This is a genomic window from Pseudoalteromonas sp. McH1-42 (assembly GCF_022347845.1).
In the GTDB taxonomy this organism is placed as follows: domain Bacteria; phylum Pseudomonadota; class Gammaproteobacteria; order Enterobacterales; family Alteromonadaceae; genus Pseudoalteromonas; species Pseudoalteromonas rubra_D.
Genome location: NZ_JAKRFU010000033.1, coordinates 1 through 47,214, shown reverse-complemented (window position 1 = coordinate 47,214; position 47,214 = coordinate 1). Strand labels below are relative to the sequence as shown.

The window sequence follows — 47,214 nt, the reverse complement described above, 5'->3', positions numbered from 1 at the left end:
GGCGGTAACAGGGGTTCGAATCCCCTAGGGGACGCCACTTACTTCGGTAAGTAAAATACTCGTATGGTAAGAGTCTAAATAACCAGTCCTAGTGACACAGGAACAATGCCTGCGTCCCCTTCGTCTAGAGGCCTAGGACACCGCCCTTTCACGGCGGTAACAGGGGTTCGAATCCCCTAGGGGACGCCATTCTTCTTAGCAATATCATTCTTTTTTGAAATATATCCTCATAGTTTTCCTATTAGATTTATCCTCCTCTGTTTTGTTATTTTCAATATTCTGATGAATTTTTTCATATATTTCATTTACTTGAATTATTTGATTTAAAACAAAGTTAAGGCTTTATTAACAAGCTCACCTAAGAAAAATGGGTTAGTATCGCGTTTTTTAGGTGAGTATCATGGCCAAAAGGTGTACCGATTATACGGATAAAGAAAATGATTATCCGGTCTCTTATAACCTCTTATCTACCACAGATACAAAAGGGCGGATCACATACGCGAACCAGAGCTTTTGTGATGTTGCTGGCTTCGCATTAGATGAGCTGGAAGGGCAGCCACATAACCTGGTACGTCACCCAACTATGCCCAAAGCCGCATTTAAAGATCTCTGGCAATTCATCGGGTCAGGCAAGCCCTGGATGGGCATAGTAAAAAATCGCTGTAAAAATGGAGACCATTACTGGGTCAATGCTTATGTGACGCCAATCAATGATGAGCTTGGTCAAACTGCCGAGTATCAATCCGTGCGAACCAAGCCCGAACGGAAAGTGGTGAAACGAGCTGAAAACATCTACCAGCAACTTGATAAGGGGGTTGATGCGGCAAAATTGACGCGTTCATCTATGTCTTTGTCAGCTCAAATGATGTTGATCCTATTGGTGTCTTATATATTGAGCATGATTTTTACCAGCTTACCTGCACCATGGAACTACATCCTGGAGACTTTATTGCTTGTTGGCGTACTTACGCTGACTTATCAAAGGCTGTCACCGGTGCGTCGTTTGAGTCAAAAAGCCAAACAAGTTTACGACAATCCCCTGATGCAAAAAATCTACCTCAATAAAGTGAATGATGTCGCGGCCATTGAGCTAGCGTTGCTGGCACGCGGCTCTGAGCTACGCGCCGTGCTGGGCAGAGTACAGGATGCCAGTCAGCTTGTTGACCAGCATGCACAAGCAACCGTGTCAGAATGCCACAGCAATACCGAGCTATTACAGGAGCAACAAAGTCAGACTGGTTCTTTGGCGACAGCGATGAACGAAATGACCGCTGCGATTTCTGATATTGCAGGCAATACCAGTGATGCAGCGAACCGCTCTGAAGGGGCGTTGCGCTCAGTATTGGATTCGAACTCTGTGGTGCAGGCCAGCATGCAAACAAACCATGCTTTATGTGAAGAGTTGAGCCGCACTCAGCGTGATATTGCTGAGCTAAATGAACAAACCGTGCATATTGGGGGAGTGGTTGATGTGATACGCGATATTTCGGAGCAGACTAATTTGCTAGCTTTGAATGCGGCAATAGAAGCAGCCAGGGCTGGTGAGCAGGGCCGAGGTTTTGCCGTGGTGGCTGATGAAGTAAGGGCATTGGCACAACGAACTCAGGATTCGACCAGAGAGATTGATGATATAGTCGCTGGGCTCAAACAACGGGCTGAGCGCGCGGTAGCGGCGATTCAAAATGGGGTTGAGAAGTCGACTGAATGTGTGGCTCAAGCTGAGCAAACAAGAGAAAACCTGGCCTCGATAGAGCATATGGTAAAAGATATTTCTGCACTGAATTACGAAATAGCCACTGCGACTGACCAAATGTCGGGTGCTAGTAATGAGATCAACGACAAAGCCGTGAATATCTCCGGGCTTGCGAATGCCTCAATGCAAAGTGCAGACACCACCACTGCAGCGATGAAAAATACAGAGCAAGCGCTGGCCGATCAAGCTGCATTGGTTGATCAGTTTCTGTTGAGACTCAGCAATTAAAAAAATTAAGAAAATGTGAATAAGCAATCTCTTGCTGGTATTATTTAGAATAGCAACTTTATATGTCCAAATCACAGATTTTGACATTGATATGCGTATATAAATCACACATAGGGATAACAAATGAGCAAGTTACAGAAAGCCTCAAAAATGGGTGTCGCAGCACTGATCATGACACTGGCGAACACGCAGGTGAGCGTAGCAGGAGTCGATGGAGGTTACTTCTCCGGTAAAAAGCAAGATTGCGAGATCTGGCGAGACGTTGCGCCTTATAACTGGGCAAATACGACCCGTGGTAATCAATCCATGATTTTTTACTGCAATCGTGGCGGCTACACAGTGACCACGGTTGAGCTAAAGATCAAGCGTATTAGTGATAATACAGTTGTGTTTCGTGAAAAAAGAAAGCAAAACTTGACATCGGGTTATGGTCACGGCTTTTATCCAGATCTGAGTGCGAACATCAACGAAGAGTATAAAATGGAACTGGACTATACCTTCGTTAAACTCAAGCATGGCAAGCCTGTTTGGGACAACAAAAAAACTAAAACGTGCAAACGTACATTCACACCAACCAATGCGAATTCAACGCGCGGAGAGATCTTCTGGTCTATTAAGAGCGCGGGAACGGCCTATCACAACAATGGCTGTCAGGGCGTACGCTTCGATATCCACTAATATAATCAGGCAGGCTGACCGTTTCAGGTCAGTCTGCTAACTGGTATTGGGATGTAGCATGAAAGCTAAATACCTACTGATCAACATCTTGTGCTTTATGCTCGGTTTTCTGATAGCGGCGATGTCACTGTATCAACCCTCCCCGGGGAGCGGCGCGCATGCCGGTAACGCTGAGCACCCGGCTGTACAATCAGCACCTCATTTTGAGACAGGTACCCCGCTTTTGAGCGAGGTAAAGGGGAGACCGAAAGAACAGGCAAACACCACAACAGCATCTACACGTAATAGCGGGCGCATGCCGAAGCAGGCCAGCACTGACAAGGCTGCTTTACTAGCGATAGCACAGGACATAGGCTTAGACAGTCATGTGTACCCAGACTTAGCGGATTATGCAAGTCAGGATATTGCCAGGCTCATTGAACAGCATTTGCTGACAGACTTTCGCGTTTCAAGCGCGGATATATACACACAGTTTGATGAAATAGAACACTATCTCGAAGAAATGCCACAGCTAGTATCTCAGTACTTTTTCGCGGACTTAATGACACAAAGCCAGTACAAAGGTGAGTTATTTCAGAGTTTTGCGATTCACTTAATGGCACAAAATGTCGAACAGATTGAGGTAAGTACTGAGCGTCTCAGCCAGATACAGGCTCTGATCGCAACAGCCAGCGACAATGAGAGTGAACTGGTGCGTTTAAGCGTGCTAGAGGCGCTGGCCACAATGAGTTCAGACAGAGCCCAGCTGCAACAAGTGTTGAGCCAGTTCACAGAGGAAGAAAGCGCGGTGATACAGGCAAAAATAACTTTGCTAAATTACCATATGTCTTTGACGAATAAACTAAATATTGACTGATCTTATCCTGGCTTGTAGCGCAAAGCTCTACTAACTTACTCAGGCAATATGGCATCGCAAATAAATTTTATCGGGTGATCCTTTTAAATATTATTTTGTTATAATATAACATTGTCAAGTTCAATGTTCTGACAAGGCGCCTGATATGCAAGCACTTAATTCCACTCCCTCAACGCTCACAACGGAGCAAATTCTGGCTGCACCTGAATCCGATTATATGAATGCCGAACAATTGGCATTTTTCAGACAATATCTGGTTGAGTTACATGACTCTACCAGAGCGCGTATTCGCGATACCAAAGCACAAATAATGGATCCGCCTGAATTGGTTGATTTGAGTGACAGAGCATCATGGGAAGAGCAATGTATGATCCTGATGCGCATTGTTGACCGTGAGCAGAAGCTGTTACCTAAAATCCAGCAGGCACTGGAGCGGATCCGGCTCAATGAGTACGGCTATTGTCAGGAAACGGGTGAGCCGATCGGCATTGCCCGCTTGCTGGCAAGACCCACTGCTGAATTATGCGCTGACGTAAAACTGTGCTCTGAACTGAAGGAGCACATGTACGTTAAAGACAGAGATGTCTGACAGAACTTGAACCCACACAATCTACCGTCAAAAACTGTGTAAGGTAATCAAGCAATGGCTAAGTTAAATACATTAAATTTATTGCCCGTAACCGTGTTGTCAGGTTTTCTAGGGGCAGGAAAAACCACGGTGCTGAACCATATTCTAAGTAACCGTGAGGGGCTAAAAGTGGCCGTTATTGTCAATGATATGAGCGAAATCAACATTGATGCTGCCACGGTTCAAAATGAAGTGAGTCTCAATCGGGCCGAGGAAAAATTGGTTGAGATGAGTAATGGATGCATTTGTTGCACACTCAGAGAAGACCTGCTTGAAGAGGTTGACCGGCTGGCGAAGTCGGGTAAATATGATTACCTGGTGATTGAATCAACCGGTATTTCTGAGCCATTGCCCGTAGCTGAAACCTTTACTTTTGCAGATGAGCAGGGGGTAAGTTTATCTGACATCGCCACTTTGGATACTATGGTCACAGTAGTGGATGCGGTGAACTTTCTGAAAGACTACGATCGGGCCGAGGCGTTGCAGGATGTCGGTGAGAGCTTAGGTGAGGAAGATGAGCGTAGTGTGGCCGATTTACTTGTTGAACAGGTTGAATTTGCCGATGTATTGCTGATCAGCAAAACAGATTTGATCTCAGATACTGAGCTTAAACGTTTGCAGAGCATTCTGCGTACACTTAATACCGATGCAGAGCAAATACCCATGGCACATGGCAAGGTCCCTCTGACGCAGGTGTTAAATACCAAAAAGTTCAGTTTTGAAAAAGCCCAGCAGGCGCCCGGCTGGCTCAAAGAGCTCAGGGGCGAGCACATTCCGGAAACGGAAGAGTTTGGCATCAGCAGTTTTACTTTTTGTGCCAGAAGACCCTTCCATCCGGAAAAGTTCTATGACTTCTTACACTGTGACGAGCTGGCCGGTAAGCTTATTCGCTCAAAGGGATTTTTCTGGCTGGCAACCCGGCCTCACTTTGCCGGTAGCTGGAGTCAGGCTGGAGGGATCGCCAGACACGGCGCGGCAGGGTTATTTTGGAAAGCCGTGCCACGAGATCAGTGGCCAGAAGACCCGGAATATATTGCTGCCATTGAAGCGCACTGGGTTGAGCCTTTTGGTGACATGCGACAGGAATTAGTGTTTATTGGTCAGGGGCTGGATAAAGAAGACATTATCCGCCGCCTGAACGCGTGTTTGCTGAGTGAAGAAGACGTACTAAAAGGCCAGCAAGTGTGGAAAATGCTGCCGGATCCTTTCCCTTCCTGGGAGCACTAAATAAAAATCAGCCAGGCAACCAGGCTGGACGTCAGACAGTAATAGAGCATGGGAACCAGGGTGTAACGAATAATATCACCCTCTTTACCATGCAGGCCGACGACACTGGCGGCTGCTACCACATTCACCACCGCAATCATATTGCCGCCATTCGCGCCGAGCATTTGTAGGGCCAGTACCAGCTGCATATCCAGCCCGGCTTCTGTTGCCAATGCTTGCTGAAAGCTGGCAAACATCAGATTAGAAAAGGTTGCCGAGCCCGCGATAAACGCCCCTAATGCACCCACCAGGGGCGCAATCAATAACCAAAAGTCACTCAAGTGTAACGCGACAGATTCAGCCAGTGCCATCGGCATGGCAGGCAGGTCTGCATCATTTATTTCTGAGTGAAGAAAGATGCGTACCATAGGCACGGCTGCGCCCAATGCGATGACCGAGGGCAATAACATACTGGTACTGTTTTGCAGGGCAAGACGAAAGTGTGACATCGTGCCGCCTTGCAACCGCAATGCAAAAAGCGCGGTTACGACAAACACACTGCCTGGCAGATACATAGGCATGACATTAACTGAAATGGCGGATCCCAGGATATGGATCCATTCAAACTGAACGCTTTGAAGTATTGCTTTGAACGGCAATGAGGGGATCCGGGTTAGCACGAGCAATGCGGCAACTAATACATAGGGCAACCAGGCTCTGATCAGGCTCAATGAAGGAGTGTCAGTATTCGACGTCGTTGATATTGTTGTGTTTTCGGGTTTAGGCAATAGAAACCCTTTTTGCGCTAAGGGGCAGACAATCGCTAATCCTGCCATGGCGCCCAGCACAGAGGGAAATTCTGGTCCCAGTAACCAGGCGACGCCATACGCGGGCAGGGTAAAAGCCAGCGCACTGAATACGGCAAAAGGCGCCATCGCAAATCCGGATCGCCAGCTAGGGGCATTGCTGAAAAAGCGACAATACAGCATAACTAAAATCAACGGTAGCAGGGCTGCAACAATAATATCAATACCAATGGCGGTTAAAGCAATGTGCTTAACCTGTGAGTAGTCGATATTTGCTGCACCCTGACCAATTCCGACAATCGCTGGTGTACCAACGGCACCAAATGAGACCGCACTGGAGTCTGCCACCAGTGCCAGTACAACCGCGCTCAGCGGCGTAAACCCCAGGGCAACCAGCAATGGCGCTGCGATGGCTGCGGGTGTACCAAATCCGGCTGCCCCCTCCAGAAAGCTGCCAAATAACCAGGCAATGATAATCAGCTGTACTCGTTTGTCGGGACTGATCCGGGCGAACCCGTGTTTAATGGTGAGGACAGCCCCGGTGTGTTGTAGCACCTTGAGTAAAAAGATTGCCCCGAAAACAATCCATATTATGGTCAGTGCGATGATCAAGCCCTCCAGTGCGGCGGCTGAGATTTGTTGCCAGGGGACTTGCCAGACCAAATAAGCGGATAAAGCGCTAAGCAGCAAACTAAACGGCATAGCTTGCCTCGCAGGTAACCTAAATAACACCAGCAAGAGAAACACGCTAAGGATGGGCACCAGGGCCGTGAGTAGTTGCGGTAGCGTCATCAGAGAATAACCAATCCGTTGCTTAATAATGTGAGCTTAGCATGTGAATAAGACACTGAATATATGGAGTTTGTAACACTTGTTCTAAAGGTAACGCAGGCATGCTGCTCAACCAAATTGGTCAGCCACGACATAAATGTAATGGTTTGTAACACTTCATTTGGATTTATCGTTCAATTGATGTACTAAATTAACACGCGTCTTGTTAGTGTAAATTTCAGTCAGGGAAGGCTTGGATAACTCCTGACTTTGGCGAGCAACGGTGTACAAAAGCAATGCTCACAGATATCAGATATAACAAGGAGGCGACATGCTGACGTTGCATATTATTGCTGGGTCATTTTTATTGTTGTTTGGCATAGGCGCATTGAGTTTTGCCAAAGGAACGGCCAGACACAGATGGTCCGGAAATCTATTTTTCTTTTCTATGTTAATTATGGCGGGCAGTGCCGCACTGTTTAATGGCGGCCTGACGATGGCGTTACTGACCTTGTACTATGGCTCAACAGCCTGGGCGGTTGTGTTGAGAAAAGAGCGTTCAGTGGGCGCTTTTGAGTTCATTGCAATGCTGGTGATCATCTACATCAGCTTTGACTTGTTTTACTTCGTTTATACTGCCACCGAGCTTTCGGCAACATTCAAAATCATATTTACCCTTCATGCGGTGATTGCCGCGATGGCTGCGTGTCTAGATGCCAAAATGATATTGAGTGGTGGACTCAGCGGCAAGCATCGCATGGTCAGGCATACGTGGAGAGCGTGTTTTGCGTTATTAGGTGCGGTGATGTCTTTCTCAGCCAATACATCAGACAGTTGGCCGGATTTCATAGACAGTAATGCGCTGATATATCTGATGATAGGTGTACTTTTCTACTGGGTGATCCGGGTCTTGTTCACCAACTGGTACAATCAAATCACAGATGTGCTGGGCAGCAGTGTGTTGCTTAAAAGACTAATGATGATCAGGCGACCAGCAAACAGCGAATAATGTGGGTGGCAGTGATGCGTGGTGGGCTTTGAGTTGCGCCCACTGTGCACCAAGGTGTTTACTCTGTTTTCTCTTTAAACTCGCACAAATCTTCGATGATACAGCTGCCACATTTAGGCTTGCGTGCGGTACACACGTAGCGACCGAGTAAAATCAGCCAGTGGTGAACGTCCACTTTAAACTCTTTGGGCACCACCTTTTCTAGTTTTTCTTCAACTGCGACCACATCTTTACCCATGGCAAATTTAGTGCGGTTTGATACACGGAAAATGTGTGTATCAACAGCAATGGTGGGCCAGCCGAAAGCACAATTAAGCACCACGTTAGCGGTTTTACGACCGACGCCAGGCAGGGCTTCAAGAGCCTCTCGGTTCTCCGGGACTTCACCGCCATGCTGTTCCATCAGAATATGACACATCTTGTAGACGTTATTTGCTTTAGAGTTAAATAAGCCGATGGTTTTGATGTAGTCCCTCAGGCCGTCGACACCCAGGTCGATAATCGCCTGTGGTGTGTTAGCCACGGGAAACAGCTTACGAGTGGCTTTGTTGACACTCACATCAGTGGCCTGAGCTGACAAAGTGACGGCGACCAGCAGCTCGAATGGCGAGGTGTATTCCAGTTCAGTCTCCGGGTTAGGGTTGTCATCCCGCAGACGGGTGAGAATTTCGAGTCGTTTTGCTTTATTCATAGTACTGACTTACTTGCTGTATGGTTGTGCTGTTGATTTTATCGGTGTTGAGCGGGAAAGTGACGGCTTTCCCGCAACGAATTAATCTAAGCTGGTGACCCTGGCTCGTGGCGCCTTTTCAGGGTTGCCGACAGGTTCAGCCTGGGCTTCTTTGCGGGCATCGACATAATTCTTAGCTGCAATGATTAAACCGAGTCCTAAAAATGCGCCGGGCGGTAAAATGGCCACCAGAAATTGACTGTCGAACTCGATGACTTCGATCCGCAGTGCCGTAGCCCAGTCGCCCAGTAACAGGTTTGCACCATCAAACAGGGTGCCCTGGCCAATTAACTCGCGCATGGCGCCAAGTAACACTAGCACAGCACCAAAGCCCAATCCCATCATAATGCCATCCCATGCCGAAAGTAGGGGGGTATTTTTAGAGGCATATGCTTCGGCACGGCCAATGATGGCACAGTTGGTGACGATAAGCGGAATAAAAATCCCCAATGACTGATACAGACCGAACGTGTATGCGTTCATGAGTAGTTGTACGATAGTCACGAAGGCGGCAATGATCATCACAAAGACCGGGATCCGGATGTCTTTGGGGACCCAGTTTCGCACAATTGAGACTGTGACATTGGAGCCAACCAGTACCAGTAAAGTGGCTAGCCCCAAGCCCAAAGCATTGGTGATGGTGCTGGTGACGGCCAGCAACGGACACAGGCCCAGCAGCTGCACGAGTGCGGGGTTGTTTTTCCACATCCCCTCGTGGGCGAGTTGTTTAAATTCACTCATCGATGGCCTCCTGACAGTGGTTTGGCGCTGCAAAGAGTGTGTCAAAATTGCTGCGGGCATACCAGGCTGCGGCATTAACACTCTGAACGACGGCGCGTGGTGTGATAGTCGCACCGGTGAATTGATCAAACTGCCCGCCATCTTTTTGGACATTAAAAGCCGGGTCTTTTTCTTGAGTTACGGCCGTTCCACTGAAACGGGTTATCCAGTCAGACTTTGCCAGTTCGACTTTATCGCCAAGACCGGGGGTTTCTTCATGGCGCGTGACGCGTACGCCGGCTATCTCACCATTGTTGTAGACTGCGCTCAGAATGTCGATATTGCCGCTGTAGCCACGCGGTGTAATATGTTGTACCAGCAGGGCGACAGGGGTATCTTGCAGACGCGCTCGGTAGATGACATGTGGTCCGTTAGGACCCAGCTCCGGCGCACTGCTTACCGTGCAGTCTAGGTAGAGCTCGTTATCGTATTGCGCCTGTGGAATGACCTGAGTGAGGACGCGCATCAGGTGACGTTGTTCCTGTTTGGCAATTTCTGGCGCCGTAAAGGTTTGTACCAGTGCGACGCTACCTGTGGTCGCTAGTGCAAAGGCGGTCAGAATAAGGCCATTTTTCTTCATTGATGACAGGATCATGAGCTTGCTCCATGCCCGTAAGTACGAGGCTGCGTATAGTAATCAATCAAAGGCACCGCCATGTTCATGATCAAAACGGCAAAGGCAACGGCGTCCGGATAGCCACCAAAATGACGAATAAGATAAACCAGTAGCCCAATCAGTGCGCCATAGATCAGACGGCCGCGGTTGGTGGTACTGGCTGACACCGGATCGGTGGCAATAAAAAAGGCGCCCAGCATAGTTGCGCCGCTCAGCAGGTGGAACAGGGTACCTGCTTGCGTTGCCGGAGACAGTGCAAACCCCAGGCCGCTGCATATTGCCAGGGTCACAATAAACGCCACCGGGATATGCCAGTTAATGATTTTGGCTTTTAGCAGGTACAAACCGCCTAACAAGTAAGCCAGGTTAACCCACTGCCAGCCTTGTCCTGCATATTCCCCGAACGCGGCACTATCAGTGGCTTCTGAGACAGTCAAATTTTGCGATACGGCCGTTTTGACATGATCAAGCGGGGTTGCTGAGGTCGTACCATCAATGACCTGGCGTGCTTCCGCAAGCGGCACTCCTGCAAGAGTTTGTTCAGTAAAAATGAGTGCCAATTGGTCAAGTACAGACAGCGGTGTTGCTTGTATGTCTATGATTGGTGTCCAGCTGGTCATCTGTACCGGAAATGAGATTAGCAGTAAAACGTATGCAGCCATCGCGGGGTTGAACAGGTTAAAGCCCAGACCCCCATAGAGCTGCTTGACTATGGCAATGGCAAATACACAGCCAATTACAGTGACCCACCAGGGGGCCAAAGGTGGAATACTCACCGCGAGCAGCACTGCGGTCAGCCAGGCACTGCCATCACTGAGTGTTGGCCAAACAGGGCGACCACGTAGTTTCACCATAGCGGCTTCGGTCGCGCTGACAGTCAGCAACGCCAGTAGTAGCTGGAGTAGGGTACCAGGACCGAAAAAGTAACTTTGCACTAAAATGCCTGGGACACACGCAGCGAGCACTGTCAGCATCAGACGGCTAAGTGTTTTATGGCTGTGATTGTGGGGCGATGAAGCCATGGTTAATTTCATGACAGATCATTTCCTTCTTGGTCTTTGGCGGCGGCCTGCTTTTTCGCTTTTGCGCGTGCCACGGCGGCTTTAATTGCCGCTTGACGTTTTTCTTCCGCGCTCAGGGGCGCTTCATTTTCGGGCGCTGAATCGGCCGGTTCTGCGTCTGCTTGTTGCTCGGCCTCTTTTGCGGCTTTTTTTGCCTTAGCACGGGCAATGGCAGCGGCAACGGCGGCCTTACGAGGATCTTCCGGTGCAGCGTCAATCTCAGCAGGCTCTGAGTCTGCTTGTTGCTGGGCCTCTTTTGCGGCTTTCTTAGCCTTGGCACGGGCAATGGCAGCGGCAACGGCGGCCTTGCGAGGGTCTTCCGGTTCAGCGTCAATCTCAGCAGGCTCTGCGTCTGCTTGCTGCTCGGCTTCTTTGGCGGCTTTGCGAGGGTCTTCCGGTTCAGCGTCAATCTCAGCAGGCTCAGAGTCTGCTTGTTGCTCGGCCTCTTTTGCGGCTTTCTTAGCCTTGGCACGGGCAATGGCAGCAGCAACGGCGGCCTTGCGAGGATCTTCCGGTTCAGCGTCAATCTCAGCAGGCTCAGAGTCTGCTTGTTGCTCGGCCTCTTTGGCGGCTTTCTTAGCCTTGGCACGGGCAATGGCAGCGGCAACGGCGGCCTTGCGAGGATCTTCCGGTTCAGCGTCAGTCTCTGCAGGCTCTGCGTCTGTTTGTTGCTCGGCCTCTTTGGCGGCTTTCTTAGCCTTGGCGCGGGCAATGGCCGCGGCAACAGCGGCCTTGCGAGGATCTTCCGGTGCAGCGTCAGTCTCTGCAGGCTCTGCGTCTGTTTGTTGCTCGGCCTCTTTGGCGGCTTTCTTAGCCTTAGCACGGGCAATGGCAGCTGCAACAGCGGCTTTGCGCGGATCGCTGTCTGCCTCGTCGCTTTGTTGTTGCGCTGGTTGATCATCCTGTTGCGCCGCTTTTTTGGCTTTAGCACGAGCTATTGCGGCAGCGACAGCTGCTTTACGCGGGTCGTCGGTTGCTGTTTTCGGTTCAGCTGTATCACTTTGTTGGGCCGCTTTTTTGGCCTTGGCGCGTGCTATTGCGGCAGCAACGGCATCTTTGCGTGATCCTTCTCCACCCGCATGCATTTCAGGTGAAGCCTGGGCGTCTTTTTCTGCTTTATACTGACGCGCTTTTTCTTTTCGCTTAGCGCGCTCCAGCGCGACCTCTGAATTATCTGGTTCCAATGTGCCATCGGCGGCTTTTTTGGCCTTAGCTCGTTCGATGGCGGCCTGCACTGCCGACTGACTGTCTTTTTTCTGTTTAACGCGTTCCATTGCTGCACTGACTTTGTCTTGTTGCTCGGTATTTCGAGGGGTGCTGCGTGCTGGCCGTTTGTGACGATTTTGGCGTTCTTCCTGATCGCGTTCCAGTCGCTCTTTACGTGCTTCAAAGCGTTCTTTAGCCCGTTCAGCTTTTACTTTTTCGAGCTTCTGTTCACGGATCTCGGCTTTGGCAACCCGATAATATTGTACCAGTGGAATTTCACTTGGACAGACATAGGCACAGGCGCCACATTCAATGCAGTCAAACAGGTTGTGCTCTTCGAGTTTGTCGTACTCTTTACCTTTGGCAAACCACTGCAGCTGCTGCGGCAGCAGCGTTTGTGGACAGGCGTCAGCACAAGCACTACAGCGAATACAAGCTTGCTCGGGGCCTGCAACGGCAAGCTCCTGATTATCCGGGGCCAGAATACAGTTGGTGGTTTTTACCACTGGGATCCGTACCGTTGGTAAAGTAAAGCCCATCATAGGCCCACCCATGATGACGCGTTGCTCAGTTACGGGGTCAAAGCCTTGACAAGTAAGTAAGTGCTTAATCTCAGTGCCCAGCAAGGCCCAGACATTTTGCGGAGTCTGGATGGTGTTGCCAGTCACGGTCACAACACGCTCAATCAGAGGTTTTCCTTTAGACACGGCTTCGCTGACAGCAAACAAAGTGCCGACATTCTGCACCAGAACACCGACATCAGCAGGGATCCCGCCACTGGGGACCTCCTTCGAGGTAAGTACTTGTATTAACTGCTTTTCACCACCTGAAGGATATTTAACAGGCAGACTACGGATGAGAATCTTACTGTTGTGTGCTGCGGCAGCTGTCATTGCCTCGATGGCTTCGGGTTTATTAGTTTCGATACCGACCAAAACATATTCTGGATTAAGCAGATGCTGCATAATCTCGATACCCTGCACAATTTGCTCGGCATGTTCGCGCATCAACAGATCATCGGCGGTGATATACGGCTCACATTCCACGCCATTGACCACTAAAAACTCGATGGGTTTATGCTTGGCGCTGTCGGCTTTTACATAGGTTGGGAAACCTGCACCACCCATTCCGGCAATACCGGCATGGTGAATAATGTCGATTAAGGTCTGATTGTCTAACTGCGTATAGTCTGCCACCGGGTTAAGCTCACACCAGCAGTCCTCGCCATCTGGAGTGAGGACAATACTTAGCTCTGGTAGCGCAGAAGGGTGCGCTGAAGGCATTGGTTTAATATCACTGATCACACCGGACGTCGGGGCATGCACCGGTAATGACCAGTTTGCACCCGGGCGGGTTAATGCCTGGCCTTTAAGTACGGTATCTCCTTTATTGACCAGTAACTGGCCATTGGCACCTATGTGTTGTTTCAGAGGTAGCACCAGATAGTCGGGCAGGGGAATACGACCAATACTCGCCTGATTTGACACAGATTTTTGCTCCGGCGGATGAATGCCACCGGGAAATTGCCACAATTTACCGTGTTCAATTTGTTCAAGTAAAGTTTCCACTTAAACCTCTTAGTCGATTTGCTTTACAGGAATAGCATCAATTTGCCATTTCCAGGTTTGTACGGTTTGTGCCACCGGGATCATATCAATACAATCGACAGGGCAGGGGTCAACACACAGGTCGCAGCCAGTACACTCATCGGCAATGACGGTGTGCATCTGGCGGGTTGCGCCAACAATGGCATCAACTGGGCAGGCCTGGATACACTTAGTGCAGCCAATGCATTCATCTTCGCGAATATAGGCGACCTTTTTAATGGGTTCGGCTTCCTCACCACCTGCAAGCGGTTTAGCTTCAACGCCCATTAAATCAGCGAGCTTTTTAACCGTTGCTTCACCGCCTGGCGGGCACTTATTGACATCATCGCCATTCGCAATAGCTTCTGCATAAGGGCGACAACCTGGATAGCCACATTGACCACATTGTGTTTGTGGCAAGATGGCATCCACCTGATCAACAATGGGGTTGCTTTCAACTCGATATTTTACGGCTGCGTAGCCGAGGATAAGGCCAAATACCAGCGCCAGAGCACCGATGGCGATAAGTGCGTAAAAAAACAGTGTCATCTCAGAACTTCACCAATCCAGAAAAACCCATAAAGGCCAGTGACATCAGTCCGGCTGTGATCATCGCGATGGATGCGCCCTTAAACGGCGTAGGCACATCTGCTACAGCGAGACGTTCTCGCAATGCGGCAAATAAAACCAGCACCAATGAAAAGCCTACAGCAGCACCAAAGCCATACACCGCCGAACCGATAAAAGTGTGGTCATTTTTGATGTTAAGTAGTGCGACCCCTAACACCGCACAGTTGGTGGTGATCAGAGGTAAAAATATACCGAGTAGCCGATATAAGGTTGGGCTGGTCTTGCGTACGACCATCTCTGTGAATTGCACAACCACAGCAATCACCAAAATAAAGCTCATCGTGCGCAGAAAAGTGAGATCCAGGGGAAGCAAAATGTACTGATTAACTAAATAACTGGTGACGGATGCCAATGTCAGTACAAAGGTGGTCGCAAGTGACATGCCGATGGCTGTTTCAAGTTTGCCCGACACACCCATAAATGGGCACAAACCGAGGAATTGCACCAATACAAAGTTATTTACCAACACTGTGCCAATAAGCAACAGAATATACTCTGTCATGCTTGCCCCTTAGTGTGAATGAATTTACAGAGAACCAGAATAGACTGAGAATTCTAACAATTTCGGGCCGGAGATCACAGTATTTAGCCAGGTGTTAAGGGGGAAAGTTTGTTAAAAATGGCTATTAAAGTTGACAATAGGGCAATAGGCTTGCCCTATTGTCATCAGAGTATTAAATTTCTTTTGGCTTTTCGATGTAGTAACCCTGAACGCCATCCAGGCATAAGGTCTCAACGATGTGCTTTTCTTCCTGACTTTCGACCCCTTCTGCAAACACACTGACACCAATTCGGTGGGCAAGGTCGACCATCAGACGCATGAAGTATTGGTTGTTTTTATCTTCTTCAAGGCCACGCGTGTAGCTTGCATCCATCTTGATAAAGTCTGGTTTCAGATCGCGGAAGAACTTAAAGGAGGTGAGCCCAACACCGAAACGCTCAACTGTAATACGGGCGCCAACCCGGTGTACCATATCAATAAAGCGTTTACTGGCTTTTATGTTTTGTTGCAAACCGAATTCACTGACTTCAAAGATGAGTTTCGACGCCAGATTAGCCTCTTTTAGCAGACGGCGTTCAAGCCAGATAACAAACTGATCACTGTGGGCGCTGGACGCTGTGACATTAATACCAAAGAACTTTTCATTGAAATTACGGGATTTAATCATCTCGATTGAGGTATCAATGATAAGCTGATCAATCTCTACTGCCATTTCCAATTTTTCGGCCATTGCCAGAAAAGAAGCCGTTGGCAGCATTTGTCCGTCTTCGGTTTTAAATCGGGCCTGAATTTCAGCATAGGCTTTAACATTTTTTCCGATCGGCATGATGTTTTGCATCATCAGCATAACCCGACGGCTTTCAATGACTTCACGGATAACACGTCGCCAGTTCTGGTTACCAAATCCGGCGCCGACATTATTAACCAGGTCTGTTTCTCGCTGCAGGTGCCAGGCATTGGCTTGCTTGCTCTGTGCCATACTCATGGCGTTATCCACAACAGATAGTAACTCGCCTAATGGCTTACCTGATTCGTAAGGCACAATACCTGTGTTGGCAACCGAACTTAGCTCTTGGTTTTGCTGATATTGAGTGAATCTGGCTTGCAGGGTTTCACCAAATCGTTCTGCTTCTTTTGACGGAATATTCGGTAAGATAACGGCAAAGTCGGAGCTGTTGAGACGGAACACCTGACTGCCCGTATAGGTACCACTAACGTGCTTAACGATGTCAGCAATCCCTTTGATATATAGATCGCCTTTTTGATACCCCCGGGTCTGGTTAATCATTTGCAATTCGCTACAACGAACCATGGCAAGTGAACCAAAGCTTTTATCAGTGGCAGACTCAATCTGGTGTTCGTAATATTCAACAAACATATTACGGTTGCCAAGACCGGTCACCACATCTTTATAAGCTTCTTGCTTTATTGACTGAGCAGCCGACTTAATGTCTTCCTGTTTGCTTTTAAGAAAGTGGGCAAGTCGGTTGAATGAGGGGGCCAGCTCAGCGCCCAGATCAGCCACTTTATTGGTATTGAAATCCTGATCTATGCTTTCAGACACTTGGTTTTGTGTGATGTAGATGTCCACTGCATCGGCAACCGTCATGCTAACATTGCGATTTAGCTTGCGATAAATGGTCTTCATATAAAAAATAGGGAAAAAGGCCATCAGTGCTGAGATGATGATCATAAAAATCAATGCTTGCTGTAGCAGTTCAGCTTGACTCTCTACATTGATCAGAAACTCTATTTTTATGTCTTTACTCTTATTGACTGCAAATTGCGGCCGGATGGAGTTCATCGCATCTGCGATGATACCCGCCAGTACAGGCATTTCACCTTGAGTATTGATGTTCAAAACGGTTTGCCCGGCAAAGTCGCGGACAATAAAAGAAGAAAATACGTTGCCACTACCCAAAGATAAGCGTATGTGCTCAGGCGTGACATCCGCCATGGTTTTTTCCTGGATGTAATTACTCACCATGCTCTGTGCATTTTGCTGGGCTCTGCTGACGGCATTATCAAAGCTGCTTGCGATCAAGAAGCTACCAAGCGCAGAAAAAACAATCCAGGAAATGAGCTGGAGAAATATGAGTTTTTTAAAACCTGCCATTGTTATTCATCTACCTGAAATTGGGATTAAATTCCATTCGTCGACTGACTTGCATCAGCAGCTTTTTGAGGAGTGAAATAGCCGCCTAGAATGCCTGTAGGGTAGAGCATTCATTGGAAAAAGTCTAATATATTCGAACAATTGCCAAAAGATATACAAGGAAATAAAAGGTGAAAAAAGAAAATGTAGGAGTGAAGTAGGTTGGCTCCCCCTCCCCGACTCGAACGGGGGACCTGCGGATTAACAGTCCGTCGCTCTAACCAACTGAGCTAAGGGGGAACAAATATGAATTTACTCTAAATGGCTCCCCCTCCCCGACTCGAACGGGGGACCTGCGGATTAACAGTCCGTCGCTCTAACCAACTGAGCTAAGGGGGAACTTCTTAGAGTAGAAACGATAAGCCTATAAAAATTGGCTCCCCCTCCCCGACTCGAACGGGGGACCTGCGGATTAACAGTCCGTCGCTCTAACCAACTGAGCTAAGGGGGAATCGTTTCCATTGAAAGATTGGCTCCCCCTCCCCGACTCGAACGGGGGACCTGCGGATTAACAGTCCGTCGCTCTAACCAACTGAGCTAAGGGGGAAGCATGTCTCTCAACGGGGCGAAATATTAATGACCGCTAGGCAAGGTGTCAACAATAAAAATCATTGAATTGTAAAAAAGCAGTCCGTTCGTTGAATTAATGCGCGATTTGCCCCTTTTTTAGCTGCCTGATAGGCCTCTTGATGCTCTTAAGAGCGACCAGGAATCCTGAGCGGGGAATTCGGCTCGATCACAAAATGTCTAATTTTTGGTGTTTATGTCTTATTTTTGTTCGAAGAGAGTTTTTTTTACACTTTAGTTGGGATCAATAATTGTGACACTGTGAGATCCGGAAAAGATCTTAGAAATGATCGAATAACAATCCAGTATAATTGGAATTTATTGCACAAAAATTACTCAATATATACAGAATTATTGCATATAAATGTTGTGAAAAATACAAACCCCTTAATAGTCAATGGTTTAAGTGTTTTTTGCTCGTGTCGCCTCAAATTTGCAATATTCTAATATTGGTCTAAAGGAGTGCGATCTTGCTTTGAATTGTTACTTGATCCCAGCCCGTTAGTGGCAGGATCATCGTATATGTTGCGATCCTTTGTCTGGATCGTAGGCTAGGCCTTTATTTTTAAAGGCTGTGATAAGTTATCCACGGAATCTGTGGATAACATTGTTTATTAAACTTTAAAAAGTCTTACAAAGCCAGTTATTCCGGGGTATAGCGACGATGCAAGGGTTTTGGTGAAAAATATTTTGTTATTATTATTCAGTGGCTTATATAAATTGCGTCAATCTGGAATGAGAAATGCAAAATATGACGGATTTATTTCGTATCAGCACCAACAATGTGCAAAAAGTGACCCGAATCAAGTCCTGGTGCGATAAAAAACCGACTTTTTCCTAAATAAGTTTGAGTTGATGTGAAATACCCCAATAAAACAATTTTATTGCCCTATCCGGGCGTGGTCAGCATCGAGGCATAACTTACTTTCTTTGTTATGGGTCCGTGTATGGCCAATTTAGTACAAGCACATTGAGATAGAAGCAAAATGCAACAAGGTATGACATCTATATAGGCAGGTTGTACGTATCGTATCTACATATAAATGGCTGTTTAATTGAGTGCATCACAGAGGGTGATCCATTAGAATACCCGCTTCTACATGAGGTAAAGCAAACTATGTCCGAAGTTCGTCAATCAAGTCCAGGTAGTGATATTCTCAATGGGTCAATCGCCCTAACGCTAAGACGTATGACCGTCCCCATGATTTTTGGCATGATCACTCTGATGAGTTTTAACTTAATTGATACCTTTTTCATTAGTTTGCTAGGTACTGAGCCGCTTGCAGCAGTCAGCTTTACTTTCCCTGTTACCTTTACTGTCATCAGTCTTGCAATCGGACTTGGTATTGGTACGTCGGCGGTCATTGCTAAAGCTCTGGGTGCTAATAATATGGATGAAGCTAAGTTTGATGGGTTTGTCGCTTTATTAGTCTCCGCGGTGATGGTTGCTGTTTTGTCGGCCATTGGTTATGTGTTAATTGAGCCTATATTCACATTACTGGGCGCAAGTCCGCAAACCATGCCTTATATCTATGACTATATTTCGATTTGGTTTGCAGGGGCTGTATTCTTGATTATGCCGATGATAGGCAACTCTATTCTCAGGGCCAGTGGTGATACAAAGACGCCAAGCCTGATTATGGGATTGGGTGGACTTATTAATGCGATCCTGGACCCTTTGCTTATTTTTGGCTACGGCCCATTTCCTGAGCTAGGAGTGAAAGGTGCAGCGATAGCCAGTGTGATAGCCTGGAGCGTTGGCGTTGTATTTATTTTATACTTACTGACTGTTAAGAAGCGCTTACTACAATTCTCCAGCCCACAGCAGAGCATCTTCCAGGCGACTAGTAAAATACTCAAGATTGGCTTGCCAGCCGCCGGAGCAAATATGCTCACGCCAATCGCCATGGCAGTCATGACCGCAATTATCGCCACTTATGGTGCTGAAGCTGTGGCGGCTTTTGGTGTGGGCAGCCGTATAGAGTCTATTGCCAGTCTCGTAGTATTGGCGCTGTCTATGACCTTACCTCCGTTCGTCAGTCAGAATTTTGGTGCTCAGAAATATCAGCGTGTTGAAGATGCTTATCAGACTACTTTGAAATTTGTGATGGCATGGCAATTTGCTATCTACATCTTGCTTATTGCATCTTCACACTGGATTAGTCAGGCATTTGGTGATGAGCCTCAGGTAATCGACATTATTAAACTATTTATCTATACCTTGCCACTGAGTTATGGTTTGCAAGGGGTGATCATTCTCACTAACTCGTCATTTAACGCATTACATAAGCCAATGCGGGCATTAGTATTGAGCATAGTCCGTCTGTTTGTCTTTTATGTGCCTTGTGCCTACCTGGGGTCACATTTTGCGGGTATTCAGGGGCTGTTTATCGGTGCTGCAGTTGGTAACCTTTTCACGGCAATACTGGCGTATAAATGGTTTACAAGCACCCTTAATGCGATGCGAGTGAGTCAACCTCTGGAGAAAACAGTATGAGTGATGTATTTGACCTGGTTTCCGAGTTTTCACCCAATGGTGATCAGCCTACAGCCATTGCACAGTTGTGTGATGGCTTAGAAGCAGGTCTGGCACATCAGACCTTGCTGGGTGCAACTGGTACAGGTAAAACCTTTACCATGGCCAATATTATTCATAACTTGAACCGGCCAACCATTATTATGGCGCACAACAAAACCCTCGCGGCGCAGTTGTATGGTGAGATGAAAGAGTTTTTCCCCAACAATGCGGTGGAGTATTTTGTCTCTTATTATGATTATTATCAGCCTGAAGCCTATGTTGTAGCCAGTGATACGTTTATAGAAAAAGACGCTTCAATTAATGAACATATCGAGCAGATGCGTTTGTCTGCAACAAAAGCCTTGTTGGAGCGTCGGGATACGATCATTGTTGCTTCGGTTTCTGCGATTTATGGTTTGGGCGACCCTGACTCTTACATGAAAATGATGCTGTTGCTTAAAGTGGGTGAAACTATGGAGCAACGAGCTATGTTGCGACGTTTGGCGGAGCTTCAATATACCCGTAACGACATGGATTTTAGCCGTGGTACGTATCGGGTCAGGGGAGAAGTCATTGACATCTTCCCAGCAGAATCAGATACCTATGCGATCCGGGTGGAAATGTTCGATGAAGAAATTGAACGGATCAGCATGTTTGACCCGCTCACCGGAGCGGTTGAAAAGCACTTAGTGCGTGCCACGATTTACCCAAAAACTCACTACGTCACGCCGCGCGAGAAAATCTTAGATGCGATTGAGAAAATCAAACTGGAACTTAAAGAGCGTCGCAATAAATTGCTGACCGATAACCGGCTGGTAGAGGAGCAGCGGGTTGCTCAGCGCACGCAATATGATATTGAGATGATGACCGAGCTTGGTTATTGCTCAGGCATTGAGAATTATAGTCGTTATTTATCTGGGCGAGCACCCGGCGAGCCGCCGCCAACCTTACTGGATTATTTACCAGACGACGCACTAATGATCATTGATGAGTCTCATGTCACGGTGTCACAGATAGGTGCCATGTATAAGGGAGATCGCAGCCGTAAAGAAAACCTGGTTGAATATGGTTTCAGATTGCCTTCTGCCATGGATAACCGGCCTCTCAAATTCGAAGAGTTTGAGGCAATCGCACCGCAAACGATTTATGTTTCGGCGACGCCGGGTGATTATGAAATCGAGCGCTCGAGCGGGGAAGTGGCAGAGCAGGTGATCCGTCCGACAGGATTACTCGATCCTATATTGGAAGTGCGCCCTGTTGCGACTCAGGTTGACGATCTGCTCTCGGAAATCTATCGGCGGGTTGAATTGCAGGAACGAGTCCTGGTTACAACCTTGACCAAGCGTATGGCGGAAGATTTGACTGACTACCTCAATGATCATGATGTCCGGGTACGTTATTTACACTCGGACATAGATACCGTGGAGCGTATGGAGATTATTCGTGATTTACGTAAAGGTGTCTTTGATGTGTTGGTCGGTATTAACTTGCTGAGAGAGGGCCTGGATATGCCCGAAGTATCTTTGGTGGCGATCCTGGATGCAGATAAAGAGGGCTTTTTACGCTCGACCCGCTCTCTGATCCAGACGATTGGTCGGGCTGCGCGACATATTAACGGTAAAGCGATCTTGTATGGTGACGTGGTAACCAAATCTATGCGACAGGCAATTGATGAAACGGAACGACGTCGTGCTATTCAACATGCTTATAATGAAAAGCATGGCCTGAAGCCACAAGCTTTGGTTAAAAAGATCACTGATGTAATGGACTTAGGTGAAGAAGTGTCGCCGGAACAAGCTGCGAAGATTTCCAAAGCGGCGAAACAGCCGGCGGTTGTCAAACAGGGTCAGAGTGTGACAGAGCTCACAGAGCAGATTAAGCAACTGGAGGCTCAGATGATGCAGTATGCGCGTGAGTTGGAGTTCGAGAAAGCCGCGAGTATACGTGATGAAGTCCAGCTATTGCAGCAGCAATTATTGCAGAGCTAATACTAAACGCGCAGCCTATAGCTGCGCGTTTTGCTGCTTCATTTAGAAGCGATAACTGATGCCTACACCCAGACTTGAGGTATCTAGGTCGCCCATATCCATATATTGAATAGCAGCATTAACTGACAAACCATTGTCCCAGTCGTATTGCCAGCCTGCCTCAGCTAAAAAGCTGACCCCATCTTCCTCAACCATGTTTTTACCTTTGTAGCCAATTTCGTAATCGTAATAATGTGCACCGACCTTACCATACAAGTAGTTATTCTCGGTGAGCTGATACTGGCCTTTTACCGCAAGTACAAAGTTGTCATAATCTAATTCGTTTGCGCCGATTTCAAATAGCGCCTTGTCATTGCGTGTACACGTAAATTTATCGTCGTTGTCATCTGTACACTTCCACTCATCGGCTTCCATACCTGTGTTGATACCCGCTTCCAGCGCCCAGGTAGAATCATATTGATAGTTATAATATGCATAAACATGCGTAACGCCATCCCCATCCTGATCAGAGCTTTTATATGAAGCGCTGCCGCCGAATAGTTGTGCACCTACGCGGTGTTTTTCATCATGTTGTGCAGCCTGTGTTGCGAAAGAGGCTGAAACTGCAAAAACGAGTGTGAGGAGAGATAAAGATTTCATTGCTGTCATTCCGTTTGATTAACTTGCTGACAAGTTTAAGCTGAGTCCTTGTGAGAGTCTGTTTGTGGCCTGTCATAAAATGTAAGCGCATGTAGAGTGAATGTGAGCAAAGATTAATAGACTAATCAAAACGTTGGATTGCATCACAGAGAGTGCGTAAATCATCTTCTTTCACCGGGTTAGCCGTTGTATTGCTTCTGATCAGCACCACTTCAATAGCCGGCAATGCAGGAAGACCTGAATGTGTAATGATATTAAGATCCTGTGCGCTACTTCTTGCCAATGCGCCCACTGCCAGTCCCGCCTTAACCAGTGCGCGTAAAGCGGATGCACTGCCACAGTTTGCAATGATCTTGAATGGTCGCTCTTGTTTCATCAACCCCTCAGTGGCTGCCTGATGAAAGCGGCAGTCTCGTTGAAATATGGCCAACGGTAAAGGTGCTTTCGAATGAGGTTTTCCAACCCAGACGCCCTGATCATGGTATAGAAGTAACCCTTCTTCAGAATCCGGACTGCGAGTAATGATGCCCAAGTCTAATTCGCTCTGGTCCAGTGCATCCTTTATTCGGTTGCTTGACATACAGTGAATGTCCAGTTCCAGGTTTGGCCAGTGTTGATGTAATTGGTTGACAAGTCTAGGTAAAATAGTCTCAGCATAATCGTCAGGACATCCGAGTCTAAGCTGAGTGATTCGCTCGCTGCTGCGCATGTAAGTCAGGGTATCGTCGTGTAAGCGTACTAACCGTCTGGCATAACGCATCAAAGTATGGCCATCCTGAGTCAAGTGTAGCTTGCGACCTGACTTTTCAAATAAGGGTTTACCTACGTCCTGCTGGAGTTTTTTCATTTGCATACTGATTGCTGATTGAGTTCGGTGCAGTTGGCTGGCTGCCCGGGTAAAGCTGCCGTTTTCGACACAGGCGATAAAGCTACGTAGAGATTCTATGTCCATACTCATAAGAGATATTGATGTTTGATATCAGAATTATCCGCTGGTTTAAGATCAATTTGCAACCTAAAGTAGAGCAACTAACAAACACATGCAATGACTTGAGGGCGACAATGAAACTCTATATCGGAAATAAAAACTACTCCACCTGGTCACTAAGAGCTTGGTTAATGATTGAAAGATATGAATTAAATTTCGAGGAGGTGGTACTTAAATTGGAGACTGAGGGGTTCTACAAGGCGCTGTCCGGACTTAGCCCGACACAAAAAGTCCCATTATTGGTTGATGGTGAACTGGTTGTGTGGGAGTCACTGGCAATTTGTGAATATATCAATGAAGCTTATTTATCAGGGGAGGCCTGGCCTGCTTGCCCTAAGTTGCGTGCCAGAGCACGGGCGCTGAGTTCAGAAATGCACAGTGGCTTTTTAGCACTCAGAGCAGAGATGCCAATGAATATCAGGGCACAGAGGCATGTACAGTTATCGGCGGCGGCGCAAAAAGACATCGCGCGGATTGGCCAAATTTGGCAAGCGCAGCTGAGTGAATTTGAAGGACACGGTGGTTGGCTATTTGGCCGCTGGAGCATTGTTGATGCCATGTTTGCACCTGTAGTGATGCGCTTCATCACCTATGGCATTGACCTCGGGCCACTAGCCAAAGCTTATATGGACAAAGTGGCGACATGTCCTGCGATGCAAAAGTGGTGTGCCGAAGCGCTGCTTGAACAGGATGTTGTCCCTGGTGATGAAGCAGGTTTGCCACGTTAATAACTCAACCAGCATCCCATGTGCCGGAGTGTGCTGCACATTACATCCTTAATTTCGTAATATACTCACCGTTGTATATTAGTAAATAATGGAGGTGCCGCATGCTTATTCTGGTCGACACTCATAACCTGCCTGTTTACCTGAACTTAGCCCAGGCTTATGAGGCTGAGTTTTCAGCAATCACAAATAAAAACCCCGGCGCGGATGGCTTGTTTGCGCTAGATACTGTGCTGGAGGGGAATGTCACAGGCTATTTGTGGTATGACAATGAAACGCCGGTAGGTTTGGCGGCAATCGCGCAGCATCAGAAAGATGAATTTGAGGTGTGTGAGTTTTATATTGTGCCGCGATACCGTAAAGCAGGGCAAGGTGCCCAATTTGCTCATACTCTTTGGGCCAATCAGCCGGGTTTATGGACTATTAAACAAATCGCTGGTGCTGAGTACGCAACGCAATTTTGGCACCGCGCAATTGCGTCTGCCGGGATAGAGGGCGTGCAAGAGGACACTTATCAGGATCCATATTGGGGCAAAGTGGCTCGCCAGCGGTTTCGCAATGATACTAGTGTGGTGAGCTAATTTGTCGCAGGTCAGGCCCGGATCTGTGCCAATATATGCTGGCAATCCGGAAGTGCCATAAAATGCGGTACCGGATAGTCAGGATGCGCTTCGTCGAGTGCCATTCTTGCCAATGATTGAATGTCGTCTTTGAGCACCTCATTAAGTTGAGTCTGAATATCCAATTGTGCAAGTAAGCGAGTGATATGAGTGATGAGATCCTCAGCCTGTTGCGCTTCGGGGTAGTCCAAAGAAGTCAGACTACAGTGGCGAGCAATCTTTGCCAGCTGAGGATGTATTCTGCTGCCATACCAGTGCAGCACAGGTAATAACAGCACCGCATTTGCAAGGCCATGCGGCGTGCCATATCTGGCTGTAAGTTGATGTGAAATGGCATGAATATAGCCAACCGAAGTTCGAGTAAATGCCTGTCCGGCCAGAAATGAAGCATACAACAGCTTTTCTCTTGCATTCAAATCCTGGCCGTGTTGATAGGCGGTTGGTAAATGGGTAAATATGAGTGAACATGCCTCAAGTGCTTTGTCATCGGTGCGCTTAGTGGCATTGATACTCAACAAAGCCTCAATGGCGTGTGTCAGTGCGTCTATCGCCGTGGTAGCTGTGATCCCTGCGGGTAAGCTTGTGGTGAGTTGACTGATCAAAACTGCCCGCTGAGGTACCAGGCAAAAGTCTGCTGCGGCGAGCTTTTTATTATGTTTATTATCGTTAAATACTGCTGCAACTGTGGTTTCTGAACCTGTGCCTGCCGTTGTGGGGATGGCGATGTTCGGGGGCAGTGTTTTAAGCACCTTAAATAACCCTGAAAAAGCATCGACTGAACGAGTTGGTCTGACAACACGGGCACCGATTAACTTTGCGGCATCCAGTACTGATCCGCCTCCTACACTAATGATGGCCTCACAGCGATGTTGCTTATAAGTCTGATATCCTTGTTCAATGTTCTCTATTGTGGGATTGGCTTGAACCTGATCGTATATAACCGGACACAAGTTGCGAGTGTTTAGGGCATTAAGCACAGGTTTAATGATCTCTAACTTGTGTAACACTGTGTCTGTGACAACCATGACCTGAGCCTTATCGGGTAAAGATAAGTCAGCAATAGCATTGTCCAGCCCTTGTGTACCCTGGTATAGCTGAGGTGCGGGAATACCAAAAAATCTGACAATCGATTTCAGTAAAAAATGATAGCAGCGGTAGAGAAGGTACATTGCTTACTTTGCTCAAGTGATGTTTTATTGCACAAAAGCATAGCCGAATGTGTCAGGAAATAGCAAAGTTTTAGTGACAGGTGACTGAATAGTCGAAACTTTAGAAGAGAATGAGCCAGCATGTGCTGGCCCACACAAAAGGTGATTACACAACGCCACGTGGCAGGCGGCAATCATGATCCTTTTCAGCCAGCTCAATGATCCAAGCTTCTTCTGCGGTATAGCCATCATCATTGGCTTTAACAACCGTAAACGGCGCTGCTTTTTTAACAGCAGGCGTAGTGGCCTTCGTTGTTGCTTTTTTCTTTGGCGCAGCTTGTTCTGTTGCGGCTGTTCCTGAAGTTAGCTCTTCGGTTAAAGCTGCTACATCTGCCAGACGCATATTTTTGCCACCGTCAATGCTGTACCAGCCAGGCTTAGTGGTGATCTCAGGCTTTTTGCCGTTGGCGGCTTCATATGCGGCTTCAAATGCACTTAAAACTTCAGTTTTATCTAGTTTACTCATCGTAAATCCCAGTCGTGTTATACGCGGATACGCAGGTTAAGATTAAACGATATTTATACCTATTTTTGAGGAATTTTTCAATTTTTTGCGCTTTTAAGCTCTGATTCATCGCTAATCAGTGTGTAATTAGGTGCAATGTGTCCGACTTTTGGACTAGTTTATAACGCCTGAGGGTCAATCATACGACGCAACGCAATCCACTGCAGCCCCAACACTTCGTGTGCATAGGTGGTGACGGCTTGCAGCACGGATGCACTGGCAATAAAACGTTTATAGTCAGGTGTATTTATGAAGCTATAAAATTGTACCGGTGCTGCAATGGTATCAACGCCCTGGGCGGCGAACAAATTCTGTGCACGTGTCATATGGCTGGCAGATGTGACCAACGCCACTTTACTGTCAACCAGTTTGCTTGCAAGTAACAAAGCTTCGTCCGCCGTGTCTCTGGCCTTTGGGTTTTGGATTATTTTGCTAGCAGGCGTACCTAATGCGATTGCTGTGTTAGCCATTAATCGACTGCTGGTAGCTTTGCTGTGACCTGCGCCTGATACAATCAGGTAGGCATTAGGATACTGATGACTGAGTCTCAGACCTTCTGTGAGGCGAGATAAGGCACAACCGGATAGCTGTAAATTGGCCGTTAGCCTGTCATTCGGGCTAAGGCTACACCCAAGCACAAGGATATAGTCGACATCCTGATGCTTATGAATCGAAAAAGGGCGCAATTTTGCTTCAATGGGGCTTATCAGTTTGGCTGCAACAAAAGGGGTGCTGATAGCCCAGAGACTTAGCACGGCCAGCCAACTAAACAAATAAGATTTGCGATTTGTTTTTGCAACAAACAGTAAAGCAAGCGCAATCAATAGTAGCGTTAGTGGTAAGGGCATCAATAGTGAGCCAATGACCTTTTTCGCTTCAAACATAAAAGTATCCGTTTATGTAGTTTGCGCTTAGTTTACTCCTATTGCCTGGCAATTGCGTAGTGTAAATCCACTCGATTGCGGATTAACGACTCACAGATTGCTTGCAGGTGTTCAGGAAGTGTCGGTACACCGGGTTATCCTTCATGTTCTTTTTCATTGCTAAGTACATAGGACGGTTTAGTCCAAGTGCGCCTAATGGAATTGACTTGATCAGACCCTGGCTTTCGTAGGGCGTAACCAGCCAATCTGGTAGGGCCGCAACACCCATACCGGCACTGACTAGCTGAAATATCAGTAACCCTTGGTCGACGGTTTTTAGCGTGCCGTCAAAGCGAGCGTTTTGAATAAAGTGTTTGAATATATCCTGGCGCTCTTTCGGAATAGGATAAGAAATAATGGTTTCGTCTTTGAGATCAAGTGCCGTGACATAGGCTTTTTTAGCCAGCTCGTGATCAGGGGCGACAATAAGCTTGAGCTTAAAGTCGAAAATATGTGCATATTCAACTTGATCTGGTTCGCGAATATCTGAAGTCAAAACCAGATCAAGTTCGTCGCTGAGTAGCTCCGGAATTGCGTCATAGCTAAAACCGCGCTCATAATCGACTTTTATGTCAGGCCAGAAATTATTAAATTCTTTAATCGTTGGCAGCAACCAGTGAAAACAAGCATGGCATTCAACACTGAGTCGTAGTTGTGAAATAGGTTGATTGAGGCTTTCCTTGAGGCGACATTTGGTCGCTTCTACTTTGGGGAGTACGTCATTTGCCAGTTCCAACAATAGCATCCCCTGAGGGGTAAATCGCACGGGTTGAGTCTTGCGTTCAAATAACTGACAATCCAGTTTGTTTTCCAGATCTTTGATCTGATGAGAAAGTGCTGACTGAGTAAGGAATAACTCACGCGCTGTATTGACCAGTGATCCGGTTTCTTTCAGGGTCGCTATGGTTTTTAAGTGCTTTATATCTATCATCATCAACAAATCTCATTCTAAACGTGAGTAAAACTCAGATTACACCCATATTACGCTGTGAACCCTAGCTATTCAACGTCTAGACGTCTATAAATCCAGCAGCGATTGACTAAATATTTACAAAATTACTATAGCATCATTTTTGACAGCGTTGTCATTCTTTATTTGACTTTTTTTAAAAAAAATACAATTTAATTTTACTCATGTTGATGTCCTCAGGCTTCAGATGAGAAAATAAACACTCAATGGGGATTTCTTGTGTCATCTGATGAAGTAGCAGGCGGGAGCGTCAAGGCATGGTGAATATCTAATGTGGTGCGTCATTATGCCTGCGGAAGTCATACGTTCATTGTGTCATCAGTTGAAATGTGGTTTGGCATTAATACGTCAGAGATAAAGCGTATCTTTGATTTACCTGAGTGATGATGTTAATAACCTGCAAAGAGTGAAATAATGTCCAGGCACTGGGTAATTTGGCATACACTACCCAGCGTCGCTCTTGTCAGTCTACTGTTGCCAGTTCCGCTGTGCTCCTCAGGGAACATTCTTTGTTGCGAATTTGACCTGTTCCGACTGTAAAAAGGCCAGAGCTTGATCTGCCTGAAGCGGGTGAGAGATTAAAAAGCCTTGTCCGTACTGACAGGCTTTACCACTGAGTATCTGCAATTGCTTGTGCGTTTCTATCCCTTCGGCTACGACTTCCAGGTCCAGTGATTTTGCCAGTGATAAAATGGCATCGACCAGAGGGTTGTTATGATCTGTGAGTTGTTGAATAAAGCTTTTATCAATTTTAAGCACATGAATCGGCAGCTGATGCAAGTAACCCAGCGCAGAGTATCCGGTACCAAAGTCATCAAGGTAGAGCTTCACCCCAAATGGAGACAAGCCATGAATGACTTTTGTTGCCAGGTTGAGGTTTTCAATCAAGCCTGATTCGGTGATTTCGAGGCTGAGTGCCCCCTGGTGCAGGCCGTAGGCGCGATATAAGTTGGCAATCTGCTCCACAAATTCCAGGCTGGCGAAATGGCGTGATGAGACATTCACCGTCAGGCTGATGTCCTTGATCCCGATACTCTGCCACTGCGCCACCTGTTTTGCTGCCAATTCGAGTAAATGCAAATCGAGCTCAATGATCTGGCCGGTTTGCTCTGCAATAGGAATAAAGTCATCAGGCGTGACCAAGCCGTTTTTTGGGTGATGCCAGCGCACCAGGGATTCAAAACTGACAACCCTGGGCTGGGCCAGTGTGAATATGGGCTGGTAATAGAGCTCAAATTCTCCATTTTTAATGCCATTTTGCAGATCGTTTTCTATGTCAGCCTGCTGCTTCAGTTTCTTACGCATTTCATTATTGAAATATCGGATCTGACTGCGCCCTGCCGATTTTGCTTCATACATGGCTGCATCGGCTTGTTGTAACAGCGCGATGGCATTGTCCGAATCACTGGAAGTGAATGCCACACCAATACTGCTGGAGGCTTGCAGCAGGTGACCATCGATTTGGATGGGTTTAGCAATGGCGTTTGTGATCCGCTCCAGCGCTAATTCAACCTGTTGTTTATCGCCTATATTCTCCATGAAAATGGCGAACTCATCACCGCCCAGACGTGCAAAGGTGTCCGTTTTTCGAATACAGGTCTGGATAAGATTAACGATAGCGACGAGAAAGTGGTCGCCAACATCATGCCCCAGTGCATCGTTAATGCTTTTGAATCTGTCTAAATCAAGATACAGAAGGCAGTGCTGACGTGACGGTTTACTGCGTCCCAGAGATAAAATGGCATGTTTTATCCGTTCCAACATCAAATAGCGGTTTGCCAGGCCGGTCAGGTCATCATGCAATGCTCGATGTTCTAATGCTTGACGGGCAAGGCGCCTGTCTATGGCCATACTGAGCTGACGACTAATATAGGTCAAAATGGCTTTATGGTGGCGGCTGAATGCCCGATCGTTGTCGTAACTTTGCAGCACAACGACACCCTGATATTGGTCATTTACCACGAAGGGGACCCCAAGCCAGGAGCGTGGCGAGCGGCCAACCATTTTAAAGTTCTGTTTTTCAATGTGGGTAAGAAACTGCTGGTGGTCACAAAGCAAAGACTTCTGCTGTTTGATGATGTAGTAAGAGGCAGTATGTTTTATCTGCTCTTTAGACACTCGCTGATGTGCGCTGCATTTGACACCAGCTTCTATCAGGTAATCAATCTCGAGCACATCCTGCTGGGTATCGTAGAGTCCAATAAAACAGTTCTCAGCAGGGAGTTGTGAACAGATGATGCTGTACAGCTCATCGTAAAAAGCTTCCAGGTTACGGGATTGATAAGTGATGTTGGCGATTTTCAGCAGGCACTTTTCCAGCTGTTGTGCTTCATGCAATTGCGTCACAGTGGCGGTCAGATGGTCCAGTGTTCTGACCTGATGAATTTTAGCACTGAGTAAATGTGCCACGGTTGACAGGATCTGCAAATGCGCCTGGGTAAAGTAGTCCGCTTCCGGGTGCTCACAGTCGATAACACCCAGTAAGGAGTTTTCATACACTAAAGGAACACATAACTCTGATAGGGCTGGTCGAGTGTCGGCAATATACATGGGTTCCAGGGCAACGTTACCAGAAAGGAAGGGTTGCTTAGTTCGTGCAACATGGCCTGTGATCCCGGCGGCAACGGGGATCCGTTGCTGGCTGACCTGGTGACTGATGTCTTTATGTGCAACGCCCATACTGGCGACGACATCGAGATATTCGCCAGCCGGATCCGTGAGGTAAATCACACAATCCACAAACCCCAGGCGACTGACCACTTGGCTGGTAACATAATCAAAGAGTTCATCGAGGTGAGTTATCTGAAGCAACGACGATGAAAACTGGTTAATGATGCTTAACTGTTCGGTTTTTGATTCTAGTTTTGTCTCTGACAGTATTGGCATGACACGGGCCTGATTACTTAATCTCCGACTATGTTAACGCTCTTAAATCATGCGTTACAGTCAATGTTGCAATTTAATTGCTATTTACTGTAAACCTGATGACACTTTTACGACGCGGGCTATTAGGCGTAAAAACTTTACTAACCTGCTGGCTCAGCCTATGATCGGGCAAATTCAGTAGTGGGAAAGAGCAATGACAAGTAAACAGACCTTAACAATCACTCGTCCGGACGACTGGCATGTGCATCTTCGTGATGGCGCTGTACTCGTTGACACTGTGCGCGATATCAGCCGTTATATGGGTCGGGCAATCATCATGCCTAATTTGGTACCACCTGCAACTTGTACACAGAGTGCATTGGCTTACCGGGAGCGCATTTTGGCTGCGCAGCCAAGCGGGCAGTTCGAACCTCTGATGGTATTATATTTGACTGATAACACCAGTGCTGAAGAGATCCGAGCGGCGAAAGCCAGTGGTCATATTGTCGCTGCAAAATTGTACCCGGCAGGCGCAACAACCAATTCAGATTCGGGTGTTACTGACATTGAGAATATCTATCATATTCTGGAAGTTATGCAGGAAGTCGGTATGTTGCTATTGGTACACGGTGAAGTGACAGATTCCTCGATTGATATTTTTGACCGCGAAAAAGTATTTATTGAAACCAAGCTCAAAAAAGTGGTTGATGCATTTCCTAAGCTCAAAATTGTACTGGAGCATATTACCACGCAAGATGCGGTGGAGTTTGTAGAGTCGGCACCGGAGAATGTTGCTGCGACGATTACAGCGCATCACCTGTTATACAACCGCAACCATATGTTGGCGGGTGGTATTCGCCCACATTATTACTGTTTGCCTATTCTCAAGCGTAATACCCATCAACAGGCGCTACTGCGCGCAGCAACCAGTGGCAGTAAAAAGTTCTTTCTGGGTACTGACTCAGCGCCTCATGCGAAAGATAAGAAAGAAGCAGCTTGTGGATGTGCTGGGGCTTACACGGCTCATGCCGCAATTGAGCTTTATGCAGAGGCATTTGAAGAAGCCGGTGCATTGGATAAACTTGAGGGCTTTGCCAGCCACTTTGGTCCAGACTTTTACGGATTACCTCGTAATACTGACACCATTACTTTAGAAAAAAATAGCTGGCAGGTGCCGGATTCTTACCCATTGGGTGATACTCAGGTTGTGCCAATTAAAGCTGGCGCCAGTATCGACTGGCAGGTAGTTTAAGACACATTTATAAGGGCAGCTTGGCTGCCTTTTTTACGTCTTCTCTTTTCCCTGAGCACACAAACAGACACATCACTATTTGCGGCAATAGGCTGATATCCATTTTGATACTGCGATGACTCTATCAACAAGGGGCTTGCGCAGTTCATGACTGGAACCAAAAAAGCTGCGATCGCGCAGTTATGGCGATGGACTTTTTTGTAATACGGTACTCAGGGCCTTATCCATTTTCTCGATGAAGTCATATTTAAACGGATATTGACCTTCATATCCTTTGAGGTATCCGATATGGGCACTGCGACTGAGGACTACGCGGTCTTCAACAAATGATTGCGCGGTTATGCCCGTAAGCTGTTCTTGCAGCTCACTGATACCGATTAAAGTCGAGAGCCTGTCATTGATGTAGCAGTCAACCCTCTTTTTATACAGTTTGATGATGTTGGCTCGGGTATTTTTGTTTTCCCAGACTACAATTCGCCCGGTTTTTCGTGCTTCTTTAAGTGCATCGTCAAGGATGAGAAAGCCTGCGTTCAATCCAATATTAACGGGTGCTTGCTGGGCATTACGTTGAGTGATGTTTTGTAACGTGATACCTGGATTGCAAAACGCCACGACTTCTTCTTGTTTCAGGGCAATGGAGTAAGGCCAGATAAAGGGCCGAGTGTCACGATGGATATAAGGGGGCATCAGTGCGAATGCTTCCCCATTCTCGAGTGCTGAGACGCCTCTTTTCCAGGGAATAGGGCGAAGCTCCACCAGGTAATCTTCTTTGATTAGTTTCGCTGCTTCTCGGATCAGTGTGGGGTAAATGCCAACTAATTTACCATCCTGGACATAAGAGTAAGGCGGGTAGCTGTCGTCAGCTAATATTGTGACGCTTATCGGGCTGGCGGCACGGACTATAAAACACGCAAATAAGCCCAAAACACATGCCAGCTGCTTCACTCGGTGGTACCCAAAACCGCCGTTATCTTGGTTTCTGCACTGTCTTGCACTAACTACTCCTGACACTGCTGTAGTTCCTGTAGGAAGCCCTAGTCTAACTGTAGATAAGATCTATTCAGATGTCAGCATTAGATCTGACGGCATACTCATTTTGCTGAGAAAACCAGCAGTGTAAGGTCGCGTAATGTCATCATTATGACCCAACGATTACAATCTTGTACTCACAAGTAGGGTATTTTTTCCTCCTGTAAGACGCACTGTAGCAAGATTCGACGTCAGGACACTCAGATAGGCACAGGCATGGCACATCTTTTATTAGCGCAAACCAATGATCACATCCTTCTTAATTCATATCACCGTTTTGGTCGTGCAGAGGGGGAGGTTGATACTCAGTTATTAGGGGTAGAAATCTCACGCCATCATGCCGTTATCGTCTGGACAGGGGAGCAATGGACACTTCGGGATACCAGCAAAAACGGTGTGTTTGTAAACCAAAATAGAATAGTGTCGAAAACAGATTGGGTGTTGAGTATTGGTGACGTAATCTCTTTTTCAGAGCTTCACCCTCACAGCTTTATTGTGAGCTCACTGACCCCGCCGGAGTAAACTTATTTGCTGTTGCTATTCTAAAAAGAGGGATGAAGCAGGTGTGGTGCACACCTGCTATGCGAAGCGTTAGCTATGATAATTTTCGCACGCTTCGAGTGTATTCTCGATGAGACTTGCGACGGTCATTGGCCCTACACCACCTGGTACTGGCGTAATGAAGCTCGCTCGTTGTGCGGCAACGTCATATTGTACATCACCTACCAGTTTGCCTGACTCCAGTCGGTTAATGCCTACATCAATAACCATTGCACCTTCTTTGATCCAGTCGCCAGGAATGAATTCTGGCTTGCCCACCGCTACGACCAGCAGATCGGCCCGGCGCACGTGCGCTTCAAGGTCTTGGGTGAATTTATGGCACACAGTCGTTGTACAACCTGCCAGCAACAGCTCCAGAGACATTGGGCGACCTACAATGTTAGAGGCACCTACAACGACAGCATGCATACCTTTGTATCTGACACCGGTTGAATCGAGTAAAGTAATGATCCCTTTTGGCGTACAAGGGCGTAACGCAGGCATTCGTTGTGCCAGTCGTCCGACGTTATAGGGATGGAAACCATCAACATCTTTATGTGGGTGGATACGTTCCAGTACTTTCTCGGCATCTAGTCCGTCAGGCAATGGTAACTGGACCAGGATACCGTCAACGTTTGGATCTTGATTAAGTGTGTCCACCAACTCCAGTAATTGCGCTTCACTTGTGTCTGCGGGTAGATCATATGACTTAGATACGAAGCCTACTTCTTCACATGCTTTGCGTTTTGAGCCTACGTATACCTGGCTGGCAGGGTCCTGGCCAACAAGTACAACTGCTAGTCCTGGTGCTCTGAGCCCCTGATTGATCCGCTCTGCAACGCGGTTGGCTACGGTACTGCGAACTTGTTTCGCAATGACTTTACCGTCGATGATGTTTGCCGTCATGACTGACCTTTAAATTTAAGGGTTAATTACTTGAACGATTATAGAGTGTATTTAAGGGGGTACTCTATTTTATAGGAGTTCACTGAGTCATCTGTATCAGCGTGAGGGCGTGCTCAGGACTGAGTACTGAAAAACTTAGGAAGCCGCTACTATTTTCGCAAAAATCCCCCAAATAGCCAAGCTGGATCCGACACCGGGCAACTTTATTCTCTTTGAGTAAGGCAAAATTGCTGAAAAACCAGTCGCCTTGTTATATAAATTAAACGTTTTGGAGTAAAAATAGTCAGTTGGCATGTTTTTAAAAAAAAATGTTTGACCTCATCGGGGCAAATCACTATTATGCACCCCGTTGTCAACGAGGGGCTCGCAAGAGAAACTCTGGAAATAACACAATCGGCGATTAGCGCAGCTTGGTAGCGCACTTGGTTTGGGTCCAAGGGGTCGCAGGTTCAAATCCTGCATCGCCGACCACTCTTTTTTACTTTAAAAAGAGTAAATCAACGAAAGTTGGTGGTATGCACGAAGAAGCATTCTTTGCGCCGCGCCCGTAGCTCAGTTGGATAGAGCAACGGCCTTCTAAGCCGTCGGTCGAAGGTTCGAATCCTTCCGGGTGCGCCATTTTTAAAATCCACATTGTAGTGGCGGCTGTAGCTCAGTTGGTAGAGCCCCGGATTGTGATTCCGGTTGTCGCGAGTTCAAGCCTCGTCAGTCGCCCCATCTACAAAACCTATATGTTCGGCGATTAGCGCAGCTTGGTAGCGCACTTGGTTTGGGTCCAAGGGGTCGCAGGTTCAAATCCTGCATCGCCGACCACTTTCAAAATATATATATTCGGCGATTAGCGCAGCTTGGTAGCGCACTTGGTTTGGGTCCAAGGGGTCGCAGGTTCAAATCCTGCATCGCCGACCATCTCTTTTCTTCTTTAATTCTTCAAAACTTATTTTATCTGTCTAATTTTGTCCTTAGCAACATCAATTATTTGCTGCGATTGCTCGACTCTCCCGTTTTATAGGTTATAATGCCGCGTCTATTATTTAACATAGCGCCCTGTCTGGGCAGGCAGCAAGTCTGACAGAGATCAGCACTGATTCTTAAACATCAAATGTTGGGAAGTTTTAACGGTGATCTGCTTAATCGAAATTGAGCAAATATGATGGTCTGCTGTCATCTGATCTGATAAAAAGTCGACTTGTTTGTAAGGAAGGCGCGTAGTCGCCAAAAATGAAAATTGAGGTTATATCATGCAAGTTTCTGTTGAGACGACTCAAGGTCTTGAGCGCCGTCTGACTATCACAGTTCCAGCTGAGAACGTTGAGACTGAAGTAAAAAAACGCTTACAACAACTGGCTAAAACACAGCGTATTGACGGTTTCCGTCCGGGTAAAGTACCAGTTTCTGTTATCAAAAAGCGCTACGGTGCTGCTGTGATGCAAGAAGTTGCTGGTGAGTTGATGCAACGCAACTACATCGAGGCAATTGTTTCTGAAAAGATCAATCCTGCTGGCGCACCTACTTTTGCTCCTAAGTCACTGGAAGTGGGTAAGGACCTTGAGTTTGATGCAACTTTTGAAGTTTACCCAGAAGTTGAACTGAAAGATCTTGAAAAGATTTCAGTAGAGAAGCCTGTGGTTGACGTAACAGAAGATGATCTGGCAAACATGCTGGAAACTCTGCGTAAACAACACGCAAGCTGGACTGAGAGCGATGCTGTAGTAGGCGAGAAAGATCGTGTAACGATTGACTTCTTGGGTACAGTAGAAGGTGAAGAGTTCGAAGGCGGTAAAGCTGAAGACTTCCCACTTGAACTTGGTCAAGGTCGCATGATCCCTGGTTTCGAAGATGGTATCATCGGTAAGAAAGCAGGCGAAGAAGTTGTTGCTGACGTAACTTTCCCTGAAGAGTATCACGCTGAAAACCTGAAAGGTAAAGCGGCGCAGTTCAAGATCACTGTGAAGAAAGTTGAAGTTCAGGAACTACCAGAACTAACTGATGAGTTCGCAACTAAATTCGGTGTTGCTGAAGGCGGCGTTGACGCACTGAAAGAAGAAGTGAAGAAAAACATGACGCGTGAACTTGGTCAGGCTGTGAAAGCTCAGATCAAAGATCAAGCGATCAAAGGTCTTTTAGAGACTAACGAAGTTGACGTACCTAAAGCGCTTATCGACCAAGAAATCGATGCACTACGTCAGCAAGCCGCACAACGCTTTGGCGGCGACGCGAAGAACATGCCTGAGCTACCAGCTGAGCTGTTCCATGAGCAAGCTGTAACTCGAGTTAAAACTGGCCTTCTGTTAGGTGAAGTGATCAAAGCAAATGAGATCACAGTAGATGATGCAAAAGTTGAAGAGCTAATCGAAACTGTTGCTTCTGCTTATGAAGATCCAAGCGAAGTGGTTGCATACTACAAAGGCAATGATCAGTTGATGCAGCAAATGCGCAACGTTGCAATGGAAGAGCAAGCTGTAGATGCGATTCTGGCAGCTGCTGAGGTTGCTGATGTTGAGAAGTCTTTTGACGACATCATGAACCCACAACAGGCTGCTCAGTAAGCACTTTTGATCTCGTCAAAGACGAAATCATTGACTTACTGTTAAGCTAACGTTTAAATGGCTCGTATTGCTCTGTGTTTTGCAGTGCTGCGAGCCATTTTTGTTTTATTTGCTCAAAGCAACACGGTTGTGCGTATACTTTTGTTTATCAGCATCTTTTGCATAAACTTCTGTCTATAAACTTCTTGTCAATTGAGTAAACAAATTGTGCTTGTCCTTTGTATGAGACAGGCGGCCAGGTTTTGCAGTGCACTTCCCTGTTTATAAGGAATCTATAAAATGAATGACGGTATGTTTGATCCTCTAAACGCATTAGTCCCTATGGTTGTTGAGCAAACAGCGAAAGGTGAGCGTTCTTATGACATTTATTCTCGTTTGCTAAAAGAGCGGATTATCTTCCTGACAGGTCAGGTTGAGGACCATATGGCAAACCTGATCGTTGCTCAGCTGCTGTTCTTGGAATCAGAAAGCCCTGAAAAAGACATTTATCTATACATCAACTCACCAGGTGGCTCGGTGACCGCGGGTATGTCTATTTACGATACGATGAATTTTATCAAACCAGACGTTAGCACTGTGTGTGTTGGTCAGGCAGCCAGTATGGGCGCCTTTTTACTTTCTGGTGGTGCCAAAGGCAAACGTTATTGCCTGCCAAATTCTCGCGTCATGATCCATCAACCTCTTGGCGGTTTCCAGGGCCAGGCGTCGGACTTTGAGATCCATGCAAAAGAAATTCTGACGATCAAAGAAAAGCTGAATCGTCTGATGGCTGAACATACTGGCCAACCTTATGATGTGATCGCGAATGACACTGATCGTGACAACTTTATGAATGCTGAGCAAGCCGTGGATTACGGTTTGGTTGACGCTGTTCATAGCAGCAGAAATATTAAGTAATCTATATTGGGCTGGCGTGTTTCTGATCGCTGTTAGATAAATGCATCTGGCCCGGCTATACCAAAGGCAAAATTCTTTGGTATAGTTAAAACATGTATTGTGTTATCGAAGTAGATAACTGACCAAATTTAAGAGGTAGCTGAATGTCAGACACTCCTACAGACGGCGACAAGAATAGTAAGCTCTTATACTGCTCATTTTGTGGTAAGAGCCAACATGAAGTACGCAAGTTGATCGCTGGTCCGTCAGTGTACATTTGTGATGAATGCGTCGAACTGTGTAACGACATCATTAGAGAAGAAATCAAGGATATAGCGCCGCAACATGATTCGTCTGATAAATTGCCGGTACCAAGAGAGATCCGCAATCACCTTGATGACTATGTGATTGGCCAGGAGCACGCTAAAAAAGTGCTCTCAGTTGCCGTTTATAACCATTACAAGCGACTGAAAAACCAAGGTTTAAAAGGCGATGTTGAGCTAGGCAAGAGTAACATCCTGCTTATCGGTCCAACAGGTAGTGGTAAAACACTGCTTGCAGAAACACTGGCACGCTTACTGGATGTGCCCTTTACTATGGCGGATGCAACCACATTAACCGAAGCGGGTTATGTGGGTGAGGATGTCGAGAATATTATCCAGAAGCTTTTACAGAAGTGTGACTACGACGTAGAAAAAGCACAGCGCGGTATCGTTTATATCGACGAAATCGACAAAATTTCGCGTAAATCGGATAACCCATCTATCACGCGCGACGTGTCTGGTGAAGGCGTTCAACAGGCGCTACTCAAACTCATCGAAGGCACGGTAGCTTCGGTGCCGCCACAAGGTGGACGCAAGCACCCTCAGCAAGAGTTCTTACAAGTAGACACATCGAAAATCCTGTTTATTTGTGGCGGTGCCTTTGCTGGCCTGGACAAAGTGATTGAGCAGCGTAGCCATACCAACACTGGTATTGGTTTTGGCGCTCAGGTTAAATCGTCGGATAGCGAGCGTTCTTTAAGCGAAACCTTCAAAGATGTTGAACCCGAAGATTTGGTCAAATACGGTCTAATTCCTGAGTTTATCGGCCGATTGCCCGTGGTTGCGACCTTGGCTGAGCTAGATGAAGATGCCCTCATTCAAATCCTCAATGAGCCTAAAAACGCACTAACGAAACAATATGGTGCGTTGTTCAAAATGGAAGGGGTTGAACTTGAGTTCCGAGAGGATGCACTTAAGGCCATCGCGCACAAGGCAATGGAGAGAAAAACAGGTGCCCGTGGATTGCGCTCTATTGTTGAAGGGGTGTTGCTGGATACCATGTATGACCTGCCTTCAATAGAAGACGTAAGTAAAGTTGTGGTAGACGAAACCGTCATTAAAGGTGAGTCTGACCCAATTTTAATTTACGAAAATAACAGTCAGGATAAAGCTGCGTCGGAGTGACGATTTGGTTTTATCGCAAAAAGGAGCCTCAGGCTCCTTTTTTTGTCTACAGTTTAGTTGTTCCAGCAATCAACAAACTCAAACTAGAAATTGATATGGATTGGTATATAGGTTGAACTTTTTGAAGGCAATCCCCATATACCTCCCTAATCCTTGAAACTAATGAAGTGCGAAGAGAATATAATGACGCTTGAGAGAATGGATCGAGTCGAGATACCCGTATTGGCACTGCGTGATGTGGTCGTATACCCTCATATGGTGATCCCGCTGTTTGTAGGCAGAGAAAAATCAATAAAATGCCTTGAAGCAGCGATGGAAAATGACAAGCAAATTTTTTTGGTGGCGCAAAAAGAAGCGTCAATAGATGACCCCGACACGGATGATATTTATCAAGTCGGTACCGTCGCTACTGTACTGCAATTATTAAAGTTGCCTGATGGCACCGTCAAAGTGCTGGTTGAAGGTACTCAGCGTGCCAAAATCGAACGATTTTTGGTGACTGATGATTATTTCCTGGCCGAGGCGCAGTTTATTGCCTCTGAGAACATTGAAGGCCCTGAGCAGGATATCTTTATCCGCAGTGCCATCAGCCAGTTTGAAGGGTATGTAAAGCTTAACAAAAAGATCCCGCCCGAAGTACTGACGTCCGTCTCCGGTATTGACGAAACTGCACGTCTTGCTGACACAATGGCTGCGCACATGCCGATTAAAGTACCAGAAAAACAAAAGGTACTTGAGTTGTACAACGTTACTGACCGGTTAGAGTACCTGATGGCCTTAATGGAAGGCGAGATTGATCTGCTTCAGGTAGAGAAAAAGATCCGTTCGCGGGTCAAAAAACAGATGGAAAAGTCTCAGCGCGAGTACTATCTCAATGAGCAGATGAAAGCCATTCAGAAAGAATTGGGTGAGCTGGATGATGTGCCAGATGAATTTGAAGCATTGAAAAAGCGCATCTCAGAGGCACAGATGCCCAAAGAGGCTGAAGAAAAGGCGACCTCTGAGCTAAATAAGCTAAAGATGATGTCACCGATGTCGGCTGAGGCAACGGTGGTACGCTCTTATATTGATACGCTGATTGGTGTACCTTGGAAAAAACGCTCAAAAGTTAAAAAAGACCTGGCCAATGCCCAAAAGATCCTGGATGCAGATCACTATGGCCTGGAGAAAGTCAAAGAGCGTATCATCGAGTATTTGGCAGTACAGCAACGAACTAATAAGCTCAAAGGGCCTATTTTGTGTCTTGTAGGGCCTCCAGGGGTAGGTAAAACCAGTTTGGGGCAATCTATCGCACGGTCAACAGGACGTAAATATGTGCGCATGGCGCTGGGCGGCGTGCGCGATGAAGCGGAGATACGAGGCCACAGACGTACTTACATTGGCTCAATGCCAGGCAAGCTGGTACAGAGCATGACCAAAGTGGGCGTGAAAAACCCACTGTTCCTGTTAGACGAAATTGACAAAATGTCTTCGGATATGCGTGGTGATCCGGCTTCAGCCTTACTAGAGGTACTCGACCCGGAGCAAAACAGCAGTTTTGCCGACCACTACTTGGAAGTTGAGTATGATTTATCGGATGTGATGTTTGTTGCTACGTCTAATAGCTTCAACATTCCGGGCCCTTTGCTTGACCGAATGGAAGTGATCCGCTTGTCAGGCTATACCGAAGACGAGAAGCTCAATATCTCTAAGCAGCATTTGATCCCGAAACAAATTAAGCGGAACGGATTGAAGGAGCAAGAGATTGAGATTGAGGACAGTGCCATCATTGATACTATCCGCTACTACACACGAGAAGCTGGCGTTCGTAACCTTGAGCGAGAGCTGTCAAAATTGTGTCGCAAAGCCGTCAAGAGCATTTTGCTGAGCAAGTCAAAAGATAAGGTTGTGATCAGTGCTGAAAATCTGGAGAGCTATCTGGGCGTACAGCGTTTTGATTACGGTAAGGCCGAAGATGGCGATCGCGTTGGTTTGGTTACAGGATTGGCCTGGACTGAAGTGGGTGGCGATTTACTGACCATCGAATGTGCGGCGGTGCCCGGCAAGGGTAAGCTGGCGTATACAGGCTCTTTGGGTGATGTAATGCAGGAGTCGATCCAGGCTGCTATGACTGTGGTACGCAACCGGGCTGAAAAGCTAAGGATCAATGGCGACTTCTATGAAAAGCGCGATATTCATGTACATGTTCCTGAAGGTGCGACGCCGAAAGATGGTCCAAGTGCTGGTATTGCCATGGTCACAGCACTGGTTTCAAGCTTAACGGGTAACCCGGTACGCAGTGATGTTGCAATGACCGGTGAAATCACATTACGTGGTGAAGTTCTGCCGATTGGTGGACTCAAAGAGAAGTTGCTGGCAGCTCACCGTGGTGGCATCAAAACCGTCGTCATTCCTAAGAAGAATGAGCGGGACCTGAAAGAGATCCCACAAAACGTACTGGAAGGTCTTGAAATCCATCCTGTGAGCTGGATTGACGATGTTTTATCTCTGGCACTCGCTCACCCGGTAGACAGTTTTACGGTTGAGTCACAAAAGTCGCTTGGGTAAAGCAGAAAAAGTACATAAAAGTGCGTAAAAAGGGTTTTCAAATCTACATGGTATGCTAACTTAAGCACTGTATTAGCCTGGTAGCCCACAACCCCCGTGGTTACTAGGCTTTGAGACATTAGATGAAATAGAGAATCGTCAGATTTCTCTGAGTTAACTACAAAAGTGATGTTAGTGGTAAGCCCTCATCGCTCTTGATAATAACAATGTAAGAGGATGATATTGTGAATAAATCTCAATTAATCGATCAAATCGCAGCTGATGCTGATATTTCTAAAGCGGCTGCTGGTCGTGCTCTGGATTCATTCATTGAGTCAGTAACTGGTGCGCTAAAAGACGGTGACTCAGTTGCCCTAGTCGGTTTTGGTACTTTCTCAGTGCGTGAGCGTGCAGCGCGTACCGGTCGTAACCCACAAACTGGTGCGGCAATCGAAATCGCTGCAGCTAACATCCCATCTTTCAAAGCCGGTAAAGCTCTGAAAGACGCGGTAAACTAAGCAGATTTCGCTCAGTCTGCCCAACAACCTATGTTAAAATAGTGTGATTGGGCCAGATAAGCTTCAAGATAAAAAGCGTATCTGCTAAGATACGCTTTTTTTATATCAGTTGGATAGTGTCGCACATTGGCGAGGCTAATGGAGATGAAGCTAAGCGCGATATCACATATGCGCTTCGAAAAGTCTGCACATAAATACTTGCAATCGCCGCGCATATCCATATTAATAGGTACAGAAACAGGGCGCTGGTGTGTCATACTCAGCGGAACTGGGTACGCAGATAAACCCAAAGTACTGAGCGTGCTTTGACTTAGATAAGAGATAGAATAAATGCTAGAAAAGATTAGAGAAGGCTCACAAGGCCTGGCAGCCAAAATTATTCTTGGTGTAGTGATCTTGTCTTTTGCGTTGGCAGGGATCGGTGGTTACCTAGGTCAAACCACAGAGCAAGCCGTAGCAGAAGTAAACGGAGTCAAGATAACGCAAATGGAATTTTCCCGCGCCTATGAAAATGAGCGTGCACGCCTTGAGCGTCAGTTTGGCGAATATTTCACACAAATCTCAGCAGATCCGGCATATATGGCTCAGATCCGCAGTGGCGTTATTGACCGTCTGGTACAACAAGAACTACAAAACCAGTTAGCCGTTGAATTAGGGCTGAGAGTCAGTGATGAGCAAGTTAAGGAAGCTATTTTTGAACTGCCTTACTTTCAGCTAGGTGGCGAATTCAGTAACGACAGATATTTACAGTTGATCCGCCAGATGAACTTTAAGCCTGATACGTTCCGTGAATACATGCGCGAAGAAATGACTCGAAATCAATTGGTTTCAGCGGTTGCAGGATCAGATTTTGTTTTAGATAACGAATTGAAGCAAACGTTGGCATTGCAGCAGCAAACACGTGATATTGACTACATGCTGTTGAGCAAAGAGACCGTCAAAAGTGAAGTGGCTGTTACAGAAGCAGAAATTGCGGATTACTATGAGCTAAATCAGGAGCAGTTCCAGGCACCGGAGCAAATTGCTTTGCAGTACCTTGAGCTAACATCTGGCGATGTGACGCTGGATGAGCCTGTGACGGATGAACAAGTCCGCGCTTACTATGAAGAGAATCAGGCTCAGTACCTGGAAGAAGAGCGTCGTCGTGTAGCGCATATCCTGATTGAGAGTGCTGAAGATGCACAAGCGGCACAGCAAAAAGCGGAAGCTTTGTACCAGCAATTACAAGAAGGTAAAGATTTTGCTGAGCTTGCTGCAACTGAATCAGATGATGTCGCGTCTGCGGAAGTCGGTGGTGATCTGGATTGGATCGAGCGTGACATGATGGAGCCTGAGTTTGAAGAGGCTGCATTTGCTCTCGCTAACGTCGGTGACTTCTCTCCTGTGGTTGAAACTGAGTTTGGTTTCCATATTATCCAGTTGACCGATTTACAGGCACAGCAGTCAAAAGCGTTTGAAGAAGTTGCCGTTGAGTTGCGCGCTGAGCTAGAGAACACAGCTAAAGCCAATGCATTTTATGAAAAACAATCGCAAATCGCAGAGCTGGCGTTTGAAGTGGCAGATTCATTAGAAGATGCAGCGGCTGTTGCAGATATTGAGTTGAAGAGCACTGAGTTGGTATCACGTGCGGCGCTACCTGCTCCGTTAAATGATCCAAGCATCGCTAATGCCATTTTCACACCTGAGCTAATCGAAGATCGAGTAAATTCAGAAGTGCTGGAAGCGGGGAATGAGCATATTGTTGTTGTACGTGTTTTGGACCATAAACCAGCCACTGTGAAGCCTTTGGAAGAGGTCACTGCGCAGATCAAAACGCGCCTTGAGAACGAAAAAGCGTCAGAGCTTATCAAAGAGAAAGCGAACACCTTGTATGCACAGCTGGAAGATGGTAAAGCACTGAGTGACATCGCAGCAGCAGAATCTACGGAAGTGAAAACGGAAGCAGCCCTGAAACGTCAGAGCTTTACTGTTGCCCCAGAAATTGTCCAACAGGCATTTAAATTGGCACACCCGGATAGCGAACAGACGCAGTCAGCTTTGGTTGAACTAAATAGCGGTGATGCCGCGCTGTTGGTGCTGAAAGCCGTTACAGTTGCTGAGGTGACGGGTGAAGTTGAACCACAGCAGAAGCAGAATATCACTATGTCAGTGGTTAATAAGAACTTCTTAGCACTGCTTGGTGCATTGGAATCTGATGCTGAAGTAGTGCGTCCAACGCTGCAATTTAGCGACGAGATGCAGTAATCACAGTATCCGCTTACTGGTTGTGAGTGCCAGAGCTTAGCGTTAGTACTTACAATTAAGCAGCGACTGCTAAATGAATAATCCGATATCAGTGTCCTGATATCGGATTTTTTTATATCTTTTGTCTTGCAAACCAAACCCCATGGTGACATTGCTAAAGTGGTCATTTATATCAATTTCACTTAATATCTAGCCAATTTGAAGGAGTCGGTATGACGCTAACGGCGTTAAAGATTTCTCATTTAGAATCTTTGCCTAAGGTATGAACTCGCAAATTTTCGCCTCACCGACATATATGTAGGCGGTGCTATTGACCCTATTTTCTCGCCTCAAAATAGCGCACTCAATTAAGAAAATTGGTATCACTTGCTTAGAGGGCAGCTCCAGCCGTTTTGAGGTGATTCGAGTGCGCTGACATTGCGTTGAGCAGATTCGTTTTCTTTCGCTTCCTGTGCACCATTTTAAAGCAATATACATCCACGTAGTCATTCAGGTGAGCCTACAGTGTCGTTGTATTAGCACTAACAGGTGCCTTACCTGTAATCACTAAGCAGTGTTTTGACGTAAAAAACGTACTGGATTTAGCCTTAATTACTCTGCAAACCTATGCTGAGTGCTGTGAAACAGCGGCTTTCTTAAATGTTATGTTTTTTCAAACTGGTATCGTTAGTTTTATTGCTATTTAAATCAGGTATTTATGTCTAATTGTTATGAAAAACGATAAGTTTTGATAATTAGTGTATTTCTGGGGTATTCGCTAAGGTTAAACATGTCACCAGGCAGGTGAACACGATACAACTAATTTGCTATAACAACAGGAAATCTGGTCATGTTTAAGTTGAAAGCCAAAAAGTTAAAAAACCTTACTACAAAAGTGCTTCTTGCTCCTGGTAAAACACAGCTTGTCGCTGGCGGGGCTGCTCAACAGATAGATACACATAGCATCACACAAATAGACACGACTACAAACCCCTGAGTGTGGCACCTACTGGTGCATGTTACGGGTTTAGCAATGCCAGTCATCGTCTTGCCTTAACCTCTCTAACGGTGCACCTGATACATTGGTACGCAGTTTAAAGAAGCTAAAATAACGCATAAACTTCGTTTTCCCTTATGTTCGATCGTCTGGGCCTGTCACCTGAGGGAATACCTTATACGTATCGTCCGAACTACCCAGGCTGTCAAACAAGCCGATAAGCCACGACTCGATAGTTGATTGAACACAAGTGTATTCAGTTTCAATAGCATTCCTTTTGGTACTGATAAGGACAACCAAATACACATAGTCCTTCACTGATATCTGGACTCATCCGGCACATCTGAACGCACTCTAATAGCCGACCTCAATCCAATAGTCGGCTTCAATCTAACAGCTGGCCTCAATCTAACTGCTGGCCTCAATCTAACAGCTGACCTCAATCTAACAGCTGACCTCAATCTAACAGCTGACCTCAATCTAACAGCTGACCTCAATCTAACAGCTGACCTCAATCTAATAGCCAACCTCAATCTAATAGCCAACCTCAACCTAATAGCCAACCTCAACCTAATAGCCAACCTCAACCTAATAGCCAACCTCAACCTAATAGCCAACCTCAACCTAATAGCC

General features: G+C 46.7%; 37 protein-coding genes and 10 tRNA genes. 25 read left to right on the top strand and 22 right to left on the bottom strand.

Annotation, left to right across the window (positions count from 1 at the left end):
- The first annotated feature begins 113 nt into the window (after nt 1-113).
- From MHN31_RS22450 to zigA, 6 genes are all read left to right on the top strand, one after another.
- Nucleotides 114-189, top strand: a tRNA-Glu gene (locus MHN31_RS22450).
- A 211-nt stretch (nt 190-400) separates the two neighbouring features.
- A complete protein-coding gene (locus tag MHN31_RS22445; protein ID WP_194868535.1) occupies nt 401-1,981 on the top strand; it encodes a PAS domain-containing methyl-accepting chemotaxis protein in 1,581 nt (526 codons plus the stop codon).
- Nucleotides 1,982-2,104: 123 nt separating this feature from the next.
- A complete protein-coding gene (locus tag MHN31_RS22440) occupies nt 2,105-2,659 on the top strand; it encodes a hypothetical protein (protein ID WP_125564448.1) in 555 nt (184 codons plus the stop codon).
- 58 nt (nt 2,660-2,717) lie between these two features.
- Complete coding sequence (locus MHN31_RS22435) at nt 2,718-3,515, top strand: hypothetical protein (protein ID WP_239445365.1); 798 nt, start codon at nt 2,718-2,720, stop codon at nt 3,513-3,515.
- Between the two features lie 145 nt (nt 3,516-3,660).
- Nucleotides 3,661-4,104: a TraR/DksA C4-type zinc finger protein gene (locus tag MHN31_RS22430; protein WP_239445364.1), complete on the top strand. Its 444-nt coding sequence runs from the start codon at nt 3,661-3,663 to the stop codon at nt 4,102-4,104.
- Nucleotides 4,105-4,158: 54 nt separating this feature from the next.
- Nucleotides 4,159-5,370: a zinc metallochaperone GTPase ZigA gene (gene zigA / locus MHN31_RS22425; RefSeq protein WP_239445363.1), complete on the top strand. Its 1,212-nt coding sequence runs from the start codon at nt 4,159-4,161 to the stop codon at nt 5,368-5,370.
- Here the strand turns inward: zigA and MHN31_RS22420 are convergent.
- Nucleotides 5,367-6,947, bottom strand: coding sequence for an L-lactate permease (locus MHN31_RS22420; protein WP_239445362.1), 1,581 nt, complete (start codon nt 6,945-6,947; stop codon nt 5,367-5,369). The two genes, zigA and MHN31_RS22420, sit on opposite strands and share 4 nt — an antisense overlap.
- A gap of 310 nt (nt 6,948-7,257) precedes the next feature.
- Here MHN31_RS22420 and MHN31_RS22415 point away from each other — a divergent pair, with 310 nt between their 5' ends.
- A complete protein-coding gene (locus tag MHN31_RS22415; RefSeq protein ID WP_239445361.1) occupies nt 7,258-7,935 on the top strand; it encodes a hypothetical protein in 678 nt (225 codons plus the stop codon).
- Between the two features lie 58 nt (nt 7,936-7,993).
- Here MHN31_RS22415 and nth read toward each other — a convergent pair whose 3' ends face one another.
- The 12 genes from nth to MHN31_RS22355 all read right to left on the bottom strand — a co-directional run bounded on the left by nth (nt 7,994) and on the right by MHN31_RS22355 (nt 17,748).
- Nucleotides 7,994-8,626, bottom strand: coding sequence for an endonuclease III (gene nth, locus MHN31_RS22410; RefSeq protein ID WP_239445360.1), 633 nt, complete (start codon nt 8,624-8,626; stop codon nt 7,994-7,996).
- A gap of 81 nt (nt 8,627-8,707) precedes the next feature.
- Nucleotides 8,708-9,406 carry an electron transport complex subunit E gene (locus tag MHN31_RS22405; protein ID WP_125564462.1) on the bottom strand — a complete coding sequence of 233 codons (699 nt, stop codon included), beginning with the start codon at nt 9,404-9,406 and terminating at the stop codon, nt 8,708-8,710.
- On the bottom strand, nt 9,399-10,040 hold the full coding sequence (rsxG, locus tag MHN31_RS22400; protein WP_125564464.1) for an electron transport complex subunit RsxG: 642 nt from the start codon (nt 10,038-10,040) through the stop codon (nt 9,399-9,401). The genes MHN31_RS22405 and rsxG overlap by 8 nt, the downstream gene beginning before the upstream one ends.
- The gene (rsxD, locus tag MHN31_RS22395) at nt 10,037-11,095 is read right to left on the bottom strand and encodes an electron transport complex subunit RsxD (RefSeq protein WP_138539617.1); all 1,059 of its coding nucleotides are present in this window, start codon (nt 11,093-11,095) and stop codon (nt 10,037-10,039) included. Before rsxD ends, rsxG begins: the two co-directional genes overlap by 4 nt.
- Nucleotides 11,092-13,896, bottom strand: a complete 2,805-nt coding sequence (rsxC, locus tag MHN31_RS22390) for an electron transport complex subunit RsxC (protein ID WP_239445359.1) — start codon at nt 13,894-13,896, stop codon at nt 11,092-11,094. Before rsxC ends, rsxD begins: the two co-directional genes overlap by 4 nt.
- Nucleotides 13,897-13,905: 9 nt before the next feature.
- Nucleotides 13,906-14,463, bottom strand: coding sequence for an electron transport complex subunit RsxB (gene rsxB, locus MHN31_RS22385; protein WP_010386489.1), 558 nt, complete (start codon nt 14,461-14,463; stop codon nt 13,906-13,908).
- A 1-nt stretch (nt 14,464) separates the two neighbouring features.
- The gene (rsxA, locus tag MHN31_RS22380) at nt 14,465-15,046 is read right to left on the bottom strand and encodes an electron transport complex subunit RsxA (RefSeq protein WP_049865909.1); all 582 of its coding nucleotides are present in this window, start codon (nt 15,044-15,046) and stop codon (nt 14,465-14,467) included.
- 172 nt (nt 15,047-15,218) lie between these two features.
- Nucleotides 15,219-17,162 carry an EAL domain-containing protein gene (locus MHN31_RS22375; protein ID WP_125564468.1) on the bottom strand — a complete coding sequence of 648 codons (1,944 nt, stop codon included), beginning with the start codon at nt 17,160-17,162 and terminating at the stop codon, nt 15,219-15,221.
- A gap of 202 nt (nt 17,163-17,364) precedes the next feature.
- A tRNA-Asn gene (locus tag MHN31_RS22370) sits at nt 17,365-17,441 on the bottom strand.
- Between the two features lie 22 nt (nt 17,442-17,463).
- A tRNA-Asn gene (locus MHN31_RS22365) sits at nt 17,464-17,540 on the bottom strand.
- Nucleotides 17,541-17,575: 35 nt separating this feature from the next.
- A tRNA-Asn gene (locus tag MHN31_RS22360) sits at nt 17,576-17,652 on the bottom strand.
- A 19-nt stretch (nt 17,653-17,671) separates the two neighbouring features.
- Nucleotides 17,672-17,748: transfer RNA gene (locus MHN31_RS22355), tRNA-Asn, on the bottom strand.
- Between the two features lie 1,137 nt (nt 17,749-18,885).
- Between MHN31_RS22355 and MHN31_RS22350 the strand changes: the two genes are divergently transcribed.
- The gene (locus MHN31_RS22350; RefSeq protein ID WP_125564469.1) at nt 18,886-20,265 is read left to right on the top strand and encodes an MATE family efflux transporter; all 1,380 of its coding nucleotides are present in this window, start codon (nt 18,886-18,888) and stop codon (nt 20,263-20,265) included.
- Nucleotides 20,262-22,274: an excinuclease ABC subunit UvrB gene (uvrB, locus tag MHN31_RS22345; protein ID WP_194868833.1), complete on the top strand. Its 2,013-nt coding sequence runs from the start codon at nt 20,262-20,264 to the stop codon at nt 22,272-22,274. Before MHN31_RS22350 ends, uvrB begins: the two co-directional genes overlap by 4 nt.
- Nucleotides 22,275-22,316: 42 nt before the next feature.
- Here the strand turns inward: uvrB and MHN31_RS22340 are convergent, their stop codons facing one another.
- Together MHN31_RS22340 and MHN31_RS22335 are read right to left on the bottom strand one after the other, a co-directional pair.
- Nucleotides 22,317-22,913, bottom strand: coding sequence for a porin family protein (locus tag MHN31_RS22340; RefSeq protein WP_125564473.1), 597 nt, complete (start codon nt 22,911-22,913; stop codon nt 22,317-22,319).
- Nucleotides 22,914-23,034: 121 nt separating this feature from the next.
- Nucleotides 23,035-23,865, bottom strand: coding sequence for a LysR substrate-binding domain-containing protein (locus tag MHN31_RS22335; protein ID WP_239445358.1), 831 nt, complete (start codon nt 23,863-23,865; stop codon nt 23,035-23,037).
- A gap of 110 nt (nt 23,866-23,975) precedes the next feature.
- Here MHN31_RS22335 and MHN31_RS22330 point away from each other — a divergent pair, with 110 nt between their 5' ends.
- Together MHN31_RS22330 and MHN31_RS22325 are read left to right on the top strand one after the other, a co-directional pair.
- Nucleotides 23,976-24,629 (top strand): glutathione S-transferase family protein, encoded by a 654-nt coding sequence (locus tag MHN31_RS22330; RefSeq protein ID WP_194868831.1) that lies wholly within the window; start codon nt 23,976-23,978, stop codon nt 24,627-24,629.
- A gap of 101 nt (nt 24,630-24,730) precedes the next feature.
- On the top strand, nt 24,731-25,207 hold the full coding sequence (locus tag MHN31_RS22325; protein WP_239445357.1) for a hypothetical protein: 477 nt from the start codon (nt 24,731-24,733) through the stop codon (nt 25,205-25,207).
- A gap of 11 nt (nt 25,208-25,218) precedes the next feature.
- On the opposite strand, the gene MHN31_RS22320 is transcribed toward MHN31_RS22325, so the two are convergent.
- The 5 genes from MHN31_RS22320 to MHN31_RS22300 all read right to left on the bottom strand — a co-directional run bounded on the left by MHN31_RS22320 (nt 25,219) and on the right by MHN31_RS22300 (nt 31,738).
- On the bottom strand, nt 25,219-26,415 hold the full coding sequence (locus MHN31_RS22320) for an iron-containing alcohol dehydrogenase (RefSeq protein WP_239445356.1): 1,197 nt from the start codon (nt 26,413-26,415) through the stop codon (nt 25,219-25,221).
- 145 nt (nt 26,416-26,560) lie between these two features.
- Entirely contained in the window at nt 26,561-26,920 is a 360-nt protein-coding gene (locus tag MHN31_RS22315) for a hypothetical protein (RefSeq protein WP_138539188.1), read from the bottom strand.
- 158 nt (nt 26,921-27,078) lie between these two features.
- On the bottom strand, nt 27,079-27,843 hold the full coding sequence (locus MHN31_RS22310; RefSeq protein ID WP_125564484.1) for an ElyC/SanA/YdcF family protein: 765 nt from the start codon (nt 27,841-27,843) through the stop codon (nt 27,079-27,081).
- An 82-nt stretch (nt 27,844-27,925) separates the two neighbouring features.
- Nucleotides 27,926-28,813 (bottom strand): LysR family transcriptional regulator, encoded by an 888-nt coding sequence (locus MHN31_RS22305; RefSeq protein ID WP_040645583.1) that lies wholly within the window; start codon nt 28,811-28,813, stop codon nt 27,926-27,928.
- A 534-nt stretch (nt 28,814-29,347) separates the two neighbouring features.
- Entirely contained in the window at nt 29,348-31,738 is a 2,391-nt protein-coding gene (locus tag MHN31_RS22300) for an EAL domain-containing protein (protein WP_206074231.1), read from the bottom strand.
- Nucleotides 31,739-31,931: 193 nt separating this feature from the next.
- On the opposite strand from MHN31_RS22300, the gene pyrC reads away from it, so the two are divergent.
- Nucleotides 31,932-32,969, top strand: coding sequence for a dihydroorotase (gene pyrC / locus MHN31_RS22295; RefSeq protein ID WP_125564486.1), 1,038 nt, complete (start codon nt 31,932-31,934; stop codon nt 32,967-32,969).
- A gap of 180 nt (nt 32,970-33,149) precedes the next feature.
- Here the strand turns inward: pyrC and MHN31_RS22290 are convergent, their stop codons facing one another.
- Nucleotides 33,150-33,980 (bottom strand): transporter substrate-binding domain-containing protein, encoded by an 831-nt coding sequence (locus MHN31_RS22290; protein WP_125564488.1) that lies wholly within the window; start codon nt 33,978-33,980, stop codon nt 33,150-33,152.
- A 234-nt stretch (nt 33,981-34,214) separates the two neighbouring features.
- On the opposite strand from MHN31_RS22290, the gene MHN31_RS22285 reads away from it, so the two are divergent.
- Nucleotides 34,215-34,520 (top strand): FHA domain-containing protein, encoded by a 306-nt coding sequence (locus MHN31_RS22285; RefSeq protein WP_194868825.1) that lies wholly within the window; start codon nt 34,215-34,217, stop codon nt 34,518-34,520.
- A 69-nt stretch (nt 34,521-34,589) separates the two neighbouring features.
- Here the strand turns inward: MHN31_RS22285 and folD are convergent, their stop codons facing one another.
- Nucleotides 34,590-35,444 carry a bifunctional methylenetetrahydrofolate dehydrogenase/methenyltetrahydrofolate cyclohydrolase FolD gene (folD, locus tag MHN31_RS22280; protein WP_125564492.1) on the bottom strand — a complete coding sequence of 285 codons (855 nt, stop codon included), beginning with the start codon at nt 35,442-35,444 and terminating at the stop codon, nt 34,590-34,592.
- A gap of 394 nt (nt 35,445-35,838) precedes the next feature.
- Between folD and MHN31_RS22275 the strand changes: the two genes are divergently transcribed.
- From MHN31_RS22275 to MHN31_RS22220, 12 genes are all read left to right on the top strand, one after another.
- Nucleotides 35,839-35,915, top strand: a tRNA-Pro gene (locus MHN31_RS22275).
- 70 nt (nt 35,916-35,985) lie between these two features.
- Nucleotides 35,986-36,062, top strand: a tRNA-Arg gene (locus tag MHN31_RS22270).
- Nucleotides 36,063-36,085: 23 nt separating this feature from the next.
- Nucleotides 36,086-36,161 (top strand) — tRNA-His (locus MHN31_RS22265).
- 19 nt (nt 36,162-36,180) lie between these two features.
- Nucleotides 36,181-36,257, top strand: a tRNA-Pro gene (locus MHN31_RS22260).
- Nucleotides 36,258-36,276: 19 nt separating this feature from the next.
- Nucleotides 36,277-36,353: transfer RNA gene (locus MHN31_RS22255), tRNA-Pro, on the top strand.
- Between the two features lie 332 nt (nt 36,354-36,685).
- Nucleotides 36,686-37,993 (top strand): trigger factor, encoded by a 1,308-nt coding sequence (gene tig, locus MHN31_RS22250; protein WP_125564494.1) that lies wholly within the window; start codon nt 36,686-36,688, stop codon nt 37,991-37,993.
- Between the two features lie 279 nt (nt 37,994-38,272).
- Nucleotides 38,273-38,890: an ATP-dependent Clp endopeptidase proteolytic subunit ClpP gene (gene clpP / locus MHN31_RS22245; RefSeq protein WP_010386465.1), complete on the top strand. Its 618-nt coding sequence runs from the start codon at nt 38,273-38,275 to the stop codon at nt 38,888-38,890.
- Between the two features lie 143 nt (nt 38,891-39,033).
- Nucleotides 39,034-40,317 carry an ATP-dependent protease ATP-binding subunit ClpX gene (gene clpX / locus MHN31_RS22240; RefSeq protein ID WP_125564497.1) on the top strand — a complete coding sequence of 428 codons (1,284 nt, stop codon included), beginning with the start codon at nt 39,034-39,036 and terminating at the stop codon, nt 40,315-40,317.
- 183 nt (nt 40,318-40,500) lie between these two features.
- Nucleotides 40,501-42,864: an endopeptidase La gene (lon, locus tag MHN31_RS22235; protein ID WP_125564498.1), complete on the top strand. Its 2,364-nt coding sequence runs from the start codon at nt 40,501-40,503 to the stop codon at nt 42,862-42,864.
- A gap of 224 nt (nt 42,865-43,088) precedes the next feature.
- Nucleotides 43,089-43,361 (top strand): nucleoid-associated protein HU-beta, encoded by a 273-nt coding sequence (gene hupB / locus MHN31_RS22230; protein ID WP_010386462.1) that lies wholly within the window; start codon nt 43,089-43,091, stop codon nt 43,359-43,361.
- A gap of 330 nt (nt 43,362-43,691) precedes the next feature.
- Complete coding sequence (locus MHN31_RS22225; RefSeq protein WP_239445355.1) at nt 43,692-45,605, top strand: SurA N-terminal domain-containing protein; 1,914 nt, start codon at nt 43,692-43,694, stop codon at nt 45,603-45,605.
- Between the two features lie 829 nt (nt 45,606-46,434).
- Nucleotides 46,435-46,581 carry a hypothetical protein gene (locus MHN31_RS22220; RefSeq protein WP_164517640.1) on the top strand — a complete coding sequence of 49 codons (147 nt, stop codon included), beginning with the start codon at nt 46,435-46,437 and terminating at the stop codon, nt 46,579-46,581.
- The last annotated feature ends 633 nt before the right edge of the window (nt 46,582-47,214 follow it).

What these genes read in the sequence shown, in the direction of transcription:
- MHN31_RS22445 (WP_194868535.1), top strand. Translation starts at nt 401, where the DNA reads ATGGCCAAAAGGTGTACCGATTATACGGATAAAGAAAATGATTATCCG.
- MHN31_RS22440 (WP_125564448.1), top strand. Translation starts at nt 2,105, where the DNA reads ATGAGCAAGTTACAGAAAGCCTCAAAAATGGGTGTCGCAGCACTGATC.
- MHN31_RS22435 (WP_239445365.1), top strand. Translation starts at nt 2,718, where the DNA reads ATGAAAGCTAAATACCTACTGATCAACATCTTGTGCTTTATGCTCGGT.
- MHN31_RS22430 (WP_239445364.1), top strand. Translation starts at nt 3,661, where the DNA reads ATGCAAGCACTTAATTCCACTCCCTCAACGCTCACAACGGAGCAAATT.
- zigA (WP_239445363.1), top strand. Translation starts at nt 4,159, where the DNA reads ATGGCTAAGTTAAATACATTAAATTTATTGCCCGTAACCGTGTTGTCA.
- MHN31_RS22420 (WP_239445362.1), bottom strand. Translation starts at nt 6,947, where the DNA reads ATGACGCTACCGCAACTACTCACGGCCCTGGTGCCCATCCTTAGCGTG.
- MHN31_RS22415 (WP_239445361.1), top strand. Translation starts at nt 7,258, where the DNA reads ATGCTGACGTTGCATATTATTGCTGGGTCATTTTTATTGTTGTTTGGC.
- nth (WP_239445360.1), bottom strand. Translation starts at nt 8,626, where the DNA reads ATGAATAAAGCAAAACGACTCGAAATTCTCACCCGTCTGCGGGATGAC.
- MHN31_RS22405 (WP_125564462.1), bottom strand. Translation starts at nt 9,406, where the DNA reads ATGAGTGAATTTAAACAACTCGCCCACGAGGGGATGTGGAAAAACAAC.
- rsxG (WP_125564464.1), bottom strand. Translation starts at nt 10,040, where the DNA reads ATGATCCTGTCATCAATGAAGAAAAATGGCCTTATTCTGACCGCCTTT.
- rsxD (WP_138539617.1), bottom strand. Translation starts at nt 11,095, where the DNA reads ATGAAATTAACCATGGCTTCATCGCCCCACAATCACAGCCATAAAACA.
- rsxB (WP_010386489.1), bottom strand. Translation starts at nt 14,463, where the DNA reads ATGACACTGTTTTTTTACGCACTTATCGCCATCGGTGCTCTGGCGCTG.
- rsxA (WP_049865909.1), bottom strand. Translation starts at nt 15,046, where the DNA reads ATGACAGAGTATATTCTGTTGCTTATTGGCACAGTGTTGGTAAATAAC.
- MHN31_RS22375 (WP_125564468.1), bottom strand. Translation starts at nt 17,162, where the DNA reads ATGGCAGGTTTTAAAAAACTCATATTTCTCCAGCTCATTTCCTGGATT.
- MHN31_RS22350 (WP_125564469.1), top strand. Translation starts at nt 18,886, where the DNA reads ATGTCCGAAGTTCGTCAATCAAGTCCAGGTAGTGATATTCTCAATGGG.
- uvrB (WP_194868833.1), top strand. Translation starts at nt 20,262, where the DNA reads ATGAGTGATGTATTTGACCTGGTTTCCGAGTTTTCACCCAATGGTGAT.
- MHN31_RS22340 (WP_125564473.1), bottom strand. Translation starts at nt 22,913, where the DNA reads ATGAAATCTTTATCTCTCCTCACACTCGTTTTTGCAGTTTCAGCCTCT.
- MHN31_RS22335 (WP_239445358.1), bottom strand. Translation starts at nt 23,865, where the DNA reads ATGGACATAGAATCTCTACGTAGCTTTATCGCCTGTGTCGAAAACGGC.
- MHN31_RS22330 (WP_194868831.1), top strand. Translation starts at nt 23,976, where the DNA reads ATGAAACTCTATATCGGAAATAAAAACTACTCCACCTGGTCACTAAGA.
- MHN31_RS22325 (WP_239445357.1), top strand. Translation starts at nt 24,731, where the DNA reads ATGCTTATTCTGGTCGACACTCATAACCTGCCTGTTTACCTGAACTTA.
- MHN31_RS22320 (WP_239445356.1), bottom strand. Translation starts at nt 26,415, where the DNA reads ATGTACCTTCTCTACCGCTGCTATCATTTTTTACTGAAATCGATTGTC.
- MHN31_RS22315 (WP_138539188.1), bottom strand. Translation starts at nt 26,920, where the DNA reads ATGAGTAAACTAGATAAAACTGAAGTTTTAAGTGCATTTGAAGCCGCA.
- MHN31_RS22310 (WP_125564484.1), bottom strand. Translation starts at nt 27,843, where the DNA reads ATGTTTGAAGCGAAAAAGGTCATTGGCTCACTATTGATGCCCTTACCA.
- MHN31_RS22305 (WP_040645583.1), bottom strand. Translation starts at nt 28,813, where the DNA reads ATGATAGATATAAAGCACTTAAAAACCATAGCGACCCTGAAAGAAACC.
- MHN31_RS22300 (WP_206074231.1), bottom strand. Translation starts at nt 31,738, where the DNA reads ATGCCAATACTGTCAGAGACAAAACTAGAATCAAAAACCGAACAGTTA.
- pyrC (WP_125564486.1), top strand. Translation starts at nt 31,932, where the DNA reads ATGACAAGTAAACAGACCTTAACAATCACTCGTCCGGACGACTGGCAT.
- MHN31_RS22285 (WP_194868825.1), top strand. Translation starts at nt 34,215, where the DNA reads ATGGCACATCTTTTATTAGCGCAAACCAATGATCACATCCTTCTTAAT.
- folD (WP_125564492.1), bottom strand. Translation starts at nt 35,444, where the DNA reads ATGACGGCAAACATCATCGACGGTAAAGTCATTGCGAAACAAGTTCGC.
- tig (WP_125564494.1), top strand. Translation starts at nt 36,686, where the DNA reads ATGCAAGTTTCTGTTGAGACGACTCAAGGTCTTGAGCGCCGTCTGACT.
- clpP (WP_010386465.1), top strand. Translation starts at nt 38,273, where the DNA reads ATGAATGACGGTATGTTTGATCCTCTAAACGCATTAGTCCCTATGGTT.
- clpX (WP_125564497.1), top strand. Translation starts at nt 39,034, where the DNA reads ATGTCAGACACTCCTACAGACGGCGACAAGAATAGTAAGCTCTTATAC.
- lon (WP_125564498.1), top strand. Translation starts at nt 40,501, where the DNA reads ATGACGCTTGAGAGAATGGATCGAGTCGAGATACCCGTATTGGCACTG.
- MHN31_RS22225 (WP_239445355.1), top strand. Translation starts at nt 43,692, where the DNA reads ATGCTAGAAAAGATTAGAGAAGGCTCACAAGGCCTGGCAGCCAAAATT.
- MHN31_RS22220 (WP_164517640.1), top strand. Translation starts at nt 46,435, where the DNA reads ATGTTTAAGTTGAAAGCCAAAAAGTTAAAAAACCTTACTACAAAAGTG.